The organism is Kitasatospora sp. NPDC001225, from assembly GCF_053597855.1.
On the sequence record NZ_JBSFJC010000006.1, the window covers coordinates 1 to 57,036 of the forward strand.

The 57,036-nt window shown below is 74.6% G+C and carries 48 protein-coding genes and 1 tRNA gene (1 of these 49 only partly in view); 23 read left to right on the forward strand and 26 right to left on the reverse strand.

Annotated elements, in window-relative coordinates; genetic code table 11:
• Nucleotides 1–96: 96 nt before the first annotated feature.
• The 3 genes from ACWDCZ_RS03095 to bldG all read right to left on the reverse strand — a co-directional run bounded on the left by ACWDCZ_RS03095 (nt 97) and on the right by bldG (nt 2,197).
• The gene (locus tag ACWDCZ_RS03095; RefSeq protein ID WP_117488505.1) at nt 97–873 is read right to left on the reverse strand and encodes a hypothetical protein; all 777 of its coding nucleotides are present in this window, start codon (nt 871–873) and stop codon (nt 97–99) included.
• Between the two features lie 402 nt (nt 874–1,275).
• Nucleotides 1,276–1,695, reverse strand: a complete 420-nt coding sequence (locus ACWDCZ_RS03100; RefSeq protein ID WP_049659131.1) for an ATP-binding protein — start codon at nt 1,693–1,695, stop codon at nt 1,276–1,278.
• A gap of 160 nt (nt 1,696–1,855) precedes the next feature.
• The gene (bldG, locus tag ACWDCZ_RS03105; RefSeq protein ID WP_049659132.1) at nt 1,856–2,197 is read right to left on the reverse strand and encodes an anti-sigma factor antagonist BldG; all 342 of its coding nucleotides are present in this window, start codon (nt 2,195–2,197) and stop codon (nt 1,856–1,858) included.
• Between the two features lie 221 nt (nt 2,198–2,418).
• Here bldG and ACWDCZ_RS03110 point away from each other — a divergent pair, with 221 nt between their 5' ends.
• Nucleotides 2,419–4,830: a DEAD/DEAH box helicase gene (locus ACWDCZ_RS03110; RefSeq protein WP_449815075.1), complete on the forward strand. Its 2,412-nt coding sequence runs from the start codon at nt 2,419–2,421 to the stop codon at nt 4,828–4,830.
• On the opposite strand, the gene ACWDCZ_RS03115 is transcribed toward ACWDCZ_RS03110, so the two are convergent.
• From ACWDCZ_RS03115 to ssd, 7 genes are all read right to left on the reverse strand, one after another.
• The gene (locus tag ACWDCZ_RS03115) at nt 4,825–5,352 is read right to left on the reverse strand and encodes an Rv3654c family TadE-like protein (RefSeq protein ID WP_449815076.1); all 528 of its coding nucleotides are present in this window, start codon (nt 5,350–5,352) and stop codon (nt 4,825–4,827) included. The genes ACWDCZ_RS03110 and ACWDCZ_RS03115 overlap by 6 nt on opposite strands.
• Complete coding sequence (locus tag ACWDCZ_RS03120) at nt 5,340–5,765, reverse strand: TadE family type IV pilus minor pilin (protein ID WP_449815118.1); 426 nt, start codon at nt 5,763–5,765, stop codon at nt 5,340–5,342. The genes ACWDCZ_RS03115 and ACWDCZ_RS03120 overlap by 13 nt, the downstream gene beginning before the upstream one ends.
• Nucleotides 5,766–5,955: 190 nt before the next feature.
• Nucleotides 5,956–6,249 (reverse strand): DUF4244 domain-containing protein, encoded by a 294-nt coding sequence (locus ACWDCZ_RS03125; protein ID WP_079271963.1) that lies wholly within the window; start codon nt 6,247–6,249, stop codon nt 5,956–5,958.
• Between the two features lie 53 nt (nt 6,250–6,302).
• Entirely contained in the window at nt 6,303–6,923 is a 621-nt protein-coding gene (locus ACWDCZ_RS03130) for a type II secretion system F family protein (protein WP_449815077.1), read from the reverse strand.
• A gap of 152 nt (nt 6,924–7,075) precedes the next feature.
• Nucleotides 7,076–8,113: a type II secretion system F family protein gene (locus ACWDCZ_RS03135; RefSeq protein WP_449815078.1), complete on the reverse strand. Its 1,038-nt coding sequence runs from the start codon at nt 8,111–8,113 to the stop codon at nt 7,076–7,078.
• Nucleotides 8,114–8,261: 148 nt separating this feature from the next.
• Nucleotides 8,262–9,599: a TadA family conjugal transfer-associated ATPase gene (locus ACWDCZ_RS03140; protein WP_449815079.1), complete on the reverse strand. Its 1,338-nt coding sequence runs from the start codon at nt 9,597–9,599 to the stop codon at nt 8,262–8,264.
• On the reverse strand, nt 9,599–10,723 hold the full coding sequence (gene ssd / locus ACWDCZ_RS03145; protein WP_074001780.1) for a septum site-determining protein Ssd: 1,125 nt from the start codon (nt 10,721–10,723) through the stop codon (nt 9,599–9,601). Before ssd ends, ACWDCZ_RS03140 begins: the two co-directional genes overlap by 1 nt.
• Before the next feature lie 839 nt (nt 10,724–11,562).
• On the opposite strand from ssd, the gene ACWDCZ_RS03150 reads away from it, so the two are divergent.
• A complete protein-coding gene (locus ACWDCZ_RS03150) occupies nt 11,563–12,360 on the forward strand; it encodes an HAD family hydrolase (protein ID WP_074002134.1) in 798 nt (265 codons plus the stop codon).
• 381 nt (nt 12,361–12,741) lie between these two features.
• On the opposite strand, the gene ACWDCZ_RS03155 is transcribed toward ACWDCZ_RS03150, so the two are convergent.
• On the reverse strand, nt 12,742–13,632 hold the full coding sequence (locus tag ACWDCZ_RS03155) for an oxidoreductase (RefSeq protein WP_449815080.1): 891 nt from the start codon (nt 13,630–13,632) through the stop codon (nt 12,742–12,744).
• 216 nt (nt 13,633–13,848) lie between these two features.
• On the opposite strand from ACWDCZ_RS03155, the gene ACWDCZ_RS03160 reads away from it, so the two are divergent.
• The 7 genes from ACWDCZ_RS03160 (at nt 13,849) to ACWDCZ_RS03190 (ending at nt 24,296) form a co-directional block, all read left to right on the forward strand.
• Complete coding sequence (locus tag ACWDCZ_RS03160; protein WP_380775709.1) at nt 13,849–14,856, forward strand: ATP-binding protein; 1,008 nt, start codon at nt 13,849–13,851, stop codon at nt 14,854–14,856.
• 453 nt (nt 14,857–15,309) lie between these two features.
• Nucleotides 15,310–17,742 (forward strand): SulP family inorganic anion transporter, encoded by a 2,433-nt coding sequence (locus ACWDCZ_RS03165; protein ID WP_449815081.1) that lies wholly within the window; start codon nt 15,310–15,312, stop codon nt 17,740–17,742.
• A 264-nt stretch (nt 17,743–18,006) separates the two neighbouring features.
• Nucleotides 18,007–19,977 carry an acetate--CoA ligase gene (gene acs / locus ACWDCZ_RS03170; RefSeq protein ID WP_449815082.1) on the forward strand — a complete coding sequence of 657 codons (1,971 nt, stop codon included), beginning with the start codon at nt 18,007–18,009 and terminating at the stop codon, nt 19,975–19,977.
• A gap of 442 nt (nt 19,978–20,419) precedes the next feature.
• Nucleotides 20,420–21,826 carry a Na+/H+ antiporter NhaA gene (nhaA, locus tag ACWDCZ_RS03175; RefSeq protein WP_449815083.1) on the forward strand — a complete coding sequence of 469 codons (1,407 nt, stop codon included), beginning with the start codon at nt 20,420–20,422 and terminating at the stop codon, nt 21,824–21,826.
• 249 nt (nt 21,827–22,075) lie between these two features.
• Nucleotides 22,076–22,552: a phage holin family protein gene (locus tag ACWDCZ_RS03180; protein ID WP_049652144.1), complete on the forward strand. Its 477-nt coding sequence runs from the start codon at nt 22,076–22,078 to the stop codon at nt 22,550–22,552.
• A 221-nt stretch (nt 22,553–22,773) separates the two neighbouring features.
• Nucleotides 22,774–23,865: an alpha/beta fold hydrolase gene (locus ACWDCZ_RS03185; RefSeq protein WP_049652145.1), complete on the forward strand. Its 1,092-nt coding sequence runs from the start codon at nt 22,774–22,776 to the stop codon at nt 23,863–23,865.
• A gap of 230 nt (nt 23,866–24,095) precedes the next feature.
• The gene (locus tag ACWDCZ_RS03190; protein WP_049652146.1) at nt 24,096–24,296 is read left to right on the forward strand and encodes a hypothetical protein; all 201 of its coding nucleotides are present in this window, start codon (nt 24,096–24,098) and stop codon (nt 24,294–24,296) included.
• 103 nt (nt 24,297–24,399) lie between these two features.
• Here ACWDCZ_RS03190 and ACWDCZ_RS03195 read toward each other — a convergent pair whose 3' ends face one another.
• The 4 genes from ACWDCZ_RS03195 to nth all read right to left on the reverse strand — a co-directional run bounded on the left by ACWDCZ_RS03195 (nt 24,400) and on the right by nth (nt 28,152).
• Nucleotides 24,400–25,101, reverse strand: coding sequence for a metal-dependent hydrolase (locus ACWDCZ_RS03195; protein WP_049652147.1), 702 nt, complete (start codon nt 25,099–25,101; stop codon nt 24,400–24,402).
• A 153-nt stretch (nt 25,102–25,254) separates the two neighbouring features.
• The gene (locus ACWDCZ_RS03200) at nt 25,255–26,442 is read right to left on the reverse strand and encodes a MarP family serine protease (RefSeq protein ID WP_049652148.1); all 1,188 of its coding nucleotides are present in this window, start codon (nt 26,440–26,442) and stop codon (nt 25,255–25,257) included.
• 46 nt (nt 26,443–26,488) lie between these two features.
• Nucleotides 26,489–27,262, reverse strand: coding sequence for an NUDIX hydrolase (locus tag ACWDCZ_RS03205; protein WP_049652149.1), 774 nt, complete (start codon nt 27,260–27,262; stop codon nt 26,489–26,491).
• On the reverse strand, nt 27,259–28,152 hold the full coding sequence (gene nth / locus ACWDCZ_RS03210; protein ID WP_375876585.1) for an endonuclease III: 894 nt from the start codon (nt 28,150–28,152) through the stop codon (nt 27,259–27,261). The genes ACWDCZ_RS03205 and nth overlap by 4 nt, the downstream gene beginning before the upstream one ends.
• Nucleotides 28,153–28,275: 123 nt before the next feature.
• Here nth and ACWDCZ_RS03215 point away from each other — a divergent pair, with 123 nt between their 5' ends.
• Complete coding sequence (locus ACWDCZ_RS03215) at nt 28,276–28,908, forward strand: response regulator transcription factor (RefSeq protein ID WP_380778627.1); 633 nt, start codon at nt 28,276–28,278, stop codon at nt 28,906–28,908.
• A 210-nt stretch (nt 28,909–29,118) separates the two neighbouring features.
• Entirely contained in the window at nt 29,119–31,659 is a 2,541-nt protein-coding gene (locus tag ACWDCZ_RS03220) for an FtsX-like permease family protein (RefSeq protein WP_449815084.1), read from the forward strand.
• Between the two features lie 46 nt (nt 31,660–31,705).
• Here the strand turns inward: ACWDCZ_RS03220 and ACWDCZ_RS03225 are convergent, their stop codons facing one another.
• The 3 genes from ACWDCZ_RS03225 to ACWDCZ_RS03235 form a co-directional block, all read right to left on the reverse strand.
• The gene (locus ACWDCZ_RS03225; protein WP_449815085.1) at nt 31,706–32,839 is read right to left on the reverse strand and encodes a sensor histidine kinase; all 1,134 of its coding nucleotides are present in this window, start codon (nt 32,837–32,839) and stop codon (nt 31,706–31,708) included.
• Nucleotides 32,840–33,106: 267 nt separating this feature from the next.
• A complete protein-coding gene (locus ACWDCZ_RS03230; protein ID WP_049659810.1) occupies nt 33,107–33,607 on the reverse strand; it encodes a MarR family winged helix-turn-helix transcriptional regulator in 501 nt (166 codons plus the stop codon).
• Nucleotides 33,608–33,658: 51 nt separating this feature from the next.
• Nucleotides 33,659–35,299 (reverse strand): FUSC family protein, encoded by a 1,641-nt coding sequence (locus ACWDCZ_RS03235; RefSeq protein WP_449815086.1) that lies wholly within the window; start codon nt 35,297–35,299, stop codon nt 33,659–33,661.
• 309 nt (nt 35,300–35,608) lie between these two features.
• Here ACWDCZ_RS03235 and ACWDCZ_RS03240 point away from each other — a divergent pair, with 309 nt between their 5' ends.
• Nucleotides 35,609–36,283 (forward strand): Crp/Fnr family transcriptional regulator, encoded by a 675-nt coding sequence (locus ACWDCZ_RS03240; protein ID WP_030288117.1) that lies wholly within the window; start codon nt 35,609–35,611, stop codon nt 36,281–36,283.
• An 84-nt stretch (nt 36,284–36,367) separates the two neighbouring features.
• Here ACWDCZ_RS03240 and ACWDCZ_RS03245 read toward each other — a convergent pair whose 3' ends face one another.
• From ACWDCZ_RS03245 to ACWDCZ_RS03265, 5 genes are all read right to left on the reverse strand, one after another.
• Nucleotides 36,368–37,201, reverse strand: coding sequence for an MBL fold metallo-hydrolase (locus ACWDCZ_RS03245; RefSeq protein WP_449815087.1), 834 nt, complete (start codon nt 37,199–37,201; stop codon nt 36,368–36,370).
• Nucleotides 37,198–37,371: a hypothetical protein gene (locus ACWDCZ_RS03250; RefSeq protein ID WP_158077682.1), complete on the reverse strand. Its 174-nt coding sequence runs from the start codon at nt 37,369–37,371 to the stop codon at nt 37,198–37,200. The genes ACWDCZ_RS03245 and ACWDCZ_RS03250 overlap by 4 nt, the downstream gene beginning before the upstream one ends.
• Nucleotides 37,372–37,533: 162 nt before the next feature.
• Nucleotides 37,534–38,400, reverse strand: a complete 867-nt coding sequence (locus ACWDCZ_RS03255; protein ID WP_449815088.1) for an NUDIX hydrolase — start codon at nt 38,398–38,400, stop codon at nt 37,534–37,536.
• Between the two features lie 115 nt (nt 38,401–38,515).
• Nucleotides 38,516–38,983, reverse strand: a complete 468-nt coding sequence (locus ACWDCZ_RS03260) for a RidA family protein (RefSeq protein WP_388044973.1) — start codon at nt 38,981–38,983, stop codon at nt 38,516–38,518.
• Nucleotides 38,980–39,138 carry a DUF4177 domain-containing protein gene (locus tag ACWDCZ_RS03265; protein ID WP_158835332.1) on the reverse strand — a complete coding sequence of 53 codons (159 nt, stop codon included), beginning with the start codon at nt 39,136–39,138 and terminating at the stop codon, nt 38,980–38,982. Before ACWDCZ_RS03265 ends, ACWDCZ_RS03260 begins: the two co-directional genes overlap by 4 nt.
• A 212-nt stretch (nt 39,139–39,350) precedes the next feature.
• Between ACWDCZ_RS03265 and ACWDCZ_RS03270 the strand changes: the two genes are divergently transcribed.
• Both ACWDCZ_RS03270 and ACWDCZ_RS03275 read left to right on the forward strand, forming a co-directional pair.
• Nucleotides 39,351–40,424 (forward strand): ArsA-related P-loop ATPase, encoded by a 1,074-nt coding sequence (locus ACWDCZ_RS03270; RefSeq protein ID WP_117488530.1) that lies wholly within the window; start codon nt 39,351–39,353, stop codon nt 40,422–40,424.
• A complete protein-coding gene (locus ACWDCZ_RS03275) occupies nt 40,421–41,590 on the forward strand; it encodes an ArsA family ATPase (RefSeq protein ID WP_049656832.1) in 1,170 nt (389 codons plus the stop codon). Before ACWDCZ_RS03270 ends, ACWDCZ_RS03275 begins: the two co-directional genes overlap by 4 nt.
• 111 nt (nt 41,591–41,701) lie before the next feature.
• Here ACWDCZ_RS03275 and ACWDCZ_RS03280 read toward each other — a convergent pair whose 3' ends face one another.
• Nucleotides 41,702–42,025, reverse strand: a complete 324-nt coding sequence (locus ACWDCZ_RS03280) for a WhiB family transcriptional regulator (protein WP_030240986.1) — start codon at nt 42,023–42,025, stop codon at nt 41,702–41,704.
• Between the two features lie 501 nt (nt 42,026–42,526).
• Between ACWDCZ_RS03280 and ACWDCZ_RS03285 the strand changes: the two genes are divergently transcribed.
• Nucleotides 42,527–44,818, forward strand: a complete 2,292-nt coding sequence (locus ACWDCZ_RS03285; protein ID WP_449815089.1) for a transglycosylase domain-containing protein — start codon at nt 42,527–42,529, stop codon at nt 44,816–44,818.
• Nucleotides 44,819–44,986: 168 nt separating this feature from the next.
• Here ACWDCZ_RS03285 and ACWDCZ_RS03290 read toward each other — a convergent pair whose 3' ends face one another.
• Nucleotides 44,987–45,439 (reverse strand): GatB/YqeY domain-containing protein, encoded by a 453-nt coding sequence (locus tag ACWDCZ_RS03290; RefSeq protein ID WP_049658244.1) that lies wholly within the window; start codon nt 45,437–45,439, stop codon nt 44,987–44,989.
• Between the two features lie 817 nt (nt 45,440–46,256).
• Here ACWDCZ_RS03290 and ACWDCZ_RS03295 point away from each other — a divergent pair.
• From ACWDCZ_RS03295 to ACWDCZ_RS03310, 4 genes are all read left to right on the forward strand, one after another.
• Nucleotides 46,257–47,522 (forward strand): helix-turn-helix domain-containing protein, encoded by a 1,266-nt coding sequence (locus tag ACWDCZ_RS03295; protein WP_449815119.1) that lies wholly within the window; start codon nt 46,257–46,259, stop codon nt 47,520–47,522.
• Between the two features lie 173 nt (nt 47,523–47,695).
• Nucleotides 47,696–48,406 (forward strand): CGNR zinc finger domain-containing protein, encoded by a 711-nt coding sequence (locus tag ACWDCZ_RS03300; RefSeq protein ID WP_449815090.1) that lies wholly within the window; start codon nt 47,696–47,698, stop codon nt 48,404–48,406.
• Nucleotides 48,406–49,350 carry a metallophosphoesterase gene (locus ACWDCZ_RS03305; RefSeq protein WP_049658238.1) on the forward strand — a complete coding sequence of 315 codons (945 nt, stop codon included), beginning with the start codon at nt 48,406–48,408 and terminating at the stop codon, nt 49,348–49,350. The genes ACWDCZ_RS03300 and ACWDCZ_RS03305 overlap by 1 nt, the downstream gene beginning before the upstream one ends.
• A 100-nt stretch (nt 49,351–49,450) precedes the next feature.
• Nucleotides 49,451–49,524: transfer RNA gene (locus ACWDCZ_RS03310), tRNA-Pro, on the forward strand.
• A 267-nt stretch (nt 49,525–49,791) separates the two neighbouring features.
• Here the strand turns inward: ACWDCZ_RS03310 and ACWDCZ_RS03315 are convergent.
• Nucleotides 49,792–52,587 (reverse strand): AAA family ATPase, encoded by a 2,796-nt coding sequence (locus ACWDCZ_RS03315; protein WP_449815091.1) that lies wholly within the window; start codon nt 52,585–52,587, stop codon nt 49,792–49,794.
• Nucleotides 52,588–52,766: 179 nt separating this feature from the next.
• On the opposite strand from ACWDCZ_RS03315, the gene ACWDCZ_RS03320 reads away from it, so the two are divergent.
• The 4 genes from ACWDCZ_RS03320 to ACWDCZ_RS03335 all read left to right on the forward strand — a co-directional run.
• Entirely contained in the window at nt 52,767–53,144 is a 378-nt protein-coding gene (locus ACWDCZ_RS03320; RefSeq protein ID WP_449815092.1) for a nuclear transport factor 2 family protein, read from the forward strand.
• A 111-nt stretch (nt 53,145–53,255) separates the two neighbouring features.
• Nucleotides 53,256–54,764 (forward strand): MFS transporter, encoded by a 1,509-nt coding sequence (locus tag ACWDCZ_RS03325; RefSeq protein ID WP_449815093.1) that lies wholly within the window; start codon nt 53,256–53,258, stop codon nt 54,762–54,764.
• 195 nt (nt 54,765–54,959) lie between these two features.
• Nucleotides 54,960–56,816, forward strand: coding sequence for a S9 family peptidase (locus ACWDCZ_RS03330; RefSeq protein ID WP_449811199.1), 1,857 nt, complete (start codon nt 54,960–54,962; stop codon nt 56,814–56,816).
• A protein-coding gene (locus tag ACWDCZ_RS03335) for a hypothetical protein (RefSeq protein WP_449815094.1) crosses the window boundary here: on the forward strand, nt 56,813–57,036 show its 5' end (the start). The gene runs 385 nt beyond the window's last position; the window shows 224 of its 609 coding nt (coding positions 1–224); the start codon lies at nt 56,813–56,815; the stop codon falls past the right edge of the window. Before ACWDCZ_RS03330 ends, ACWDCZ_RS03335 begins: the two co-directional genes overlap by 4 nt.

The following is a 57,036-nucleotide window of genomic DNA, read 5'->3' on the forward strand; positions in this document are numbered from 1 at the left end:
GACGGCGACTCCGGGGGCGGCGTCTCGCCGTCCCCGTCACCGGGCCCGTCCCCGGTACCGGGGACGGGCGCGTCGGACCCTCCGGTCCGCCCGGGCTCAGCTCGCGCTGGGGGCCGGGTTCGCCGGGGTGGTGGGCGGGGCGGCCGGAGCGGTGGTCGCACCAGCAGCGGCCGGGCTCGTGCCGTCGGTCGCGCCGGGCGCCGGGGTGGTGGCCGGGGCGCTCGGGGTGTCGGTGGCGCCCGGCGCCGGGGTCGTGCCGCCCGGGGCCGGGGTGCCGCTCGCGCCGGCCCCCGCACCGCCGGTGGCGCCGCCGCTCGGGGCGGTGGTCGGGGACGGCTTGCAGCCCTCCTGCTTGGCCATCGCCGCGCCGAGCTCACCGCGCTGGAGCTTGCTCTGCGCCTGGGTGGAGAGCGAGGCCAGCTGCTGCACCTGGTCGGCCACGCTGCGCAGCCCGTCGGCGAACTTGGCCTGGTCGTTGTTGGGCAGCGCGTCCACCTTCTTCTGGACCTCCACGTACCCGTCGGCCGCCTTCTTCAGCTCCTCGACGGTGTCCTTCTGGAGGGCCGCGCCGTCCTGCACCTTGGGCGCCCCGGCCGCGTCGATGGCGGCGGCTATGTCCTGGTTGGTCTTGGCCAGCCGCCCGATGTCCGTGGAGAGCCGCTTCTGGAGGTCGGCCGGGGCCTCGCCGGTCTTCACCTGGCCGGTGTCGGCCAGCGCGGTCTGCGCCTGGGCGATCGGGTCCTTGGCAGCGCCGCAGACGTTCGACGCCCAGGACTCCAGCTGCTTGCTGTTGTTGTCGTCGCCGCCGCAGCCGACGGCGCCGAACGCGAGCAGCACGCCGAGGGCGGGTACGGCCAGCAGTCGCTTGTTCACCGGGAGAAGCCTTTCGGTTCGGTCGTCATCGGTCGTCGAACCTACACGGCCGATGTCCGTCCCCCGATTCGTCCGTCCCCCGATTCCCGGCTCCCCCGCCCTCCAGGGGCCGCCCTCTCGACGCCCCGGCCCGGGTCAGGCCCGCTCGCACTCGTCCCGGCCCGGGTGTTTCGGCGGTGGGGTGCTTCGGCGGTGGGGTGCTTCGGCGGTGGGGTGGTCTGCGCGAGCGGCCAGGGCGGCCGCACGGCGCGGATCCGCGTGGACGTCCTCGTCCGCGACGCGGCGAACCGCCGGGATCAGCGGTGTGTCACCGCATGCCCGGGAACAGGACCCCGGCCGCTCTCGGGCGCGAGGAAGCGCCCGCGAGGCGGCGGGGACGCGAGAAGACGTCGAGGCAGCGCCTCAGACCGCGATGGAGGCGACCGAAACCGGCCAGCTCATCCGGATCAGGCCACCGGCCGCGCCGTTGGTGACCTCCAGGTCCTCGACCAGGCCGGTGATCACGGCGAGGCCCAGGGTGTCCTCGTCCGGCTCGCCGCCCTCGGCGTCGCCGGAGGCCGGGACGGCGGCGGGGCCGGCCTCGTCCTCGACCTCGATGAGGAAACGCTTCTCCTGATCGGTCAGCGCGACCCGGACCGCGCCGCCGATGCCGCCGCGCTGGTGCAGTCCGACCGCGCGGGAGCACGCCTCGCCGACCGCGAGCCGTACCTCGTCGAGCACCGACTCGTCGACCCCGGCCCGTCTGGCGACGGCCGCGGCGACCAGCCTGGCCGTCCGCACGTGCTCGGGAAGCGCGCTGAATCGCAGTTCGACGGTTGCCATCTCTCCCCCTCGGGGTGCTCCGACCGGGGCCGGAGACCCGGCCCCTGCGGGCCGGCGGAACCGGCCCAGGGGCGCCCGGGGGACGCACCGGGCCACACGGACCCGGGCACCCGGACGCGAAGAACGAGCGGGGCCGGCCGCACGGGCCGGCCCGGCCGCGTCAGTCGGTCGCGTTGACCGCGTCGTCCACCGAGGTGTGGATCGGGAAGACCTTGGTCAGGCCGGTGATGCGGAAGATCTTCAGGATGCGCTCCTGGTTGCAGACGAGGCGCAGCGAGCCCTCGTGGGCACGCACTCGCTTCAGACCGCCCACCAGCACACCGAGGCCGGTCGAGTCGAGGAAGTCAACGCCTTCCATGTCGACGACGAGGTGGTACTTGCCGTCGTTGACGAGCTCGACCAGCTGCTCCCGCAGCTTCGGGGCGGTGTACACATCGATCTCGCCGCCAACCTCGACGACCGTACGATCGCCGACTGAACGGGTCGACAGGGACAGGTCCACGGAACCTCCAGCACCTTGCCTTGCTACGTCATGTGCGATCCTCGGCCGGACGGCCGCCACCGCATGGTCGCGAGCCCGGGCGCGCCCAGCCACACGTGGCAAGCCTCGGCGCTGCGACCCACGGCCATACGGCCGTCACGGCCACATTCAACCACCTGCGACCATGCCCGCACGATGGCTTACGACGATTCTCCGTCACGCCGGTGACACACTGGGTCCTCATGCCGCCCCGACACAGCCCGCCCGAGGCACTGCTCACGACCCTGGCCGCCGGCCGGGGGCGGTCCGACCGACTCACCCATACGGAGCACCTTCCCGCCCGACCTGCGCGTTATTCACCATGGCCGGACTCGATCCGTCCGGAGGTCGTGGCCGCGGCTCGTGCCGTCGGGGTCGAACAGCCGTGGGCGCACCAGGCAGAAGCGATGAATCTGGCCAAAAGCGGCCAGACTGTGGTGATCGCCACAGGCACCGCCTCGGGCAAGTCGCTGGGCTACCTGGCCCCGGTGCTCAGCGACCTGCTGGACGGCACCGAGGCCCGCAACGGCCGCGGCGCCACCGCGCTCTACCTGGCCCCGACCAAGGCGCTCGCCGCCGACCAGCGGCGCCGGGCCGCCGAACTCGCCCCGCCGAGGGTGCGCGCCGCCCTCTACGACGGCGACACCCCGCCCGAGGAGCGCGAGTGGGTCCGCCAGTACGTCTCCTACGTGCTCACCAACCCGGACATGCTGCACCGGGGCATCCTGCCCGGCCATGCCCGCTGGTCCTCCTTCCTCAAGGCGCTGCGCTACGTGGTCGTGGACGAGTGCCACAGCTACCGGGGCGTGTTCGGCTCGCACGTCGCCCAGGTGCTGCGGCGGCTGCGCCGCATCTGCGCCCGTTACGGTTCGTCACCCGCCTTCCTGCTGGCCTCCGCCACCACCGCCGACCCGGCCGCGACCGCCCGGCGGCTGACCGGCCTGCCCGCCGTGGCCGTCACCGAGGACGCCTCGCCGCGCGGGCCGATGGTCTTCGGCCTCTGGGAGCCGCCGCTGACCGAGAACGTCGGCGAGCACGGCGCGCCCGTGCGCCGCACCGCGACCGCCGAGGCGGCCCACCTGCTGACCGAGCTGGTCGAACGGGAGACCCGCACCGTCGTCTTCGTCCGCTCCCGGCGCGCCGCCGAGCTCGTCGCGCTCCAGGCCCAGGACCAGCTCGGCCGCCCGCTCGCCGGACGGGTGGCCGCCTACCGCGGCGGTTACCTCGCCGACGAACGCCGGGCCTTGGAACGCGACTTGCACTCCGGCCGACTGCTCGGCCTCGCCTCCACCTCCGCTCTCGAACTCGGCGTCGACATCTCCGGCCTCGACGCCGTCCTGATGGCCGGCTACCCCGGCACCCGGGCCTCGCTCTGGCAGCAGGCGGGCCGCGCGGGGCGGGAGGCCCAGGGCGCGCTGGCCGTCCTGATCGCCCGGGACGACCCGCTGGACACCTACCTGGTGCACCACCCCGAGGCGCTGTTCGCGGCCCCCGTCGAGGCCACCGTGCTCGACCCCGACAACCCGCACGTGCTCGCCCCGCACCTGTGCGCGGCCGCCGCCGAACTCCCGCTCACCGACGCCGACCTGGAGCTGTTCGGGCCGTCCACCGCACCACTGCTGCCGGTCCTGGAGCGGCGCGGCCTGCTGCGCCGGCGCAGTGACGGCTCCTGGTACTGGACCCGTCGCGAGCGCGCGGCCGACGCGGTGGACCTGCGCGGCAGCGGCGGCAGCCCGGTGCAGATCGTCGAGGCCGACACCGGCCGGCTGCTCGGCACGGTGGACGCCGCGGCCGCGCACACCACCGTCCACACCGGCGCCGTCCACCTGCACCAAGGCCGCACCTACCTGGTCCGGGAGTTCGACCTGGAGAACTCCGTCGCCCTGGTCGAACCGGCCGACCCGCCGTACACCACGGCCGCCCGCGACATCACCTCCATCTCCGTCCTCGACACCGACACCACCGTGGACTGGGGCGAGGGCCGGCTCAGCTTCGGCTCGGTGGAGGTGGTCAACCAGGTGGTCGGCTACCTCCGCAAGCGGATCTCCACCGGGGAGATCATGGGCGAGACCAAGCTCGACCTGCCGCCCCGCACACTGCGCACCCGGGCGGTCTGGTGGACCGTCACCGAGGACCAGCTGCTCGACGCGGACATCCCGCCCGACCAGCTGCCCGGCGCCGCCCACGCCGCCGAGCACGCCTCGATCGGGCTGCTGCCGCTGTTCGCCACCTGCGACCGGTGGGACATCGGCGGCGTCTCCGTGCCGCTGCATCCGGACACCGGCCTGCCGACCGTGTTCGTCTACGACGGCCACCCCGGTGGGGCCGGCTTCGCCGAACGCGGCTTCCAGCGGGCGGTCCAGTGGCTGACGGCCACCCGGACGGCGATCGCCTCCTGCGAGTGCGAGCGCGGCTGCCCGTCCTGCGTCCAGTCGCCCAAGTGCGGCAACGGGAACGACCCGCTGGACAAGGCCGCCGCCGTCCGGCTTCTGGACGTCCTGCTGGCCGGGGCACCCGAAGCCACGGAGGCACCGGACGACGGGCCGGACGGGCCGGAGGCAGACGGACCGGAAGCGGTCCCGGGACCGGACGGTGGCGCACCGGCCGGTTCATGAGGCCGCCCCCGCAGCCGCGCTGGGGGCTCCGCCCGGAGCCCCGCCCGGCCCGCCCTCCGGCGCGTCCTCGGGGCCGGTGACCGGGGCCCGTACCGGCCCGGCCCGAGCCCTCGCCCGCGCCGGGCCGACCGGCAGTCGGGCCGGGAGCCCGCGGACCTCCACCTCGGCCACCACCTCGACGGCGTCCGCCGACCGGTCGACCGCACAGGACACCAGCCCGGCGCCCTGGACGGCGGCGATCCCGGCGGCCCGGGCGCAGCCGCCGTCCCGGTCCAGCAGCAGTCGGTCCGCCGCGGCGAGGGCCGCGAGGTCGGCCGCCGACTCGGCCCGGTGCCGAGCGGCCACCACCGAGCCGACCGCGATCGTCCCGGCGAACACCGCCGTGCCCAGCATCGCCAGGGCGAGCAGCCAGACCGTCGCCGAGCCGGCGTCCGGCCCCCGGCCGCCCACCGCGACCGCTCGGGCCGCACGGGCGCGTGCCAGCCGCTCCGCCGCCTCCCGCAGCCCGGTCAGGACGGCCACGGGCCACCACCTGCCTCCGCGCCCGCCACCAGGACGTCCTCCCGCGCCGCCACGGCCGCCGCAGTGAGCCGGACGGCGAGCAGCCCGCCGAGCCTGCCCGGCCCAGCGCACGGCGCCTCCACGTCGACCCGGACCGTGTCGGCCGCCACGGCGACCCGGACCTGTGCGCCCGGCGGGGCCGCCGCGCGGGCGAGCCCGGCGGCGTCCGCCTCCCCGCGAGCGGCCGCCCTGGCGCCGACCCGGGCGGCGTCCACACAGCGGATCTGCGCGGCCGCCGCGAGCACGCCCCAGATCAGCATCGCCGCGAGCAGGAGGAGCGCCGGCAGTGCCACCGCCGTCTCCGCCGTCACGAAGCCCGCATCGCCGCGTCGCCCCGGGCGCAGCGACCACGCCCGGCCCGGGCCCGTCCTCAGGCCCCTGCCGCCCGCCCGGAGCACGGGCGGAGCGACGCCGGGGCGCGTGCCTCGCGAGACGGGGACAGAACCTTCTCCCGACCGCCCGGCCGGGGGCCGCCGACGACCGGAGGCAGCCCCACGGGGCGCGCCCGCCCCCAGGGGTCCACCGGCCGAAGGCGGCCCACCGGCGGGAGTTCGGCAGCCGGCCTCAGGTCGCATGGAGCGCCCGTACCAGCATGTCGGTCAGCGCACCGGTGATGGCGTCGCTGGTCACCACCTTGTACAGCCCGGCCGCGAGGGCGCACGCGCCCAGCGTCCCGACGGCGTACTCGGCCGTGGTCATCCCGGCGTCCGAGCGGCCTCGGAGTCGCGCCACCCGGCGGACCCGGCGGGCTGCCCAGCGCACCCGACGGGCCGACCGGTGGCTCCTCCGCTGCCACTCCTCGGCCAACGGGCGGAGCGGACGCCCGGCACCGGGCCGAATCGCGATCACTGCGGTCATGGAACTCTCCTGTCACTCGACGTACGACGGCTGCTCGTGCGGCCGACGCTCCTTCACATCGCCTCGGCGAAGCGGCTGGTGAGGCCGACGACCACCGGCACCACGCCGGTCAGGACGAAGGCCGGGAGGAAGCAGAGCCCCAGCGGCGCGGTGGCGAGCACCGCGGCCCGGCGGACCCGGGCGTGGGCCGCGCGGGCAGCCGCCGTGCGCTGCCCCTGCGCCAACCCGACCAGCGGGCCGGCGGCGGGGACGCCACCGAGGCTGCTGCGCTCCAGACAGCGGGCCAGCGGCGCCAGCGACGGGTGCTGCTCGCCCAGGCGGTGCCAGCACAGCTCCGGCGGTGCACCCAGGGCCAGTTCGGCCCCGATCGCCGCCAGCCGGGGCCCCAGCGGCGCCCCCACACTTCGACCCACCGCCGACACGGCCTCCGAGGGGAGCGCCGCCGAGCCGAGGCAGGCCGCCAACAGCTCGGCGCCCAGCGGGAGTTGCCTGGTCAGCAGCTCCTCCTCGCGGGCCGCCCTGCGGTCGGCCGGCGAGCGCACCCGGACCGACCAGCGATGGACACCCACCGCGAGCAGCACCCCGACGGCCAGCTCGGGGCCGCCACCGAGCAGCACCGCCGCCGTGATCCCGGCGACGCCCGCCACCAACAGCCGTCGGCGACGCTCAACCACTAAGGCAGCAGCCCTGGTTCGCCTTCCGATCCCCTCTCCACCCCGGGCCCGGACGAGTACCCGTCGGCGTCTCACCCGGCCGCGCACCGACGCCCACCCCGCAGCAACCACGCCTGCCGTGAGGGCGAAAGCCGCCCACTCGATGCCCCGCATCACCTCGCCCCCGCTTCCACTCCGAGCGCCCGTGCGCGCACCCGCGACAGCCCGCGGTTCCGCTCGCCCGGCCGAAGAGCGGGCCCCGCACGACCTGAGGCCGCACACCGCCCACCCCGCCCAGCCGGCGCCTCCAGCGCGCCGTGGGCCGCCGCCCGGACGATGCGTGCCGTCCAGAGCACGCCCAGCCCCTCCAGGACCGCCCCCGCCACGAGGCAGCCCAGCCCAGCCGGGGTGTGCAGCAGAACCTCCAGCGGGTGCGCCCCGAGCGCCGCGCCGAGGAGCAGCCCGACGCCCGGCAGCGCGGCCAGGACGGCGATCGTCGCGCGCGGTCCTGCCAGTTCCCCGGCGATCTCCTCCGCGAGCGCCCGCTCGCCGCGCAGCGCCTCCGCGACCCGGTCCAGCGCATCGGCCGACCCCGATCCGCTGCCCTCGGCCACCTGCCAGCAGGCCGCGACGGCCGCGGCCCCACTGCCGCCCGGAAGTTCGGCCAGCAGGTGCAGCGCGGCGGGTACGTCCCCGCCGTAACGGCCCGCCACCAGTCGGGCCACCGGCTCCTCACCGAGTCTGCGCAGCCCCTCCGGGTCGGCGGCGAGCCGCGCGGTGACCAGGTGCAGCGCCTGCTCCGGCGTCGCACCACCGCGCAACTCCCCTGCCAGGCCCGCGCAGAGCTCCACCACGGCCGCGGCCCGGTGCCGGGCCTCCACCGCCAGGCGTCGCCGCAGCCGCCACCTGCGCAGCGGCAGGACGGCCAGCGCGGCCGCGAGCACCGGCACCGGTGAGGCGGCGGCCTGCCCAGCGGCCAACCCCAGTGGAAGGAGCAGCAGTTCGGGAACCAGGAAGCCCGGCAGCAGCCCCCTGGCCCAGGACCGCACCTCGATCTCCGGGCCGGGCCCCCGCACCGGAGGCCCGCTGCCCGCCAGCACCAGCCTGGAGCGCTGCCCGCCCGGCAACTGCTCCTGCACCGCACGCCACGCGGCGACGGCCACCAGGAACAACGCCAGCGCCCAGTAGAACGCGAGCTGACTCTGCGTCACTTAACCCACCTCCGTTGACCTCGGTCTTTCCGGCCCGCGCCGCCGAGCAGCACCAGAGCTCCCACGGCGCACCCGCCCACCAACAGGGCGAAGGCGACTTCCACCACCCGCACGTCCGCGCCCACCGGCCCGGTCACCGTCACCGCGATCACGGGCGCCCCCGCCCGAGCGACACCCCGCGCGCCGCCAGCAGCCCGACCAGCCGCTCCCACCCCGCACCGGGGCTCAGGCCACCGGACGCCGGGAAGGCCACCGCGGGTGTGGTCACGGCCGACCCGGCACCGGCCCCGGCCAGCGTGTGGATCTCCGCCACCCGGCGCCGTCCCGAGCCCGGATCGCGGACCAGGTGCACCACCACGTCGAGCGCGGCCCGCAGTTGGCCGTGCAGCGCCGTCCGGTCGAGGCCCGCGAGCGCGCCCAGGGCCTCCAGCCGGACCGGCACGTCCGCCGCCGTGTTGGCGTGGACCGTGCCGCAGCCGCCTTCGTGCCCCGTGTTCAGCGCGGCCAGCAGGTCCGACACCTCGGGCCCGCGGACCTCGCCGATCACCAACCGGTCCGGACGCATCCGCAGCGCCTGGCGGACGAGGTCCCGCAGGGTGAACTCGCCCAGCCCCTCCTGATTTGGCGGCCGGCTCTGCAACCGGACCACGTGCGGGTGGGCCGGTTGCAGCTCGGCGGAGTCCTCGGCGAGCACGATCCGCTCGTCCGGCCCGACCAGACCGAGCAGGGCCGACAGGAGCGTGGTCTTCCCCGAGCCCGTCCCGCCGGAGACGAGCAGCGACAGCCGGGCCCGCACGATGCCCGCGAGCAGCTCCGCACCCTCCGGTGGCAGCGACCCGCCCGCCACCAGCTCGTCGAGCGTGAAGGGCCGGGGGCGGCAGACCCGCAGCGAGATGTGCGTGCAGCCGGCCGCGATCGGCGGCAGTACGGCGTGCAGCCGGGTCCCGTCCGGCAGCCGGGCGTCCACCCACGGGCGGGCGTCGTCCAGCCGCCGGCCGGCCGCCGTGGCCAGCCGGTGGGCCAGCCGCCGCACCGCCTCGGCGTCGGCGAAACGGACTCCGGTGGTTCGCTGCAGGCCGCCGCCACGGTCGACCCACACCTCGTCCGGACCGTTCACCAGGACGTCCGTGACGTCGGGCGCCGCCAGCAGCCGGTCCAGCGGGCCCGCACCCACCAGTTCGGCGCGCAGCGAGCGCACGGTGTCCAGGACCTCGTCCCCGCCGAGCGGCGGGCGGGTGGCCCGCAGCGCGGCCGCGACCGAGCCTGCCGTCGGGGCGGCCCCCGACTCGGCCAGCCGCAGCCGGACCGCGTCCACCAGGGCCGCCGCCCGCTGCTCGCGGGCCGTACGACCGTACGGACAGGGCCCGTGCCCGGGCTCCGGCGGCCCGCCGGGCGGCGGCACGCTCCGCAGCGGCCGGTGCTCCCGCGCACCGCCGCCCGGACCGGGCGATCCGCTCCGAAGGACCGTTCTGCGCAGACGGACCATCAGTACACACCTCCTCCGGCCACCGGCACCGGCGGCAGCACCTCGGTCAGGAAGCTCGCGCAGAAGCGCGCGAGCGGGCCGCCCTCCCGGCTTCCGGGCGGGACGCCCTTCACGACGTCCTGGGCCAGGCCCGGCTCCGGCTCCAGCTCCCCCGCCAGCGGCAAGCGCAGCCCGCGGACGATCTGCCGGGCCGGGAGCCCGCCGGCCCGCACCGGCCGCACCACGGCCCGGACGTCCCCGAGCCGCATCCGGGCCGCCGCCGCGACCCGGTCGGCGGCGGCCACCGCGCGCAGCTCGGCCGACACCACCAGGAGCGCCAGGTCGGACTGCTCCAGCGCCTGCCCGGCGGCCGCGTCGAGGTGCCGGGGCACGTCGACCACCACCAGCCCGCCGCGCCGTCTGGAGGCGGCCAGCACGCTGCGCATGGCCTCCGGCGGCACCGTCAGGGTGTCGCCGCGGTCCCAGGACAGGCAGGACAGCGCGGAGAGCCGTTTGAGCGCGGGCAGCGCCCGGGCCAGCTCGGCCCCGCTGACCCGCCCGCGGGAGCCGGCCAGATCGGGCCAGCGCAGCCCGCTGACCCGCTCGCCGCCGAGCAGGATGTCGAGGCCCCCGCCCAGCGGATCGCCGTCCAGGAGCATCGTTCGCCGGCCCGCCCGCGCGGCCGTGACCGCCAGCGCGCAGGCCAGGGTCGAGGCCCCGGCCCCGCCGGACCCGCCGAGCACCGCGACGGTGACCGCCGGGCAGCCGACGCCCTCGGCCGCGTCGGCGATCCGGTCGAGCAGCCAGGCCTCGGCGTCGGGCAGGAACAGCACGTGCTCGGCCCCGAGTTGGACGGCTCTGACCCACACCCCGGGGTCGTCCAGGTCCAGCCCGAGCAGCAGCACTCCGCCGCGCCGCCCCAGCCCGGAGCAGCGGACGGCCTGGTCGTCCCCGACCAGGACCAGCGAGGCCCCTTCCCAGAGGTCCCGCGTCGGCGGCGCGCCCCGGACCAGCCTCGGCTCGGTGCCCGCCGCCGCGCAGATCCGCAGCAGGTGCTCGGCCAGGCCCTCGTCCTCGGTGACGACGAGCGGCCCGGCGACCGCGGGGCCCTCGGCGGTGATGTGGTCGGCGATCGGCGTCGACATGGTTGCTCCCCTCCGCGCCGCCGGCCACCGGGGTGGCCGACGGCGCACGTCGGACGGTTCCGGCGGACGGCCGCCCGACAGGCCTCTGAGGGAGGAAGGGGGTGAGGCCCTGCCCGGCGACCGCCGCCGGTCATCATGGTGGGGGGAGATCCGGATTTCGTCATCCGGGTTCCGATTGCCTGTGGATAACTCGTGTGCTGTGGAGGAAAACGTTCACCCGGGCGGGGGGCTATTCGGCGAAGAATTGACGAAAGGGGGTCACCGAGATGAACCGGCGACCCGCCCCGTCCCGTTCAGCCGTTCTCCCGACCTCCGCCCGCCGCCTTCCGGACACCGCTTCCGAACGGCTTCCGAACGGGCTCGCACCACCGATCGGAACCAGCCGTTCGATCCTCGACGGGCATGAGCAAATGGCGACACAGAGTGACGAAAGTCGATCGACGGGCCGGAGTGGCGACACCCCCTGTAAGCCGTCGACACGACGGCGGCGCACCCGCGGCGAGGGGCGTTCAAGCCCTGAAAATGGCCCCGGACGTGCGACGACCCCCGCCGGGGGGGAGAGCGGGGGTCGTCTATCCACAGCCCGGCTCGGGGGGGAGGAGCCGGACCGGGTTAGCACGGTCGCGAACGATCCGTGACTTCCATGGTGTACCCGAGCGGCCAGAAACACAAACCCGCACGCCCGCGAGTACGCCGAATGGCGGGGTCTTTTGCGGCTCCCTCTATCCTCGGTTCCCGTGGACACCACCGAGAACGCCGACGACTACGCCGACGAGTCCCAGGGCGACGCCACCGGACCCGAAGAGCTCCGCCCGCCCGTTCGCCCCCGACCCGGCGGGCTGCGCACCGCGGCCTTCTTCGACCTCGACAAGACCATCATCGCCAAGTCGAGCGCACTGGCCTTCAGCCGCCCCTTCTACCAGGGCGGACTGATCAACCGTCGGGCCGTACTGCGCAGCGCGTACGCCCAGTTCGTCTTCCTGGTCGGCGGCGCGGACCACGACCAGATGGAGAAGATGCGCCAGTACCTCTCCGCGCTCACCCGGGGCTGGAACGTCCAGCAGGTCCGCGAGATCGTCGCCGAGACCCTGCACAACCTGATCGACCCGATCATCTACGACGAGGCGGCCTCGCTGATCGAGCAGCACCACGCGGCCGGCCGGGACGTGGTGATCGTCAGCAGCTCCGGCTCCGAGGTGGTCGAGCCGATCGGCCGGCTGCTCGGCGCGGACCACGTGATCGCCACCCGGCTCCAGGTCGAGGACGGCTGCTACACCGGCGAGATCGAGTACTACGCCTACGCCGAGAACAAGGCCGCCGCCATTCGGGAGTTGGCCGCGACCGAGGGCTACGACCTGGCCGCCTCCTACGCCTACAGCGACTCCTCCACCGACCTGCCGCTGCTGGAGGCGGTCGGCCACCCGTCGGCGGTCAACCCGGACCGCGCGCTGCGGAAGGAGGCGCAGGCCCGGGAGTGGCCGGTGCTGGTCTTCGACAAGCCGGTGGAACTGCGGCGCCGACTGCCCGAGTTCTCGGCCCCGAGCGGCTCGGTGCTGACCGCGGTGGCGGTCGGGACGGCCGTGGTGACCGCCGGGGTGATCTGGTACCTGGCCCGCCGGAGGCGCCCCCTCGCCTGAGGCGGGCGGCCCGGCAGTCCTTGGACAAAACGGTCAATCGGGACAGACTTCTCTTTTCGGGTTCCCCTTTCCCCCGAAACGCGATACAAATGAAGCACGGCCCGCGAGACCCGGTCAGGACCTTAAGAGGTCAAACCGACAACGCAGTTCAGGCCCCACGGACCGCACGTACAGATATCCGGGCACCCACATGCAGCCGACCCGCTGTCGGGCCGCCGGACCAGACGAACGGGCAGGATCCCCGTCTGATCGGCACTTCCGGTGCATGCATGGTCACCCGGTATCTGCACCAGCGGCGGCACCCGGCAGGAGCAGGTGCCGCCGCATCCTCGTCTCCGCGCGCCCCCTCTCGGGGCGCGCGCGCCGTCCCGAGCGGGGCGCTCAGACCATCCCGCGCTGCATCGCCTCGCAGACCGCCGTGCTCTCCCGCACCCCGAGCCGCAGCGCCCGACCGCTGTACGCGATCCAGGCCGCCATCCCCTCGGGGGTTCCCGCCAGGTAGCCGGCCAGGGCTCGGCGGTGGGCGGCGGTGCCCAGCTCGGCCAGGCCGACCTCGGCCGGGCAGATCGACTTCGGGTCGAGCCCCTCGGCGATCAGCACGATCCGCTGGGCGGCCCGCGCGATCACGCCGTTGTGGGCGCCGAACGGCCGCAGCGCGAGCAGTTCGCCGTGCACCACCGAGGCCACGACGAGGGCCGGCGTGCCCACGCCCTGGCCCTCCGCGCGCGCCACCAGCAGCCGGGAGAGCTGGTCGAGCCGGGCCGCGACCTCCTCCGCACCCGGAGCGGGCGGCAGCACGGGCGGCGGCCCGTCGACGGCCTCGACCTCGACGCTCTCCACCGGCTCCAGCTCCTGCGGGAACAGCAGCTCCGCGCCCTCCCCGGCCCGCCGCGGGCGACCGGCGGCCGGATCGCCGTCGCCGACCGCGAGCAGGTGCAGCCGGGCCAGCACCTGGAGCGGCGAGTGCCGCCAGATGCTGAGCAGCTGGCCGGCCTCGGCGGCGATCCGCAGGGCCGCGCCGACCGTCCGGGCCTCGGGGTCCGCGCCGAAGTCGCTGCGGCGGCGGACCTCCTCCAGCGGCCAGTCGGCCCCGGCCAGGGCCGCCGACGCGCGGGCGCCGCGCAGCGCGGACTCGGAGGTGACCTCGGCCGCGCGGCGGCGCATCACCCGGTGGCCGTAGAGCCGGTCGACGGCCTTGCGCACCTCGGCGACCGCGTCGGGCACCCCGGGGAGCTGGGCCAGCGGGGCGAGGGGATCAGTTCCAGTGCTCACCTACCCGAGAGTAATGAACGGGCCGCCCCTCCCGGAACAGCAACCCCGCATCACCCGTTAGAGGCAATCCTCACTTCCCGCCCCCGGCGACACCCAAACCCCGGCTAGCATGGCCACTATCGGAGACGATAACGATTTCCAACTAGGGAGCGCGTCGCGCGGCCCCTGGGCGGACGGCCCGCAGCGAGGGCCCTGAGCGAGAGCCGGAGTCCCCAGATGAAGATCGCCTTCGTCGGCAAGGGCGGCAGCGGGAAGACCACGCTGTCCGCGCTGTTCATCCGCCACCTGGCAGCCCTGGGCCGGCCGGTCGTCGCCGTGGACGCCGACATCAACCAGCACCTGGGCCCCGCGCTGGGCCTGACGGACGATCAGGCCGCAGCCCTGCCCTCACTGGGCGGGCACCTGCCGGAGATCAAGGAGTACCTGCGCGGCAGCAACCCGCTCATCCACTCCTCCGACGAGATGATCAAAACCACGCCGCCCGGCCGCGGTTCGCGACTGCTGCGGATCGTCGAGGAGAACCCGGTCTACGCCGCCTGCGCCCGCCCGATCGCGCTGGACGAGGGCTCGGTCCGGCTGCTGGCGACCGGCGCGTTCACCGAGGAGGACCTCGGGGTGGCCTGCTACCACTCCAAGGTCGGCGCGGTGGAGCTGCTGCTCAACCACCTGCTGGACGGCCCGGGCGAGTACCTGGTGACCGACATGACCGCGGGCTCGGACTCCTTCGCCTCCGGCCTGTTCACCCGCTTCGACCTGACCTTCCTGGTCGCCGAACCGACCCGCAAGGGCGTCTCCGTCTACCGCCAGTACAAGGACTACGCCCGCGACTTCGGCGTGCGGCTGCGGGTGGTCGGCAACAAGGTGCAGGGGCCGGACGACCTGGCCTTCCTGCGCCGCGAGGTCGGCGACGACCTGCTCACCACCTTCCGGCAGTCGGACTGGGTGCGCCGCCTGGAGCAGGGCGCCGAACCGCCGCTGAAGTCCCTGGAGACGGCCGACCGGGCCGTGCTGGAGGAGCTGCGGATCGAGGCCGACGCGGCGTACGGGCGGCGGGACGCGCGCCGCTACACCGAGCAGGCGGTGCTCTTCCACCGCCGCAACGCGGAGAGTTGGGCCAACTCCAAGGTCGGCATCGACCTCGCGACCCAGGTGGACGAGGACTTCGTCCTGGGCGGGTTCGCGGACGGCGACACGCGCACCGCCCCGGCGGGCGCCCGCGCCTGACCCCCACCACCGCCGCCGAACGGGCCGCGACCTCCCCCGCTCCGGGAGGTCGCGGCCCGTTCGCCGCGCCCGGCTCCGGAGCCGACCCCGGCGGACGGGAGCCACGACCGCTGCGACCAGCAGATTCCCGACCGTTAGGCCACCACCCATTGGGGTGAATCAGGGGGTTTTCCGCTTCCCTCCCGGAACCACGCTGTGCAAAGCTTTCATTACCCTCGGTTTACCGAGTCTTGATGGTTCGCCCGGTGGCCCCCGGTGAGACGTCCCGCACCTCGCCCGAAGCCCTGGCGGGCCTGATGGTCAACGCCGGCCGGTGACACCCGCACTCCCCCGCCGCGCCCACGCCATCCCGCCACACCGTCGCGCCCACGACAGCCGATCCGCCCCGGAGCCCCACCCCGGATTCACCGCCGGACCTGACTGCGTTCGCTCCCCCGGACAGACGGGAAGACAATGACCCTCGACATCTCCAGTGCCCCCATCGCCTCCGACACCACCGACCACGCGCCGCCGGGCGCGGGCCCCCGCATCCGGTGGGCCCAGGACCTCTCCGCGTCCCTCGTGGTCTTTCTGATCGCCGTGCCGTTCTCCCTCGGCATCGCGCTCGCCACCGGCGCCCCGCTCACCGCCGGCCTGGCCGCCGCGGCCGTGGGCGGCATCGTGGTCGGGCTGTTCGGCGGCACACCGCTCCAGGTCAGTGGCCCCTCGGCGGCGCTGACGGTGATCACCGCCGGACTGATCGCCCAGTACGGCTGGCGGGCCACCTGCGCCATCACCGTCGCGGCCGGACTGCTCCAACTTCTGCTCGGCGCACGCCGGGTGGCCCGGACCGCGCTCGCCGTCTCGCCCGCGATCGTGCACGGCATGCTGGCGGGGGTCGGGATCACCATCGCCATCGCGCAGTTGCACGTCGTCCTCGGCGGCTCGCCGCAGAGCTCCGCGATCGCCGACATCCTGGCCCTTCCCGGCCAGTTGGCCGGCCCGCACCCACCCGCGCTGCTGGCCGGCGCGGTGACCGTGGCCGTCCTGGTCGGCTGGCCCCGGCTCGGCCGACTGCCCGGCCGAGCGGGCGAGTTCGGCGCCCGGCTGGCCAGGGTCCCCGGCCCACTGGCCGGGGTCGCACTGGCCACCGCCCTCGTGTTCGCCCTGGACCTGCGGCTCGCCCACATCGAGCTGCCCGCCTGGCGGCCGCAGGCACTCCTGCCCGCGCTGCCGCACGGCCCGGTCCTCGGGCTGCTCGCCGCCGTCCTCACCGTCACCGCCGTGGCCAGCGTGGAGTCGCTGCTGTCCGCCGTCGCGACCGACCGGATGTCCCGCCGCACCGGCGACCTCGACCGCGAACTGCGCGGGCAGGGCCTCGCCAACCTGGTGAGCGGACTGGCCGGCGGGCTGCCGGTCGCCGGGGGCGCGGTGCGCAGCACCGCCAACGTGCGGGCCGGCGGCCAGACCAGGTGGGCCTCGGTGCTGCACGGCGTCTGGGTGCTGGCCGCCGCGCTGGCGCTGACCGGCGGACTGCGCCGGATCCCCCTGGCCGCGCTCGCCGCGCTGGTGCTGGTGGTCGGGCTGCAGATGGTGAGCTTCGCGCACATCCGCAAGGTGCACCGGCACCGCGAGTTCCCGGTCTACCTGATCACCGTGCTCGGTGTGGTGGCCGCCGGCGTGCTGTGGGGCGTCGCGATCGGCGCCGGCACCGCCGTCCTGCTCGCCCTCTACCGGCTGACCCGCGCCTACGTGGACGTGGAGACCGGCCCCGGGGGCGCGGTCACCGTCCGGACGCACGGCCCGCTCACCTTCACCACCGTGCCCCGGCTCGGTCGGGCACTGGCCGGCATCCCGGCCGGGGCCGAGGTCACCGTGGTCCACGACGGCTCCTTCCTGGACCACGCCGCGTACGAGACGCTGCACACCTGGCGGGCCGGGCACCAGGAGGCGGGCGGCCTGGTCTCGATGGTGACGCGCCGCCAGGACGACGAGGTGCTCGACCCGGACGGCACCGTGCGTGCGGGCAGTTCACCGGGCCCGCACCGCTGCCGGGCCTGGACGCCCTGGGTCGGCCACCACTGCATCGAGCAGCAGGAGGACCCGCACGGCCGACTGCTGGACGGCGTCCGGGTGTTCCAGCTGCACACCGCCCCGCTGGTCCGGCCGGAACTCGCCCGGCTGGCGCGCGAGGGGCAGACGCCCTCCCAGCTCTTCCTGACCTGCGCGGACTCCCGGATGGTCACCAGCATGATCACCAACAGCGGTCCGGGGGACCTGTTCACCGTGCGGAACGTGGGCAACCTGGTGCCGGCCCCGCACGAACCCGGCGCGGCGGACGACTCGGTGGCCGCCGCGGTGCAGTACGCGGTCGAGGTGCTGGAGGTGCGCTCGATCACGGTCTGCGGCCACTCCGGCTGCGGAGCGATGCAGGCCCTGCTGGACGGCGTGCACGAGCGCCCCGGGCCGCCCACCCCGCTGACCCGCTGGCTGCGCAACGGCCGCGGCTCGCTGGACCGGCTCCGACGGGTCCCGGCGGAGTTCGCCGCCCGGCCCGCGGTGGACGTCGTGGAGCAGCTCTGCATCACCAACGTGGTCCAGCAGCTGGACCAGTTGCTGGCCAACCCGGCGGTGGAGCGCCGGGTCGAGGAGGGCACCCTGCGGCTGGTCGGGATGTACTTCGACTTCGCGACGGCCCAGGCCTACGTCCTCGACCGGGCAGCCGGGACGTTCAGCCCGGTCGAGGCCCGCACCGGGAAGGACGCGAACGGAATCGAACACCACACCGAGGCCCCCATCGGAACCGGCCCCGATGTCCGGCCGAACACAGCATCGGCCGAACGGGTGAGGGAGGATGATCGGGTTCCGGTCGAGGGCGGCGAGGAGGGCCCCCGGCTGGCCGCCTGAGAGCCGGGTCCGTGTCCCCGCCGGGCGGGCCGGGGCACGGGCCCACCCACCCCCGAACGGCCGTCCGGTCCTCCGCGGCGGACCGGACGCGAGGCCGGCCGGTCGCCGGTCGGCCGCCGCCCGGCCGTCGGTCAAAGGTCTACACCAATTCACAGGAGCCTCTTGTCAACTGCCCCGTTCGCCTGGTGAGCTGTGCGCTGGGACACACGGGACAATCCCCACGCACGGGATCGCCCCCGATCATGACTCGATGAGGAGTGCGCGTTGAGCAACGAGAGCCTGGCCAACCTGCTCAAGGAGGAGCGGCGCTTCGCCCCTCCGGCAGAGCTCGCCGCCGCCGCCAACGTCACCGTGGCCGCGTACGCGCAGGCCTCCGAGGACCGTCTGGGCTTCTGGGCCGAGCAGGCCCGTCGCCTCACCTGGGCCGTCGAGCCGACCGAGACCCTCGACTGGTCCAACCCTCCCTTCGCCAAGTGGTTCGCCGACGGCAAGCTCAATGTCGCGTACAACTGCGTCGACCGCCACGTGGAGAACGGCCTGGGCGACCGGGTCGCCATCCACTTCGAGGGCGAGCCCGGCGACGGCCGTTCGATCACGTACGCCCAGCTCAAGGACGAGGTCTCGCAGGCCGCGAACGCGCTGCTGGAGCTCGGCGTCCGCAAGGGCGACCGGGTCGCCGTCTACCTGCCGATGATCGCCGAGGCGGTCGTCGCGATGCTCGCCTGTGCCCGGATCGGCGCCACCCACTCGGTGGTCTTCGGCGGCTTCTCCTCCGACGCCGTCGCCTCCCGCATCCAGGACGCCGAGGCCAAGCTCGTCATCACCGCCGACGGCGGCTACCGGCGCGGCAAGCCCTCCGCCCTCAAGCCGGCCATCGACGAGGCGCTCACCAAGGTCGACGGCGTCGAGCACGTCCTGGTGGTCCGCCGCACCGGGCAGGACATCCCGTGGACCGAGGGCCGCGACGTCTGGTGGCACGAGATCACCGCGCGCCAGTCCACCGAGCACACCCCCGAGGCGCACGACGCCGAGCACCCGCTGTTCATCCTCTACACCTCGGGCACCACCGGTAAGCCCAAGGGCATCCTGCACACCTCGGGCGGCTACCTCACCCAGGCCAGCTACACCCACCACGCGGTCTTCGACCTCAAGCCGGAGACCGACGTCTACTGGTGCACCGCCGACATCGGCTGGGTCACCGGCCACTCGTACATCGTCTACGGGCCGCTCTCCAACGGCGCCACCCAGGTCATCTACGAGGGCACCCCGGACACCCCGCACCAGGGCCGGTTCTGGGAGATCGTCCAGAAGTACGGCGTGACCATCCTCTACACCGCGCCGACCGCGATCCGCACCTTCATGAAGTGGGGCGACGACATCCCGGCGAAGTTCGACCTGTCCTCGCTGCGGGTGCTGGGCAGCGTCGGCGAGCCGATCAACCCCGAGGCCTGGATCTGGTACCGGGAGCACATCGGCGGCGGCACGTGTCCGATCGTGGACACCTGGTGGCAGACCGAGACGGGCGCCATCATGATCAGCCCGCTGCCGGGCGTCACCGAGACCAAGCCGGGCTCGGCCCAGCGCGCCCTGCCGGGCATCGCGGCCACCGTGGTGGACGACAACGCCGCCGAGGTGCCGAACGGCTCCGGTGGCTACCTGGTGCTCACCGAGCCGTGGCCGTCCATGCTGCGCACCATCTGGGGCGACGACCAGCGCTACATCGACACCTACTGGTCGCGCTTCGAGGGCCGCTACTTCGCCGGTGACGGCGCCAAGAAGGACGAGGACGGGGACATCTGGCTGCTCGGCCGGGTGGACGACGTCATGCTCGTCTCGGGCCACAACATCTCGACCACCGAGGTCGAGTCGGCCCTGGTCGGCCACCCGTCCGTGGCCGAGTCCGCCGTGGTCGGCGCGACCGACGCCACCACCGGCCAGGCCATCGTCGCCTTCGTGATCCTGCGCGGCGGTGCCACCGAGAGCCCCGAGCTGGTCGAGGAGCTGCGGGCCCACGTCGGCCGCACGCTCGGCCCGATCGCCAAGCCGAAGCAGATCAAGGTGGTCGGCGAGCTGCCGAAGACCCGCTCCGGCAAGATCATGCGCCGCCTGCTGCGCGACATCGCCGAGGGCCGCGAGGTCGGTGACACCACCACCCTGGCCGACAGCACGGTGATGAGCCAGATCCAGGCCCAGCTGCCGTCCTCGGACAACGGCAACGGCAACGGCAACGGCTGAGCCCACCGGGCCGGCGGCCGCTGACCCTCCGGGTCCGCGACGGCTGGCCCACTGAGACAACGGCTGTGCCCCGGACGGTGATCACCGTCCGGGGCACAGCCGTTTCGCCATCCGTTTCGTCAGCCGTACGACAGCCGTCTCGTCGGTCGTCTCGTCGGTCGTCTCGTCGGTCGTTCCGTCAACCGCCGCTTCCGCACCCGTTCGGATACAGAGCGGCCGTTCGGGTGCCGGGTCGCTGCTCCTCCGGAGTGCAGAACCGGCCCGTAGGGCTTAAGTCCTTGGATAGGACAATCCGGATGTCACCCAAACGTCCCGCTAGACTATTAAGGACGCATCAAGATCCCTGACGGGAGTCGCGGGCGTCACAGGGCGCGCCGGGAAGTCTGGTCGGCAACTGCACCACCCGTGCATCCGTTGCCGCTCCCAGCCCCAGGAGGTCCCCGTGACCGACCAGCCGCCCGTCCACGAGCCGACGAACCGCCGCCGGCAGTTCCTCGGCCGGCTGTCACTGCCCGAGCGCACCTTCATCACCGACGCCCTGCGCACCGAGACCGTCGGCGGCATGCTGCTGCTGGGCGCCGCCGTCATCGCGCTGATCTGGGCCAACGTCTGGCCGCAGGCCTACCAGAGCGTGCTCGACTACACCGTCGGCCCCTCCGCCCCGCTCCACCTCGACCTCTCCCTGGCCACCTGGGCCAAGGACGGCCTGCTGACGATCTTCTTCTTCGTCGCCGGGATCGAGCTCAAGCGCGAGTTCGTCGCGGGGGAGCTGCGCACGCCCAGTGCCGCGCTGCTGCCCGTGGTCGCCGCCGTCTGCGGGGTGGCGCTGCCCGCGATCCTCTTCGCCCTGGTGAACTCCGGCCCCGGCGGGCACCCCGGCGGCTGGGCGATCCCGACCGCCACCGACATCGCCTTCGCGCTCGGCGTGCTGGCCGTGGTCGGCAGCCACCTGCCGTCCGCGCTGCGCGCCTTCCTGCTCACCCTGGCGGTCGTCGACGACCTGATCGCGATCCTGATCATCGCGATCTTCTACAGCCACGGCATCAAGTTCTGGGCGCTCGGCCTCGCCTTCGCCGGGCTGGTGCTGTTCTGGTTCCTGCACCGGCACGGCGTCCACGGCTGGTACCTCTTCGTGCCGCTGGCCGTCGTGAACTGGGCGCTGATGCACGAGAGCGGCATCCACGCCACGGTGGCGGGCGTCGCGATGGGCCTGATGCTGCGCTGTCACCGGGAGGGCGACGAGCAGCACTCCCCCGGCGAGCACATCGAGCACCTGGTCCGCCCGTTCTCGGCCGGCCTGGCCGTCCCGGTGTTCGCACTGTTCTCGGCCGGCGTGGCCGTCTCCGGCCCGAAGCTGCGCGAGGTGTTCACCCAGGCCGCACCGCTCGGCATCGTGATCGGTCTGCTGGTCGGCAAGTCGGTGGGCGTGCTGGGCGGCGCCTGGCTGACCGCCCGGTTCACCAGGGCCGAGCTGAACCCGCGGCTCAAGTGGGCCGACATGGTCGCGGTCTCGGTGCTCGCGGGCATAGGTTTCACCGTCTCGCTGCTGATCAGCGAGCTGGCCTTCCCGGACGACCCGGCGCTCGCCGCCCGGGCCAAGACGGCCGTGCTGGTCGGCTCGGTGCTCGCCGCGGCGGTCGCCACGGTCCTGCTGAAGCTGCGCAACCGGCACTACCGCGAGCTGTGCGAGGAGGAGGACCGGGACCTGGACGGGGACGGTGTCCCGGACGTCTACCAGGAGGACGACCCGGCCTGGCGGGCACGGGTCGGCGAGGCGGCCCGCCCGACGACCGACGAGGGGCAGGACCCCGCCCCCGGCCCCCGCGACCGGCCCGGCCAGCCCGGCTGAGGCACCTGGGAGCCCCCTGGAGAACCCCTCCGGAAAAGCGCCCCGCAAACCCCTCCGGGAGGCCTCCGGAGCGCCCCGGCCGCCGGGACACGTCCCTCCGGCGGGGCCCCGGAGTGGTGTCCGACTGACCGGTAGGGGCATGATTCTGAGCTGTCGACAACCCACAGACGCCTCCGGACCCCCCACCGGCCCCCGGAACCGCACACCCGCGGCGGCGTCACGCCGTACAGCCGCAGAGGAGAACCGCTGATGCCCGCAGGAGCCGCAGACCCGTCCAGCAACGGCCGGGCGCCCTACGAGGGCGAGCGTTCGGTGGGGCAGCTGTTCGCGGCGGCCACCGCCGACCTGTCCGCGCTGGTCCACGACGAGATCGCGCTCGCCAAGTCCGAGATCCGGGCGGACGTCAAGCGCGGCGTCTCGGGCGGCGTCTCGCTGATCGTCGCCGGCGTGGTGGCGCTGTTCTCCATCCCGATGCTGAGCGCCGCGGCGGCCTTCGGCATCCACGCGCTGGGCCTGTCGCTGGGCTGGTCCTTCCTGATCGTGGCGGGCGCCTACCTGCTGCTCGCGGTGCTGCTCGGGATGCTGGCCTGGCGCTCGTTCAAGAAGATCGAGAAGCCGGTGCGCACCATCGAGGGCGCCCAGAAGACCGCCGACGTGCTGAAGAACGCCCGGCCGCGCCCGGCCACCCAGGAGGAGATCGACCGGGCCTTCGGCCGCATCCCGTAAACCGGCGCCCGTAAACCGGCGCCCGGGAACCGGCGCCCGGCAACCGGCGCCCCATAACCGGCGTCCCGTCACCGACCAGGCGCCGCCGGGGCTGCGGCAGGAGGACGCCAGGGCAGCAGGGCAACAGCAAGGGGCGGACGGCGCCGCGTCGACGGGCGCCGGACCGGCCGACAACGAGTGCCGGGCACGTGTCCGACGCGCGGATGTGACACGCTCTCGGTATGCCGCTTGACCAGACGCCCGTGCCCGCGCAGCCGTCCGCCGACTCCGGCCCCGACTCCGGTCCTGACTCCGGCGCCGGGCTCACTCCCGAAGGCCCCGAAGGCCCCGGCGGCCCCGGCGCCGCCTCCGAGGACACCGGCCCCGAGGACAACAGTCCGCTCTCCGCCGGGACCTCGGCGGAGAGCGGCGAGGCCTGGAACGTCCGGCAGCCCGGCCCGTGGACGCACCGCGACCTCGCGGCCAACGGCGCCCGCTTCCACATCGCCGAGCTGGGCTCCGGCCCGCTGGTGCTGCTGGTGCACGGCTGGCCCGAGTACTGGTGGGCCTGGCGCCACCAGCTGACCGCGCTCGCCGAGGCCGGCTACCGGGCGGTGGCGCTCGACCTGCGCGGCATAGGCGGCAGCGACCGCACCCCGCGGGGGTACGACCCTGGCAACCTCGCCCTGGACATCACCGGGGTGATCCGCTCGCTCGGCGAGCGCCGGGCGCACCTGGTCGGGCACGCCTCCGGCGGCACCCTGGCCTGGGTGGCGGCGGTGATGCGGCCGTCCGTCATCCAGAGCCTCACCGTGGTCTCCGCCGCGCACCCGCGGGACCTGCGCCGCGCGCTGCTGACCGACCGCCGGCAGTTCGCCGCCTTCGACCACGTGCTGGGCTTCCAGCGGCCGTGGATACCGGAACGCCGCCTGGTGGCCGACGACGCCGAGCTGGTCGGCCGCTACCTGACCTCCTGGACCGGTCCGAACGGCCTGGACGAGGCCGCGCTGCACGCGTACCGGCAGGCGATCCAGATCCCCAGCACCGCCCACTGCTCGATCGAGCCGTACCGCTGGCTGCTGCGCTCGATGGCCCGGCCGGACGGCATCCAGTTCGCCCGGCGGATGAAGAAGCCGATCACCGCGCCGACCCTGCACGTCCAGGGCGCCGCGGACCCGGTGCTGCTGTCGCACACCGCGCTCGGCGGCGGCGAGTACGTCGCGGCGCCGTACCGCTGGCGGCTGCTGCCGGGGGTCGGGCACTTCCCGCACGAGGAGGCGCCGGAGGAGTTCACCGCCGAGCTGCTGGACTGGATCGGCCGCCACAAGGAGTGACCCGGTACGGTCCCGCCCGGTGCGGCCGTACGAACCGGGGCACGGCCGTACGGAACCGGGGGCACGGTTGCACCAGCCGGGGGCACGGCCGCACGTGCGGTCCACGGGGCGGGCCATCGGCCCCAACTCCCCCATCTTTACGCTCATATGACAACCGCATAGGCCAATTTCGGCGAGGCCCGGGCGGTTACCTCCACCGGCCCAGGGGCATCCCTTCCGGTATGAGTTGGATGCCCGAAAGCGGCGGCGCCCCGCGCGGCCGACGTCACAACAGCCCCCAGCGCTCCGCCCACCGGCCCGACCGGGCGGACGACCTCGGTTTCGACGGCCCCGACGGCCGTCAGCGCACGGAGCGGCGGCAGCTCGGCATCCCCCGCATCCTCGGCCGGCGCGCCCGCTGGGTGGGCGCACGACTGCGGCGCGAGACCTGAGGCCTCGCGCCGCGTCCACCATCGGCCGGTGCGCCGGGCGCCGGAAGCGCCCGGCGGGCCCGACAGGCCCGTTCAGTTCACCGTCGTCACAGACACCGTCGCCTCAGTTCACGATCGTCGGCGACAGCGCGGTGAACCAGAGCAGGACGAAGGTCGCCACCGACATGATCGGCACCAGCACCTTGGTCTCGACGCTGTTGCCGCTGCGCTTGATCAGCACGACCTCGTAGCGCTCCTTGTGCGGCCAGAGCAGCGGCGCGCCCTTCTTGGTCAGGCAGTCGCCGAGCAGGTGCGCCAGCGTGCCCAGGGCCACCGCGTACGGCAGCCAGCCGGGCGAGTTGGGCATCCAGGTGTTCATCCCGAAGGTGCCGAGCGCGGCCAGGCCGATGACGGTGATCCACGCCTCCGGGCCGTCGCCCGGCGGGCAGAGCCGCAGCGCCCGGATCGCGAGCGCCAGCAGGAAGAAGGTCAGCCCGAGGGTGAAGTAGCGCCCCAGGTAGGTGACCCCGGCCCAGGTGCCGGCGCCCATCAGCGCGACGAACAGCAGCGAATGGGTGGCGTGCCGGTGGCCGCCGGAGATCCAGGCCACGAACCGGCAGAGCATCTTGGAGACCGGACCGAGGAAGTTGGCGATCGAGCCGTCGTGGTGGTCGAGGTCCGGCAGCAGGGCCGCGCCCGCGCACAGCACCGTGCCCATCAGTATGTCCGCGGGCTGCAGGGTGGTGTGCAGCAGCAGCGGGGGCAGGAAGGGGGCCGAGGCCGCGTACAGCATCGCCCCGCTCACCGCGTGCGAGTGACCCATCATCGGACTGCCACGACCTCCTGTCGGGCCCACCCCGGGACGGCGCCCGGTTGAGCCGAACGGGTGAGCGCGGCCGAGGCTACCAGGGCCGTCTGACGGAGCGACGGATATCGGCCGCTCCGGCCCGGCGCGACTCCCCGGGCTCCGGCCCCCCGGTCAGAGCGCGCAGCCCTGGGTGTCCACCCGGGCGGTCGCGGCGCCGCCCTGCACGGCGTCCTCGCGCACCTCGGCCGCGGTCAGCACGTAGCCGGTGTCCGCGCTGTCCAGGGACTTGGCGAAGACCACGCCGTACACCTCGCCGTCCGGGGTGAGCAGCGGTCCGCCGCTGTTGCCCTGCCGGACCAGCGAACGCACCGAGTAGACGTCGCGGACCACCTGGCCGCGGTGGTAGATGTCCGGGCCGTTGGCCTGGATCCGGCCGCGGATGCGGGCCGGCTGGACGTTGAAGGCGCCGTTCTCCGGGAAGCCGGCCACGATCGCGCTGTCGTTGGTCCTGGCCTCGCCCGCGAAGGCCAGCGGGGGCGCGTTCAGCTTGGGCACGTCCAGGACGGCGATGTCGCGCTGCCAGTCGTAGCGGACCACCGTCGCGTCGTACAGCTGGCCGACGCCGCCGATCTGCACGGTCGGCTCGTTGACCCCGCCGACCACGTGGGCGTTGGTCATCACCCGGTGCGGGGCGAAGACGAAGCCGCTGCCCTCCAGGGTCTTGCCGCAGGAGGTCGCCGTGCCGACCACCTTGACCAGGCTCTGCCGGGCCCGCGCCACCGCCGGGCTGCCGGCCAGTGCGGGGTCGGGGCTGTCGACCTGGGTGATCGGCTCGTGCTCGAAGGGGTTGAAGACCTGCGGGAAGCCGTTGCGGGCGAGCACCTTGGAGAAGTCCGAGAACCAGTTCGGCGCGTCGTCGGGCAGCGCGTTCTGCACCCCGCCGAGGACCGCCGAGGACCGGACCTGCTTGGAGACCGTCGGGAGCGACGCCCCGGCCAGCGCCGAACCGATCAGCCAGGCCACCAGCAGCATCGAGACGACGTTCACCACCGCGCCGCCGCTCGCGTCCAGCACCCGGGCCGGACGGCGCCCGATGTGCCCGCGCAGCTTCCAGCCGAAGTGCGCGGTGACCGCCTGGCCGATCGCGGCGAGGACGATCACCACCACCACGGCCACCACCGAGGCCGTCGTGCCGGGGCCGATGTGGTCGAGCAGCAGCAGCGGCAGCAGCTCGACGGCGAGCAGGCCGCCGCCGAGGAAGCCGACCAGTGAGAGCACGCCGACCACGAAGCCCTGCCGGTAGCCCGACACGGCGAATGCCACGGCCGCGGCGATCAGCAGCACATCCAGGACGTTCACTCGGACACCCTCCCACGGCCCGCGCGCCGGACGCGCCGGCGGCCCGTCACGAAGCGTCGGCGTCGCCGCCCGGCAGCACCCGGGAGTGTTCGAGGTCGCCCTGGACCAGGGCCAGCGCCTCGTCCGACAGGTCGACGACCTTGGACGGGTCCCAGGGCAGCTCCAGGCCGCTGTGGTGCAGCACCCGGTCGATCACCCCGGCGGTGAAGCCCCAGACCAGCCGCCCGGCGACCGCGAAGGCGGGCCCGACGTGCCCGGACGGATGGCGCAGCCGCACCCGGTTCTCCGGGTCCGCCAGCTCCGCGACGGTGACCCGGAACACCGCGCCGGTCTCCGCCGCGTCCACCGGGCGCACCGGCGACTCCTCGCGCCACCAGCCGAGCACCGGGGTCACCACGAAGCTGCTCACCGGGATGTACAGCCGGGGCAGCTCGGCGAACACCTGCACCCCGGCCGGGTCCAGGCCGGTCTCCTCCCAGGCCTCGCGCAGCGCCGCCGCGATCGGGCCCGGGCCGTTCGGGTCGCCGTCCTCCGGATCCAGCGCGCCGCCCGGGAAGGACGGCTGCCCGGCGTGCGAGCGCAGCGAGCGGGCCCGCTCGATCAGCAGCAGGTCCGGGCCCTGCGGCCCCTCGCCGAACAGCATCAGCACGGCCGCCGGACGGCCGCCCTCGGCCGGCGGCAGGAACCGGCTCAGCTGCTCCGGCATCACCCGCTCGGCCGCCTCCCGGACCGGCTCCAGCCAGGCCGGCAGCCCGTCCAGCTCGATGCCCCGCGCGACTCCCCCGGCCTCCGGCCCGGGGTGCCCGCACCGCCCGCTCACGCGTCCACCGCCAGGTCCGCGACCTGTCCGTGGTGGACGGCGGCGTCCGCACGGGCGGCCGCCTCCCCGGGGAAGTCGGCCGGCGGCCGCAGCCGCTGCCCGGGCTGGCCGCCCATCTCGTACTTCAACAGCTTGCGTGCCTTCTCCGGGTCGGTCTCCCCCTCGCCGTACGAGGGGCAGAGCGGCGCGATCGGGCAGGCGCCGCAGGCGGGCTTCTGGGAGTGGCAGATCCGGCGGCCGTGGAAGACCACCCGGTGCGAGAGCATCGTCCACTCCGACTTCGGGAAGATCTCGGCGACGGCCGCCTCGACCTTCACCGGGTCGTCCTCGGTGGTCCAGGCGAACCGGCGGGCCAGCCGCCCGAAGTGGGTGTCCACGGTGATGCCGGGGACCCCGAAGGCGTTGCCGAGGACGACGTTGGCGGTCTTGCGGCCGACGCCGGGCAGGGTCACCAGGTCGGCCAGCCGACCGGGGACCTCGCCGCCGAACTCGTCGCGCAGCGCTATCGACAGGCCGATGAGCGACTTCGCCTTGTTCCGGAAGAATCCGGTCGGGCGGATGACCTCCTCCAGCTCCTCCGGGTTCGCCGCCGCCATGTCCTCCGGCGTCGGGTACTTCGCGAACAGCGCCGGGGTGGTCTGGTTCACCCGGAGGTCGGTGGTCTGCGCCGACAGCACGGTGGCCACCAGCAGTTGGAAGGGGTTCTCGAAGTCCAGCTCCGGGTGCGCGTACGGGTACAGCTCCGCCAGCTCGCGGTTGATCCGCCGGGCCCGCCGCACCATCGCCAGGTGCGATTCCGGCTTCCTCGGCTTCACCGCCGCCGTCTTCACCGCCGCCGTCCTCGCCACCGGCTTCTTCGCCGCGGCCTTCCGGACCTTGCTCTCTGCCATGCACGAAGGCTACGCCGACCGGAGGACCGCTCGGGGCCGATCAAGCACGGAAACCCGCCCTGGCAAGGCCTGTTGTCTAATGAACTCCGCCCGTGGCCGTCACCTGACAGGGGGAGTGTGCGGATGATCAGGGTCCTGCTGGCAGAGGACATGAGCATGGTGCGCGGCGCGCTGATGGCCCTCCTCGCGTACGAGGAGGACCTGGAGGTCGTCGCCGACGTGGAGCGCGGGGACCAGGTGGTGCCGACCGCCCTGGAGGTGCGCCCGGACGTCGCGGTGCTCGACATCGACCTGCCCGGACTGGACGGGCTGCGGGCGGCCGCCGAACTGTACGAGAAGCTCCCCGGCTGCCGGACGCTGGTCCTCACCGGACTGGTGCGACCCGCCCACCTGCGCGCCGCGCTCTCCGCCCGTGCGCTCGGGTTCCTCGGGAAGGACGCCCCGGCCCGGGAGCTGGCCGCGGCGATCCGCAAGGTGGCCGCCGGTGAGCGCGTCGTCGACCCGGAGCTGGCGCTGGCCGCCCTGGACACCCGGGAGAACCCGCTGACGCCCCGGGAGTCGGAGGTCCTGCGGCTCGCGGCGCGGGGGGACTCCGTCAGCGAGATCGCCGCCCGGCTGTTCGTCTCGACGGGCACCGCGCGCAACCACCTGGCCGCCGCGGTGGCCAAGACCGGGGGCCGCGGCCGGGTCGACGCGATCCGGATCGCCGAGGAGATGGGCTGGCTGCCGACGGTGGGTCCGGATCGTTCCCGGTGATCCGCCGACCCGGAGGCGTCGGGTCACTGGATCCACGGGGCGACGGGGCGACGGGGCGACGGGGCGTGCGTTTCCCATGGATCCGGCCGTGGACGGCCCACGGCGCGGCTCACCGAGGCCTTCCTTCGTCAACGAAGGGAATTCCGTCCGAAGCGCCCGGAGCTAGGCTCGCAATGTCATCGAGGGCGTACCGGCGGGGGGCTGAGCCACGTGTTGAAGCTGGCCTGGCGGACGGTACGGGCCCGGAAGGCGGGCTTCGCCGGCGCCTTCACCGCGCTCCTCTGCGCCCTGGTCCTGACCACCGCCTGCGGGGTCCTGCTGGAGTCCGGCCTGCGCGCGGGCACCCCGACCGAACGGTACGCCGCGGCCCCCCTCGTGATCGGCCACGGCCATCGCCTCCCGGACGCCGGACCGCTGACCGGCGCACTCGCCGAACTGCCCGGCGTCTCGGCCGCCCTCCCCGAGCTCTCCTTCCCGGCGGCCGTGGCCACCGCCGACGGGCGGGTCCTGTCCGGACCGCAGGGCGGCCCCTCGCTCGGGCACTCCTGGACGAGCGCCGCCCTCGCCCCGTTCCGGCTGGCCTCCGGCCGCGCCCCGGCCGGACCGGACGAGGTGGTCCTCGACACCGCGACGGCCGCCCGCGCCGGGGTCGCGCCCGGCGGCACCGTACGGCTGGCCACCACCGGGGTGCCGCGCGACTACACCGTGTCCGGACTGGCCGCGCCGCCAAGGGAGTTGTCCCGCCAGAGTGCGCTCTTCTTCAGCCCCGGGCAGGCCGCCCGGCTCGCCGGGACGACGACCGGCGCGGACGCGATCGGCATCACCGTCACGGAGGGGACCGACCTGCGGGCGCTGGCCGGGCAGGCCCGGCGGGCGCTCGCCGAGGCACGGGCCCGCGACGGCGAGGCGGACTGGTCCGGGCCCCGGGTGCACACCGGCGACGAACGCGGCGAGCTGGAGCTCACCGGCACGTCCGGGCCCGGGGACGCCCTCTCCTCGCTCGCCGGGACGATGGGCGTCCTGTCGCTGCTCGTCTCGACCTTCGTGGTGGCCGGGGCGCTCGCGCTCTCCGTCCAGCAGCGGCTGCGCGAGATGGCCCTGCTGCGGGCGGTCGGCGCCACCACCGGGCAGGTGCGGCGGATGATCGCGCTGGAGACGCTGCTGCTGACCCTCGCGGCCGCGGTCGTCGGCCTCCCGGCCGGGACCGGCCTCGCCGCACTGCTGCGGGGCGTACTGGTCGACCGCGGGGTGGTCGGCCCGGACGTGCCGCTGCACATCGGGCCGACCGCCCCACTGGTCGTCCTCGGCGGCACCGTCGTCACCGCCCAGCTGGCCGTCCGGGCCGCCGCGCGCCGGGCCTCCCGGGTCGAACCCACCCGGGCGCTGCGCGACGCCTCCGCGCCGCCGCCGCGGATCGGCCGGCTCCGTGCCGGCCTCGGGCTGGCGACGCTCGCCGTCTGCGGCGTGGTGCTGGCCCACTCGACGGGCGGCCGCGACGGGGCCGGTACGGCCGAGGGCATGGTGGTGCCGCTGCTGCTCGGGGTGGCCCTGCTCGGGCCGCTGATCGGCCGGGTCGCCGGTGTGGTGATCGGCGGGCCGGTGGGCCTGCTCTTCCCGGTCGCGGGGTTCCTCGCCTCCGCCTCCCTGCGGGCCCAGCCCCGCCGCTTCGCGGCCGCCGTCACTCCGCTGGTGCTGGCGGTGGCCTTCAACGGCAGCATGCTGCTCGTCCCGGTCGTCAAGGCGCAGGCCGGCGCCGCCGAGGAGGGCCGGCGGCTGCTGGCCGACCACGTGGCCCAGGCGAGGGGCATCGGACTGCCGACGGAGTTCACGGAAGCCGTCCGCGGGTTGCCCGGCGTCGCGGCGGCCGGCGGCCTGGTCCCCGGCTTCGTCATGGTGTCCTCGGGCTCCGCGGCGGACGGCGGCGGCGTCGCCGGGGCGGACGCCCGGATCGTGGACCCGCAGGGGCTGGAACAGCTGCTCGACCCCGGGGTGACGGCCGGCTCGCTGGACCGGCTGCGCGGCGAGAGCATCGCCCTGGGGCGGCGGACGGCCTCCCGCCTCAAGGTCGGCGTCGGCACCCCGGTCCGGATCCGCTGGGATGACGGCAGCGACAGCACCGCCACGGTGGCGGCCGTCTACGAGCGCGAGGACCGCTTCGCCGACGCGTTGCTGCCCACCGGATTCGCCGCCGCCCACCTGCCGGACCTGCTCGCGGCGACCGTACTGGTCCGCACCGCCCCCGGCACCGACCCCGGGCAGGTGACCCGGGAACTCCAGGGGCTCACCCCGGCCTACCCGATGGCCCGGATCAGCGACCGGGCCGACTACGACGCGGCACGCCGGCACCAGCAGGAGGCGGCCACCGCGGTGGCCCGGCTGCTGCTCGGCGTCATCAGCCTGTTCACCGCCATCTCCGTCGTCAACACCATGGTGATGGCCACGTCCGAACGGCTGCGCGAGTTCGCGCTGCTGCGGATGGTGGGGACCACGCGCCGCCAGGTGCTGCGGATGATGGCCTGGGAGGGCGGGATCACGGTCGCCGTGGCGCTCCTCCTCGGCGCGGCGGTCACCGCCGCCGTCCTGGTCCCGGTCGGCCTGGCGCTCGGCGGCCCGGCCTGGCCCGCGCCGCCCGGGAGTTGGGTGGCCGCGGTGCTGGGCGGGGCGGCGCTGCTGGGGGCGGGCACCGTCCTGCTGACCACCTGGCTGGCCCTGCGGCGGGAGCCGACCGAGGCGATGGGGATGCGCGAATAACCGGGCCGCGTGGACCTGTCGGCCGTACCGGGCAGGCGGACCGCGGTCAGGCGGCGCGGGCGGCCGACCGGGCGGGCGTGGCCTCGACGACGGCCGCGAGGTGGAACCAGCCCGCTCCGTCCCGCTCGGCGGTCAGCCGGCCGCCGACCGACCGCAGCCGCTCGGTGAGGTTCCCGATGCCGCGCCCGCCGCCCGGTTCGCGCGCTACGCCGCCGGGCTCGTCCGGACCATCGCCCAACTCGCCTTGCACGTCGCCGGTTTCGTCCGGAACGCCGTCGTTGGAGACCACCAGGCGCACCGTACCGAGGTCGTCCCGGCCGGCCCGGATCCCGCAGCGCCGGGCCGTGCTGTGCCGGAGCAGGTTGGTGACCGCCTCGCGCAGCACGGTGGCCAGCACCGCGTCGAGTTCGGGCCGCAGCCCCTCGCAGTCCAGGTCGGCCTCGACCTCGATCCCGGCCGCCCGCAGCGCCGCGACCGCCGAACGCGCCTCCCGCGCCAGAGACATCCGGACGTCGCCGCTGGAGAGCCGGCGGGTGTCCGCCATCGCCTGCCGCACCAGCGCCAGCACCTCGGCGAGCTCCGCGCGGGCCCGCTCCGGGTGCTCCGCGGCCAGCCGCTCGACGAGCTGGCACTTCAGCGCCGCCACCGAGAGGCTGGAGCCGAGCAGGTCGTGCAGGTCGCGCGCGAAGCGCAGCCGCTCCCGGTCCACCGCGAGCTCGGCCAGCTCGGTCCGGGCCGCCCGCAACTCGGTTATCAGGTCGGCGAGTCGGGCCATCCCGTACACCACGATGCCACCCACGACGATGGACACCGACGCGTTGACGCACTGGCCGGTGTTCCCGCCCAGCGCCGCGCAGAGCGGGTACTGGGCGACCACCAGCGCGGCGGCCAGCGCCCAGGAGCGCGGCGCCGCGACGGTCAGCAGCACCGATCCGGCGAACGAACCGGGGATGCCGACCCACGTCCCGTCGAGGAGCAGGAAGGGCAGGTAGGTGAGCACCCCGTGGGCGACCAGGCTCCACGGCCACCAGCGCCGCGCCAGGCGCCACGGGCCGGCGTGCCCGATCTGGAAGCCGAGCAGGACCAACAGGAGGGCGACGGCGGGCAGTTGGTAGGCCAGACCGTCGTGGTTGCGGACCGTGGCCACCGCCGAGGCGGCACAGAAGCCGACGGCGGTCATGACCACGATGCCCCGGGTGAGCCGCGTGAGGGGGTCGGCCGAGCCGCCCGGGCGCTTCGGCCGGAGACGATCGCCGCCGGTTCGGTCCGCGCTGTGGCCCAAGGGGAGCTCCCGGTAGACGACTCGACACGCCGCACGCGACGTACGGAGCCCGCTTCGTACCCGACGCGCCCCCGTACACCGCACCGCGAGCATACGTTCCCACCGGAGCAGCGCCGTTGACGCTTCGTCGGAGTCCGTCGAGCCGGCAGCCGGGGCCCCGTCGGCTCAGCCCGGGGTGCGGCCGATCGTCCCCTCCAGGCTGTTCAGCAGGCCGCTGAGGGCCTCGGCGAGCCGGTCCTGCTCGGCGGGGGTGAGGCCGGCCAGCAGGGCGCGGTCGTGGGCGACCAGCTCCTGGATCAGCCCGTCCACCAGGGTGCGGCCCTGCTCGGTGAGCGCGAGGTGGGCGACCCGGCGGTCCCGGTCGTCGGTGCGGCGGCTGACCAGGCCTCGCTCCTCCAGCAGCCGCAGCCGCTTGGTGACGGCCGCGCCGGAGGCGAAGCTCTCCCGGGCGAGCTGGGTGGGGGTCAGCTCGCGGTCGAGGCGGAGCAGGGCGCCGAGGATGTCGAACTCGGCGCGGGTGAGGCCGGCCCGGGTGAGCGGGTCGGGGGTCTGCTGGAGCAGGGCGGCGCAGCGGTTGATCCGGCCGAGGACGGCGATCGGACCGGTGTCCAGCCCCGGGTAGGCCCGCTCCCACTGGCGCAGCACACCTGCGACGACGTCCTCCACGCGTGCTGCTCCCGTTCTGCGGCCTGCCGGTCGGCTTCGACCCTGTCGATCCTAGGGCGTGTCCGGCTGGTCCCCTCGGCCCCGGCGTTGCAGCAGGGCGGCCAGCAGGTGGTGGGACCGCTGCTCGGTGGCGGCGGCGCGCTGGTGCGGGAGGGCGGGGCGGCGCCACTCGCCGGCGGCGGTGTCGGTGGCCTCGCGCAGTTCCAGCAGCGCGGCGGCGAGGCCGGTGCGGGCGGCGCGCGCTTCCGGGACGCTCGCGGCGGAGACGGCGGAGACGGCGGCCAGGGCCCGGTGGCCGGCGGCCTCGGCTCCGGCCAGGGCGTGGGTCAGCCGGGTGGCGGTGCGGCGATTGGTGACCAGCAGGCAGGCCGCGAGGCCGGTGAGCGCGCCGACGCAGGTGTCCAGCCAGCGGTCGGCGACCAGCGTCCCGGCCGGCTGCGGGCCCGCGAACTCCGTCATCAGCAGCGCCATCGGGGTCACGAAGACCGTCGCCAGCCAGTAGCTGCGGGCGATCGTCGCCTCGGCCCCGAACTGGCAGAGCAGCCCGAGCCCGATCAGCGCCACCGGGCCCGAGTGGGCGACGGGCAGCGCGGCGGTGAACAGCAGCAGGCCGAGCAGGTTGCCCAGCACCCGCTGCAGCGCGCGCTGCCAGGACAGCGTGCTGTTGGCCTGGAACACCGAGGCGGCGGTGACCACCGCCCAGTACGGCCGGCCGACGCCGAGCGCCAGCGAGAGCCACCCGGCGGCGGCGCAGCCGACCGCGACCCGCAGCGCGATCGGCAGCAGCGCCGAACCCGGTCGCAGCGCCCGCCGCAGCGGCGGCCGGGGGCCGGGCCGGCGGGCGGCCGCGGCCTCCGTCTCCGCCGCCTCCGCCTCGGTGAGGTCGGGCGACGGCAGCGGGCGGCCGCGTCGGAGCTCGCGGGCCCGGTCGAGGTACCACCCGGCGTCCTCGGGCCGGGCCGGGCCGGCGAGTGCGGCCTCCGCACGCACCAGCAGCCGCTCGGGCGCGTCGCCGAGGGCGCGCCGCCGGGCCGGGGCGGAGAGCGCGAGGCTCTGCCGGGCCGCCTCGACCGCGCCGACCAGGGCGGTACGGGCGGCGGCGTCCGGCCGGCCTGGATCGGTCCGCAGCAGCCGGGCCGCGGCCTCCAGGGCGCGGGCGGTGGCGATCCGCTCGGGCCCGTACGGGCGCACCAGGGCCGGGGCCATGCAGACCAGCCAGGCCAGTGCGGCACCGAGCGCGGTGAGCGCCAGGTGCGGCGGGACCTCGCCGAGCCGCTGCGGGACGAAGGCGCAGCTGGAGGAGGTGAAGGTGATGATCAGACTGCCGGGCGCGCCGACCCGGGCGGCGTCGCAGAGCAGCTTGTGCAGGGCGGCGAGCACCGCCGCGACCGCGACCAGGACGGCGGCGTCGCGGGTCAGCGCGGCGGCGGTGAGGGCGGCACCGGTGCTGAGCACGGTCCCGAGCAACACGCCGACCAGCATCCGGGCCCGGGCCCGGTACGGCAGGCCGTGCCCGTACAGCGCGCCCAGGCCGCCGGCCGAGGTGTAGAGGGCGAGGTCGAGCCGGCCGAGGCCGAGCAGGGTGAGGTTGAGCGCGCCGAGGGTGACCACGGCGCTGAGCGCGGGCTTGTGCCAGCCGTCCCCGGCCGGACCGACCCGAAGTGCCTGGCGGAACTGGGCGGTGGTGACCATGCAAAAAGATTAACAGGTAATTTATCCGTGAAACATATGTCCGCGGTGCCGCGCACCGGACACCCGCACGGCGAGGGCGATTCCCTGTTCGAGTCGGACGGACAAGAGTTCGACCGACAACCGCCGGAGGCCTCCCGTTCCCGGGCCCGACCCGTGGTCCGCCGGTACGAATGGCCCCGCACGGCACACCCCGACACACCCCCTCCTCATATGATCGGAGCGACATGCGCCATGCTTGGTGATGCAGAACACTGAACGGAACTTGCGCCGGACGGCCCACCCGCCGTACGGCCGAGAAGGAGGAAGCACGTGGACGACGTTCTGCGGCGCGCCGCACTCTTCGCGGCACTCGACGACGAACAGGCCGGCGAGCTGCGCGCTTCCATGACCGAGGTCACCCTCGCCCGTGGGGAGTCGCTGTTCCACGAGGGCGACCCGGGCGACCGGCTGTACGTCGTGGCGGAGGGCAAGGTCAAGCTGCACCGCGCCTCCCCGGACGGCCGCGAGAACATGCTCGCCGTGCTCGGCCCCAGCGAGATGATCGGCGAGCTGTCGCTGTTCGACCCGGGCCCGCGCACCGCGACCGCCAGCGCGCTGACCGAGGTCAAGCTGCTGGGCCTCGGCCACGGGGACCTCCAGCCCTGGCTGCACGCCCGCCCCGAGGTCTCCATCGCGCTGCTGCGGGCCATCGCCCGCCGCCTGCGCCGCACCAACGACGTGATGTCCGACCTGGTCTTCTCCGACGTGCCCGGCCGCGTCGCCAAGGCCCTGCTGGACCTCTCCCGCCGGTTCGGCGTGCAGTCCGAGGAGGGCATCCACGTCGCCCACGACCTCACCCAGGAGGAGCTGGCCCAGCTGGTCGGCGCCTCCCGTGAGACGGTCAACAAGGCGCTCGCCGACTTCGCCGGCCGCGGCTGGCTGAAGCTGGAGGCCCGCGCGGTGGTCCTGCTGGACGTCGAGCGGCTGTCGCGCCGCTCGCGCTGACACCAGCGAACCCGCGAACGCGGAAGGGCCCGTCCGGATCGGACGGGCCCTTCCGCGTTCACCGGGCCCTACGCGTCCACCGGGTCAGTCGGCGCCCTGGATCAGCCCGTGCTCCTCCAGGTAGTCCAGCTGGGCCCGCACCGACAGCTCGGCGGCCGGCCAGAGCGCCCGGTCCACGTCGGCGTAGACCCGGGCGACCACCTCGGAGGCGCTCCGGCAGCCCGCCTCGACCGCGGTCTCCACCTGGGCGAGCCGCGACGCCCGGTGGGCCAGGTAGTAGTCGACGGCGCCGAGCGCGTCCGCGAGCACCGGGCCGTGGCCCGGCAGCACGGTCCGCACGCCGTGCCGGGAGGCCATGGTGTGCAGGTGGCGCAGCGAGTCCAGGTAGTCGCCGAGCCGGCCGTCGGGGTGCGCGACCATCGTGGTGCCGCGGCCGAGCACGGTGTCGCCGGTGAGCACCGCGCCGTCGTCCGGCAGGTGGAAGGTCAGCGAGTCCGAGGTGTGCCCCGGGGTGGCCACCACCCGCAGGTCCAGGCCGCCGACGTCCAGGCGCTGACCGCCGACCAGGCCCTCCGAGCCCAGCCGGTGCGCCGGGTCCAGGGCCCGTACCTCGCTCCCGGTCAGCTCGGCGAAGCGGGCCGCGCCCTCGGAATGGTCGGCGTGGCCGTGGGTGAGCAGGGTCAGCGCGATCCGCTTGCCCCGTTCCTCCGCGAGGTCGACCACCCGGCGCAGGTGCCCCTCGTGCAGCGGGCCCGGGTCGATCACCACCGCGAGGTCCGAGCCCGGCTCGGAGAGCAGCCAGGTGTTGGTGCCGTCCAGCGTCATCGGCGACGGGTTCGGCGCCAGCACGCACAGCGCCCGAGGGGTGGCCTCGCCGCCGACGGCGGCGGCGGGGTCGCCCGGCAGGAGTCCGCTCACCGACCGCCTCCGACGTGCCGGTGCAGGGCCCGCAACGGCAGCGCCCGGACGAGGGCGCGCTGCGCCACCTCGACGAACGGGACCTGGCTGTCGCAGGCGAGGTCACGGGGGTTCAGGCGGCGGGCGGGCAGCTCGGGTGCCGTCCGGCGAGCCACGTCGTCGTGGGTCATCGGGCGTCGGTCCTTTCTCTGCGTCGGTACGGCAAGGTCGGGTCGTGCGGGTCGTGCGGGTGGTGCGGGTCGTGCAGGTCGTGCAGGTCGTGCAGGTCGTGCAGGTCGTGCGGAGCGCGCCGGCCGTACGGCTCGTACGACCGGTCCCCGTCGGTGGAACGCTCAGGACCCCTCGGGGAACTCCCCGTCGATGGTCAGTTCCTCGTAGCCGGGCCAGCGGACCGTCAGCCGGTCGCCGCGGACCTCGGCCCGGCCCAGGACCGGCGCCAGCGGGCGGTCGGCGGCCGCGGCCAGGGCCTCGGCGGCGGTCCGTACCGACGACAGCTCGCGCAGCACCGTCACGGTCGGCGGCAGCATGCCGTAGCGGCCCTCCCGGTGGCCCCGCACCGCCTCGGCCGGGGTCAGCCAGGCGACCCGGTCGGCCTCGCCGACCTCCAGGGCCGCGCGCTGGCCGGCCGGCAGCGCGGCGACGAAGAACCAGGTGTCGTAGCGCCGTTCCTCGAACTCCGGGGTGATCCAGCGGGCCCAGCCGCCCAGCAGGTCGCTGCGCAGCACCAGCCCGTGGTCGCGGAGGAACTCGGCGAAGGACAGCTCGTGGGCCTCCAGCGCGGCCCGCTCGGCGGACCAGTCGCGCGGCGCGGCGACGCTGTCGGCGTCCGGGCCGGCCAGCAGCACGCCGGCCTCCTCGAAGGTCTCGCGGACGGCCGCGCAGACCACCGCCCGCGCCGTCCGGGCGTCCACCCCGAGCTGCCGGGCCCACTCCTCGGGCGACGGACCGGCCCAGCCCGGCTCGACCTCGGCGTCCCGCGGGTCCACCCCGCCGCCCGGGTAGGCGTACATCCCGGCCGCGAAGGCCATCGAGGTGCGCCTGCGCAGCAGGTAGGCCTCCGGCCCCTCGGTGGCGTCGCGCAGCAGCACGACGGTCGCGGCGGCCCTGGGCACCGGCGGGGTCACCGCGCCGGATTCGACCGCCCGGATCCGGGCGGGCCAGCCGGGCGGCATCGGCAGCGTCGTCGCTCGATGGTCCATGCCCGGATGCTAGGGCGTGCCCGACGATTCCCGCCAGGCTCACGAGTGGATCGGGCCCACCCGGGCACCACGGAGGCGGGGCCGGACGAGCCCGGCCCCGCCTCCGTGATCACGCTCAGGCGCTCTTGACCCGCACCAGGATCTCGACCTCGACCGGGGAGTCCAGCGGCAGCACCGCGACGCCGACGGCGCTGCGGGCGTGCACGCCCGCCTCACCGAGCACCGCGCCGAGCAGCTCGCTGGCGCCGTTGACGACGGCCGGGACGCCGATGAAGTCGGGGGCGGCGGCGACGAAGCCGACGACCTTGACGACCTGCTCGACCTGGTCGAGGTCGCCGATCACCGACTTCACGGCGGCCAGGGCGTTCAGCGCGCAGATCCGCGCGAGGTCCTTGGCCTCCTCCGGGGACACCTCGGCACCGACCTTGCCGGTGCTCGGCAGCTTGCCGCCGACGACCGGGAGCTGGCCGGAGGTGAACACGAGGTCGCCGGTCCGCAGGGCCGGGACGTAGGCGGCGACCGGGGCGGCCACCTCCGGCAGGGTCAGGCCCAGCTCGGCGAGCTTCGACTCGACCCGGCTCATGCGCTCTTCTCCCGCTTGAAGTAGGCCACCAGCTGCTCCGGGTTCGGGCCGGGCACGACCTGGACGAGCTCCCAGCCGTCCTCGCCGAAGTTGTCCAGGATCTGCTTGGTCGCGTGCACCAGCAGGGGCGCCGTCATGTATTCCCACTTGGTCATGGCCAGACTCTAGACGAGCCGTCGCGGCGATCCGCGCCGCCCGCCGCGAGGCGTGTGAGGTGGGGCACAAACAGGGCATGATCCGGCCTGACGGCCCAGGTGCTCCGGGCATCCGGTGCGCTCCCTGGTTACCCTCGCGGGAGGGCACCCTGGCGAGGGGCACCCTCGTCAGGAGGGGACGCCCGTAGGACGGAGACGGACGGAGACGGAGCGTGGCACGCACCCCCGGCCAGGCGGCCCGGCGCGACCCCGACTGGGAGGGCGTCCGGCTGCACGTGGTCAGCGGCAAGGGCGGCACCGGGAAGACCACGCTGGCCGCGGCACTGGCCCTGGCCCTCGCCGCCGACGGCGGACGGGTGCTGCTGATCGAGGTCGAGGGCCGGCAGGGCGTCGCCGAGCTCTTCGGGATCGCCGCGCTCCCGTACGAGGAGCGCCGGATCGCCTCGGTCTCCCGCGCCCAGCTCGGGCTGCCGGCCGCGGAGGGCGGGCCCGGCGAGGTCTTCGCGCTGGCGATCGACACCGAGCTGGCGCTGCTGGAGTACCTGGAGATGTTCTACAAGCTCGGCCGGGCCGGGAAGGCCCTCCAGAAGGTCGGCTTCGTCGACTTCGCCACCACCATCGCACCCGGCGTACGGGACGTCCTGCTCACCGGCAAGGCCTGCGAGGCGACCAGGCGCAAGGACCCGGACGGCCGGCGGCGCTACGACGCGGTGGTGATGGACGCCCCGCCGACCGGGCGGCTGACCCGCTTCCTGAACGTCAACGCCGAGGTCGCCGGGCTGGCCCGGATCGGCCCGATACACACCCAGGCGCAGGCCGTGATGCGGGTGCTGAAGTCGCCGGAGACCGCGGTGCACCTGGTCACCCTGCTGGAGGAGATGCCGGTGCAGGAGACGGTCGACGGCATCGAGGAGCTGCGCGAGGCGAGGCTCCCGGTGGGCGGGGTGATGGTCAACATGGTCCGGCCGCCGGTGCTGGACGCGGCGGCGGTGGCCGCGGTGGACGGGGACCACCGCGAGGAGGTCGCCCTGGCGCTCGGCGAGGCCGGACTCGGCGGCCGCACCCGCACCGGGGAGAAGGTCCGGGCGGCGGTGGAGCCGCTGCTCGACCCGCTGCTGGAACAGGCCAGGGAGCACTCCGAGCGGGTCGAGCTGGAGCGCGCGCAGCGCGCCGACATCCAGCAGCTGCGGCTCCCGACGTACGAACTGCCGCTGCTGGGCGAGGGCGTGGACCTCGGCGGGCTGTACCGGCTGGCGGGCGAACTGAAGCGGCAGGGGGCGGCATGACCTCGAACGGGGTGCGGAGCACCGGACGGCGGCTCGCGGTGGACGAGCTGATCGACGACCCGAAGACCAGGATCATCGTCTGCTGCGGCTCCGGCGGCGTCGGCAAGACCACCACCGCCGCGGCCCTCGGCCTGCGGGCGGCCGAGCGCGGCCGCAAGGTCGTGGTGCTGACCATCGACCCGGCCCGCCGGCTCGCCCAGTCGATGGGCCTGACCGAGCTCGACAACACCCCCCGGGTGGTCAAGGGGGTGAACGGCACCGGCGAGCTCCAGGCCATGATGCTGGACATGAAGCGGACCTTCGACGAGGTCGTGCTGGCCCACGCCGAGCCCGAACGGGCCCGGGCGATCATGGAGAACCCCTTCTACCAGTCCCTGTCGGCCGGCTTCGCCGGCACCCAGGAGTACATGGCGATGGAGAAGCTCGGGCAGCTGCGCGCCGCCGAGGAGTGGGACCTGATCGTCGTGGACACCCCGCCGTCCCGCTCGGCGCTGGACTTCCTGGACGCGCCCAACCGGCTCGGGTCCTTCCTGGACGGCCGGGTGATCCGGATCCTCACCGCCCCGGCCAAGGTCGGCGGCCGCAGCGCGATGCGCTTCCTGAACGCCGGGATGGGCCTGCTCACCGGCACCCTGGGCAAGATCTTCGGCGCCCAGCTGCTCACCGACGTGCAGACCTTCGTCAGCGCGATGGACTCGATGTTCGGCGGCTTCCGGGAGCGCGCCGACCGCACGTACCAGCTGCTCAAGGCGCCGGGCACGGCGTTCCTGGTGGTGGCGGCGCCGGAGCGGGACGCGCTGCGCGAGGCGGCGTACTTCGTGGACCGGCTGGCCGCGGACCGGATGCCGCTGGCCGGGCTGGTGCTCAACCGGGTGCACGGCACGGGCGCACCGCAGCTCACCGCGGAACGGGCGCTGGCGGCCGCCGAGGCCCTGGAGGAGAACGGCTCGGAGCACGCCTCGCCCGAGGCCGAGCTGCTCGCGGCCGGGCTGCTGCGGCTGCACGCCGAGCGGATGCAGATCATGGGGCGCGAACGCCGTACCCGCGACCGCTTCGTCTCGGTGTACCCGGACGTGCCGATCGTGGAGGTGCCAGCGCTGCCGGGCGACGTGCACGACCTGGACGGGCTGCGGGCCATCGGGGACCGGCTCAACGGCGCGGTCTAGCCCGCGCGGTCACCGACCCCGGCGGTACAACCCGGCGCGGTCACCGGCCCTGCGCGGCTCGGCCCCCCGTCCGCGGGGCCGACCGGCCCGGGCCGCGTGGTGCGGCCGGGCTCAGCCCGCCTGGGCGTAGTCCGTCAGTATCACCCCGGTCGCGAGGGACTCCTCGTACTCGGTGCGCGCCGTCTCCAGCAGCCTCCGCCACGAGATGACGGTCGGGCGGCGGCGCAGCAGCGCCCGGCGCTCGCGCTCCGTCATCCCGCCCCACACCCCGAACTCCACCCGGTTGTCCAGGGCGTCCGCGAGGCACTCGGTCCGGACGGGGCAGCCGCTGCACACCGCCTTCGCGCGGTTCTGTGCCGCCCCCTGGACGAACAGTTCGTCCGGATCACTCGTGCGGCAGGCGGCCTGCGCACTCCAGTCGTCAACCCAGCCCATGCCGGCGCCGTCCTCTCCCGTATCGAGGCTCCCCCACGGCGGCAACGGCATATTCACCGTTGCCAGTTGAGGACGTTACGGAAGAACGACAGCTTGCAACAGCCCCTTCGGGCTCAATCTCGAATGACCCAATTGGACTATGGGTGGCGATCAGCTCACTCGTTGGAGTGATCGCAGGTCGCACACCTTGCCAAGAGCGGAACCCCCACTCTCGCCACAGGAGTCGTCACTGAGTGCGACCGACCACACCGGCACAGCAGGCCACAGCTGCCTCAAAACCCGGACATCAGCGGGTAATTCGGGCAAGTCTTCTCGCCCACAAGAGTGAACGATGTTGACGCACCGAAGCTGTCGCAAGCTTGTGACAAGCCTAGGCGAACACCTGCCCCGGTGTGCGGGAATCCGCGACGTAGGGTTCTCCCCATGGCACCGAAGCGCCCCCAGGCATCCCAGCCCCCAGGCAACACCGGAGCTCCGCGCGGCCGGACCGGCGGATCCCCGATGGAGCACGCCGGCAACGGCGTGAAGTTCCTGGGCGTCAGCGTGCTCTCCGGAGTCCTGCTGGCAGGCCTCGCCCTGCCCGCCGTCGGCGCCATCGGGCTGACCGCCAAGGACACGGCGGAGAGCTTCGCCAACATCCCCGACGACTTCAAGACCCCGCCGCTCACCCAGGCGACGCAGATCTTCGACGCCAAGGGCGGCCTGATCGCCAAGGTCTACGAGCGCGACCGCACCGTCATCACCGCGGACCAGATGTCGCCGTTCATGCGGCACGCCCAGGTCGACATCGAGGACGCCCGCTTCTACGAGCACGGCGCCGTCGACCTCAAGGGCGTCCTCCGGGCGATCAGCAAGAACGCGGAGAGCGGCACCGCCTCCCAGGGCGCCTCCACGCTGACCCAGCAGTACGTGAAGAACGTCAACGTGGAGAAGGCCGGCGACGACCAGGCGGCCGTCCTGGAGGCCCAGCGCAAGACCCTGGGCCGCAAGATCCAGGAGCTCAAGGTCGCCATCAAGCTGGAGGAGGACCTGAGCAAGGATCAGATCCTCACCAACTACCTCAACATCACCTTCTACGGCCACCAGGCCTACGGGGTCGAGGCCGCCTCCCAGCGCTACTTCAGCAAGAGCAACAAGGACCTCACCGTCGCCGAGGCCGCCACCCTGGCCGGCGTGGTCCAGAACCCGTCGCAGTACGACCCGGTGCGCTACCCCGAGAACACGCTCAAGCGCCGCAACGTCGTGATCGACAAGATGCTGGAGAACAAGCACATCACCGCCGACCAGGCGAAGGAGGCGAAGGCCGCCCCGCTGGGTCTGAAGTACAAGGACCCGCAGAACGGCTGCATCACCGCCCAGGCCGGCATGGGCTTCTTCTGCGACTACGTGCGCCACGTGGTCAAGCAGGACCCGGCCTTCGGCAAGAGCGCCGACGAGCGCAAGAAGCTGTGGAACACCGGCGGCCTGAACATCTACACCACGCTGGACCCGGACAAGCAGGCCGCCGCCCAGAACGCCGTCACCAAGAAGGTCAACGTGACCGACCCGGTGTCGGCCGCCGCGACCATGATGGAGCCGGGCAGCGGCAAGATCCTGGCGATGGCCCAGACCCGCCCGTACGGCCTGGACCCGAACAAGAACCAGACCGTCGTCAACCTCAACGTGGACGCGGCCATGGGCGGCGGCAACGGCTTCCAGACCGGCTCGACCTTCAAGCCGATCCTGGCCGCGGCGGCGCTGGAGTCGGGCATGTCGAACACCCAGGCGTTCCCGTCCGAGAACAAGATCGAGTACCCCCAGATGTCCACCTGCTCGGGCACCTGGAAGAACACCGTCAAGCCCAAGGAGACGGTGAAGAACGAGCAGGACAGCGAGGTCGGGCCGTACCAGCTGAAGGAGGCGATGGCCCGCTCGGTCAACACCTACTTCGTGCAGATGGAGCAGCAGGTCGGCCTCTGCGCGATGAAGCAGATGGCGAACAAGCTGGGCATCACCCAGTCCGCCAAGGGCGACGCCTTCCAGGAGGTGCCCTCGATGGTCCTCGGCACCCTGGAGCTCTCCCCGCTGACCATGGCGAACGTCTACGCGACCTTCGCCGCGCGCGGCAAGTACTGCACCCCGATCGCGATCAACAAGATCACCACGGTCGACGGCAAGGACGTCCCCGTCCCGCAGTCCCAGTGCAGCCAGGCCTTCTCCGAGCAGACCGCCGACTCGCTCAACGCCGTCCTGCTCAACGTCACCGAGAAGGGCACCGCGGCCTCCCTCGGCCTCGACGACGGCCGCAAGATCGCGGGCAAGACCGGGACCACCGACGAGAAGAAGGCCGCCTGGTTCAGCGGCTACACCCCGTCGCTGGCCACCTCGGTCTGGCTCGGCGGCCCGGCCGGCGGCGTCAAGATGAAGAACATCACCATCGGCGGCAAGTACTTCCCCGAGGTCTTCGGCGCCGACGGCCCCGGCCCGATCTGGCAGCTGGCGATGAACCAGGCGCTCAAGGGCACGCCCGTGGAGCCGATCCAGACCGCCAACATCCCGGACCCGCAGCCGGTCACTCCCCCGCCGGGCACCACCCCGCCGGCCACCGACCCGAACGCCCAGCAGCCGCCGGCCGGCAACCCCCCGCCGCCGCAGCAGGGCGGCAACCCGGGCCAGCCCGGCGGGCTGCCCGGCAACCAGGCCGGCGGTCTGCCCGGCGGGCTGCCCGGCGGCTTCCCCGGCGGGTTCACCTTCCCGCCCGGCCCCGGGAACGGGAACGGCGGCCGCCACGGCGGCGGCAACGGGAACGGCTGACCCGCCCTCCCGGCGGGGTGACCCGCGCCGCGGAACATGACGAAGGGGCGCCCTCCAGTGCGGAGGGCGCCCCTTCGGCGTGCTGCCGGGGCACCAGGGGGCGGGGCCGGGGCCGCCCGGGGTTCGACCCTGGACGGCCCCGGGGCGGGCCCTGGTCTGAGCCGCGGCTCAGACCAGGGCGGCCTTCACGGCGGCGGCGACCCGGCTGCCCTCGGCCAGACCGTCGACCTTGGGCTTCACCAGCTTCATGACGGCGCCCATCGCCTGGGGGCCGGTCGCGCCGCTCTCGGCCACGGCGGCCGCCACGATCGCGGCCAGTTCCTCGTCGGAGAGCTGCTTGGGCAGGTAGCCCGCCAGCACCTCGCCCTCGGCCAGCTCCCGGGCCGCCTGCTCCGTCCGGCCGGCGTTCCCGAAGGCCTCGGCCGCCTCCCGGCGCTTCTTCGCCTCGCGGCCGATCACCTTCAGCACGTCGGCGTCGGACAGCTCGCGCTTCTGCTTGCCCGCCACCTCCTCGCTGGTGACGGCGGACAGCGTGAGCCGGATGGTGGACGAGCGCAGTTCGTCCCGTTCCCTGATGGCAGCCGTGAGGTCCTCGTGCAGCTGCTCCTTGAGCGTTGTCATTTCCTCTTCTTATCCTTCGGCTGTGGGTGGGCTCAACCGGTTTCCCGTGGGCATCCACCGGGGTTTCCGCAGTTGAACGAGTATCCCCGACAAGTACGGCCCGACCGTCGCCCGTCGGCGCGCCGCTGCCGCCCCGCTGACGGCTGTGGGCGCGGCGGGGCGGGCGGTAGCCGGCCGACCCGGGAAGCAGCCGGGGAAGCAGCCCGGGAAACGGTCAGGGAAACGGTCCGGCCCGGGAACGGGCGGCGGTCGAGTCCGTGAACAATCGATGCCCCCGGCCGGGAACGGACGACGGGATTCGGCCAAGGTGGCCGATAATGCCCGCACATTCTCGGCCGAAATGCCGAGAACTGCCTGTTCCGGAGCGAAGTTGCCGGTTCCGCAGGGGTACATCGAACACTGCGACCGCTTCGCCGAAAATAGTCCGCGTAGTACACTCGTTCGCGCGTCGCCCGAGCAGCCCGAAGGCGGCGGTCACCTCACCGTCGAATCATCCCCGAATCATCGCCGAAGGCCGCCACGATCAGCCGCGACAAACCGTCACCACGTCCCCGATTCATTATTCCACGGCACTGACACACTGCCGGCCAGGCGCCCTGCAACCCTGACACCTTGCGGCCCGGGCGCCCTGCGGTCCCGGTCCGCGCGGGTGCTCACGCCTGCGCTCCGCCGGACGGCCGACGGCGATCGTTTTTCGGAGTGATTGGCGCCGCACCACGGCGCACTGATTTCTGACTTTTATTCTGCTCACGACAGCAGGAAGCGCGGGGGAATGGACAACAATCAGCTTCGCTCGATGTTGGTAACCCAACGGAAGATGGTCGGATGGAGCCAGGAGCAATTAGCCGAACACTCCACCGTCAGCGTCCGCACCATTCGTAATCTGGAAACCGGCGCCATCAGGAATCCGCGGCGCAGTTCCGTGGAACTCCTGGTGGGCGCGCTGTTCTCCGCGGCGACCAACCGGGACGACCCCCTGCTCTCCCACGCCGTCCAGGCGGGCGCCCCGGCCGGGCTGCTGCCCGCCCGGCCGGAGCCCGGACCGCCGGTCCGCGTCGCCGAACTCCCGGACAACGCGCGGTGGCAGGGGCTGCGGCCCAAGACGGACGTCACCGTCGGCCGCCAGGCCGACCTGCTGCACGTCGTGACCGCCCTGCGGCCGGGCCGCCCGCTGGTGCTCACCGGACCGGCCGGGGTCGGCAAGACCCGGCTGGCGCTGGACTCCGCCGCCCACCTGCTGGACCGCTTCCGGGACGGCGTCGCGGTCCTGGAGCTCGGCTCGGTCACCCCCGAGGCCGTCGACCCCGCCGCCGCCTCGGCCCAGGCCCAGCGCGCGCTCGACACCCTCCTGCGGGGCGTCGGCCGCGACCCGCGGACCGACCCCGAGCCGCAGCTGCTGCTGGTCGTCGACAACGCCGAGCACCTCATCGACACGGTGGCCCGGCAGGTCAGGGCACTGCTGGCGCGGCACCCGGCGCTCCACATCATGATCACCTCGCTGCGGGCGCCCGCCGGGGTCCCGGCCGACCTGTGGGAGGTGGCGCCGCTGTCGGTCGACCACCCGGACGGCCCCTACGGCTGCCCGCCCGCCGCCGAACTGTTCTGCCGCCGGGTGCACTCGGTCGTCCCGACGCTCGACCTCGGCGACCAGATGCCGCAGGTGGTCGAGCTCTGCCGACGCCTCGGCGGCCTGGCGCTCGCGATCGAGAACGCCGCCGTCCGGATGCGCTCGGTGCCCCTGCACGTCCTGGTGGACGAGTGCCGGGTGCTCCCGATCCTCGGCCAGGAGGAGGTCGGCGGGCTCTCCCACCACCGCTCGCTGCACCGCAGCCTCGCCTGGGCGTACGGGCTCCTCGACGAACGGCAGCGCCGGGCGCTCAGACGGTTCTCCCGGTTCCCCGAGGAGTTCTCCATCGACGACGTCCGGCAGCAGCCGGTCGACGGCGGCCGGGAGCCCTCCCGCAACCTCGACGTGCTGGCCGAGCTGGTCGACTTCTCCGTCGTCCAGGTGAAGCGCGGCCACCAGTACGCGTACCGGGTGCCCCGGATGATGCGCGAGTACGTCAACGCCATCCCGGCCTGAGGGCCGGCCCCGTGCCGCCCGTGCCTGGAGCAGTGCTCCAGGCACGGGCGGCACGGGCTTTTGAGCAAGGGTCAGCTCGCCGCGGTCGGGCCGGACCGGACCGCCGCCCCCGCCTGATAGCCCGCCCTCCCGGCCCGTAACCCTTCATCCCGGTTACACCTATCCTGGGCCGCATGACCGACGCAGCCAGCCGCAGCGCCGCCGACAGGCCTCCCGCCACCCCGCCCGGGCTGCTCCTCACCACCCCCGGGGGCGGCCGCTTCCACTTCGACCCCGGCGCCCTCTGCCTGGAACTGCTCACCACCGGCGGCCCCGGCCCGTACGCCCGGTACGAGGTGCTGCACCGGCCCGCCGACCTCGCCGCCTGGCTCCCGCCGTCCCGGCTGCGACTGCCCGCCGACGCCGTACGGATCTCCCCCGCCCAGCTCGCCGCCGCCCGCACCCTGCGCGACGCCCTGTGGCGCCTGGCCGCCGCCCGCGCCCACGGCGGCCGGGGCACGCCCGCGGACCACGCCGTCCTCAACCGGGCCGCCGAGCACCCGCCGCTGGTCCCCCGGATCGCCCCCGACGGCACCGCGGCCGCCCCGCTGCCCGCCGACGGGGCCCAGCTGGTCTCCACCCTCGCCCGGGACGCCATCGCCCTGCTCACCGGCCCGTACGCGGACCGGGTCCGGGAATGCGGCGCCGACAACTGCCAACTGATCTTCGTCGACACCTCGCGGCCGGGCCGGCGCCGCTGGTGCTCCATGGAGCGCTGCGGCAACCGCCACAAGGTCCGCGCGCTACGCGCCCGCCGGGACTCCGAGGAGGCCCCGCCGACCACCGCCCCCACCCCCGACTCCGGGCGTACACAGGCTGATCGACCATCTGAGAGCATGGGCTGATGCGACCGCTGTACTCCGTTCCCCTCGGCATCGCCGCCACCGGCGCCGCCTGTCTCGCCTACTCCGTCGGGTACGAGGTCCGGGCCTTCCGCCTCCGCCGGATCGAGGTCCCCGTCCTCCCGCGCGGCGCCCGCCCGATCCGGGTCCTCCAGGTGTCCGACATCCACATGGTGAGCGGGCAGGGCAAGAAGCAGCGCTGGCTGAAGAGCCTGGCCGGCCTGCGCCCCGACCTGGTGGTCAACACCGGCGACAACCTCTCCGACCCGCTCGGCGTCCCGGCCACCCTCGACGCGCTCGGACCGCTCATGGAGTTCCCCGGCGTCTACGTCTTCGGCTCCAACGACTACTACGGCCCGGCCCGCAAGAACCCGGCCCGCTACCTCCAGGCCATGCGCAGCGGCGCCCACGGCATGAACAACCCCGACGGCACCGCCCGCCGCGGCATCACCGGCGCCGTCCACAACCCCTGGGAGAAGCTCCGCGACGGCTTCGACGCGGCCGGCTGGCTCGACCTCACCAACACCCGCGGCCGGCTCACCGTGAACGGGCTCGACCTGGAGTTCACCGGCCTCGACGACCCGCACATCCGGCGCGACCGCTACAGCGAGGTCGCCGGCGGCCCGTCCCCCGACGCCGACCTCTCCCTCGCCGTCGTCCACGCGCCCTACCTGCGCGTCCTCGACGCCTTCACCGCCGACCGCTACCCGCTGATCCTGGCCGGCCACACCCACGGCGGCCAGCTCTGCATCCCCTTCTACGGCGCCCTGGTCACCAACTGCGACATCGACACCCGCCGGGTCAAGGGCCTCTCCACCCACACCGCCGGCGGCCACCGCTCCCACCTCCACGTCTCGGCCGGCTGCGGCACCAACCGCTACACCCCCGTCCGCTTCGCCTGCCCCCCCGAGGCCACCCTCCTCACCCTCGTCCCGGCAGCCCGCTGACCCCCACCGGACGCCCGCTCGAAACCGGATTTCGTGTCTCGGCGAGCGTCCGGTAGAGTTCTACTCGTCGCGAAGGAGACGGAGCGACAAACCGCAAGACCGGGGTGTGGCGCAGCTTGGTAGCGCGCTTCGTTCGGGACGAAGAGGCCGTGGGTTCAAATCCCGCCACCCCGACCCAGTGCAGAGGGCCTGCCGGAGAAATCCGGCAGGCCCTCTGTCGTTGTGCGCGACCGGCCGGGTGACCACTCCTCAGCCGGGTCCGACGCCCGGGTGCCGTCCGCGGCCTCCACCGGCCGACCACAGGCAGGCCCCACCGCGCGCACGACGCCCCGCCCCGGCCGCCGGGCTAGCCGCGCTGCGGGCAAGGCCAACTCCCCGTACGGACAGCGCCGGTGCGTCCGGGGCTCCGCGGCCGCGCCGCCGTCGCCGGGCCCGAGCGGGTCAGAGGGTGGTGGGGAGTTCGGTGCGGGAGGTGATGTTGAGCTTGGGGTAGGCCTTGTAGAGGTGGTGGGCGACGGTGCGGGGGCTGAGGAAGAGCTGGGCGGCGATGTCGCGGTTGGTGAGGCCCTGGGCGGCGAGGCGGGCGATCTGGAGTTCCTGGGGGGTGAGGGGGGACTGGGGGGTGCCGGTGGGGGTGGACGGGGTGGGGGCCGGGGTGCCGGTGGCGGAGAGTTCGGTGCGGGCGCGGGCGGCCCAGGGGTGGGCGGCGAGGCGGTCGAAGGTCTCCAGGGCGGCGCGCAGGTGGGGGCGGGCGTCGGTGCGGCGGCGGGTGCGGCGGAGCCATTCGCCGTAGAGGAGGGCGGTGCGGGCCTGTTCGAAGGGGCGGTGGGCCGTTTCGTGCCGGGAGAGGGCGGCGCGGTAGGTGGTCTCGGCGAGTTCGTCGGGGCCGAGCAGGGCCTGGCAGCGCAGCCGGAGGGCGTCGGCCCAGGGGCGGTCGGCGGCGGCCGTCCAGCGGGCGAAGCGTTCGTAGGCTTCGGCGGCGCGGTCGGGGGTGCCGAGGCGGACGGCGGCCTCGACGAGGTCGGGGACGGCCCGGGTGGCGCTGACGTGGTGGCGGTGCGGGCCGGTGGTGAGGGTCTGCAGCCGGTCGGCGGCGTCGCCGGCGCGGCCCTGGCCGAGGTCGCGCAGGGCGAGTGCCCACTGGGCCCAGGCCTGGCCGGCGGCGGGGGCGGCGGTCTGCGGGCCGGTGGTGGCGAGGGCGGTGGCGGCGAGTTCGGCGCAGTGGTCGGTGCGGCCGTCGAGCGCGGCAAGGTGGGCGAGCAGCGCGGTGAGTTGGCTGACCCACTGGTGCTGGCCGGTGTCCCGGGCGAGGCCGAGGCCTTCGGTGGCGGTGAGTTCGGCGTCGCGGTGGCGGCCGTGGAAGAGTTCGGCCTCGGCGAGGAAGAACTGCAGGGTGGGCATCACGCCGACGGTGCCCTTGGCGCGGGCCTCCGCGACCAGTTCGGCGGCTAGTTCGGCGGTCTCCTCGTCGCGTCCGAGGACCAGGGTGGCGCCGCACAGCTGGACGAGGTCGACCAGGCTCTCGGCCCCGGCCCGACGGGCGGCCTCGGCGGCCTCCCGGACGGGCGGCAGCGGGCCGGCGGGCCGGCCGAGCGCGGGCAGGACCGCCGCGGGCAGGTGGCGGGCGAGCGGGGCGAGGGGGTCGTCGGCGGCGAGCGGCAGGACCGCCAGGCGGTCCAGGACGGCGGCCACCGGCTCCTCCCCCGCGTACCAGGCGGCGTGGAAGGCCTGGAGCAGCATCCGGGCGGCGTACGGCGGGTCGATGTCGGTGCCGGCGGCGTCGAGCAGCAGCCGGTGGGCGGTCGGGTAGGAGCCGCGCCAGAAGTGGGCGGTGGCCCGGACCTGGTCGAGCAGGGCGTGCGCCAGGACGTTGTCGGTACGGCCGGAGGCCTCGTCGGCGAGCGCCTCGGCCCGTACCAACTCGCCTTCCTCGGTGGCGGCTTCGGCGGCCAGGACGAGCCGGCGGGTGGCGCCGTCACGGTCCGGGGTGAGGCGGGCGGCGCGCTCGTACGCGGCGGCGCCGCCGTGGCCGCCGCGGCGGCCGGCGCGGACGGCGGTGCGCTCCAGCGCGTCGGCGAGGCCGGCGTCGGGGGCGGTGGCGGCGAGGGCGAGGTGCCAGGTGCGGCGGTCGCCGTCCGGCAGCGCGCCGGCGACGGCCCGGTGGACCGCCGTCTTCTGGTGGTGCGGCGCCCGTTGGAGGATCGCGGAGCGCAGCAGCGGGTGCCGGAAGGCGATCCGGCGGTCGGCCGTGACCGTCACCAGGCCGGACGCCTCGGCGGGCGCGAGGTGTTCGGCGGTGACGCCGAGGGCGGCCGCGGCGGGCAGGACGACGTCCAGTGCCCCGCCCTCCTCGGTGGCGGCGACCAGCAGCAGCGTCTGGGTGGCCGCGGGCAGGCCGGTGACCTGGCCGTGGAAGGCGATCAGCAGCCGGCTGGTGAGCGGCAGGCCGCCCGGTGCCGGTAGCTGCGGCCCGGCGGCGACCGGGAGTTCGGTGAGCGCGAGCGGGTTGCCGGCCGCCTCGGCGAGCAGCCGGTCGCGGACGGTGGACGGCAGGTCGGGGCCGACCCGCCGGGCCAGCAGCCGGGTGGCGTCGGCCTCGGACAGGCCGGTCACCTGCCGTTCGGGCAGGCCCAGCGGGCGTTCCGCCGGGCTGCCGCCGGCCCCGGACGGGCCGCCGGTGCGGGCGGCGAGCAGCAGGGCGACCCCCTCGGCCTGGAGCCTCCGGGCGGCCAGCAGCAGGGCGTCCAGGGAGGCCCGGTCCAGCCACTGAACGTCGTCGATGACGCACAACAGCGGCCGGTCGGCGGCGAGTTCGGCGAGCAGGCCGAGCGTGGCGAGCCCGACCAGCAGCCGGTCGGCGCCCGCCCCACCGCCGCCCGCACCGCCGCCGTCGCCTGCCCGGTCGCCCGCCCGGTCGTCGCCCGTCCGCTCGTCGTCGGCGAGCCCGAACGCCGCCTCCAGCGCCCGCCGTTGCGGGCCGGGCAGGACGTCCAGCCGGTCCAGGCCGGGCGCGAGCAGCAGGCTCAGCCCGGCGTACGGCAGCTCGGCCTCGTACTCGACGCCGGCCGCCCGGACGACCCGGAACGCCTCCCCCGCCCGCGCGACGGCGTCGTCCAGCAGCGCGGTCTTGCCGATGCCGGCCTCGCCCCGGAGCAGCAGCACTCCGCTGCGTCCGGCCCGCGCCCCGTCCAACAGCCCGTCCACGGCGGCCTGTTCGCCTTCCCTCCCGTACAGCATGCCCCGACCCTACCCAGCGGGGCCGCGCACCACTGCCGACCACGGCACCGGTACACCTCCGCGGAGGCTACGTACCCCCATACCCATACGTGACGGATTCGCCGTCGGCCGCCCGTCCCTACCGTGGTGAGCACCGGGAACGACCCGGCCAACCACCCACCGGAACACGGGAGATGACGATGACCGAGATCACCACCGCCGCCCTCCAGCAGCTCGCCGAGCGCTACCTCGCGGTGTGGAACGAGACCGACCCGGCGGCCCGCCGCAAGCTGGTCGACGAGGTGTGGGCCGAGGACGGCCGCTACACCGACCCGCTGGCCGCCGTCACCGGCCGGGACGCGATCGACGCGCTGATCGGCGCCGCCCAGGCCCAGTTCCCGGGGCTGGAGTTCACCCTCGACCCGGTCGACGCGCACCACGACGTCGCCCGCTTCACCTGGAACCTGGGCCCGGCCGGCGCGGAGCCGGTGGTGATCGGCTTCGACGTGCTGGCGGCCACCCCGGACGGCCGGATCGGCGCGGTGTACGGCTTCCTCGACCGCGTGCCGGGCGCCTGACCCCGCGGACCGCCGCCCCGGCCGAGGGGCGGGACGCACCCCACCGCGCCCGCCCCTCGGCACCGGCCGCCGACCCGCTTGGGTCGCCAACACCCTTGAGGAGAGCCCGAGATGAGCACCTCACTGAACACCCGGCAGCCCACCGAGGCCGAGACAGGGGCAACGGCGCCGACGGCCCCCAAGGGGCTGCTGCCGGTCATCCTGACCGCCACCTTCATGACCGCCCTCGACATCTTCGTCGTCAACGTCGCCCTCCCCTCCCTCCAGGGCGACCTCGGCGCCGGCCCGGCCGCCGTCCAGTGGGTGATGGCCGGCTTCAGCCTGGCCCTCGCGGCCGGCCTGGTCACCGCCGGCCGCCTCGGCGACCGGTACGGCCGCCGCCGGGTGTTCGGGCTCGGCCTGGCCCTTTTCACCCTCGCCTCCGCCGCCTGCGGCCTCGCCCCGACGGCGGCCGCGCTGGTCGGCGCCCGGGTGGCGCAGGGCCTGTCGGCGGCGCTGATGGGTCCGCAGGTGCTGGCGATCCTGCGGACCGCGTTCAGCGGAGCCGCCCAGGCTCGGGCCTTCGCCCGGTACGGGCTGACCATGGGCGTCGGCGCGGTGTTCGGCCAGCTGATCGGGGGGCTGCTGATCCGCGCGGACCTCTTCGGCCTCGGCTGGCGCAGCTGCTTCCTGATCAACCTGCCGATCGGACTGGCCGCCCTCCCGCTGGTCCGCCGCAGCCTGCCGGAGTCCCGCGCCCCGCAGCGGCCCGGCCTGGACCCGGTGGGCGTGCTGCTGGTCACCACCGCGCTGACCGGCCTGGTGCTGCCGCTGATCCAGGGCCCGCAGCTGCACTGGCCGCTGTGGACCGGGCTCTGCCTGGGCGGCTCGCTCGCCCTGCTGGCCGTCTTCGCCGTGCACCAGCACCGCGCCACCACCGCCACCACCGCCGCCACGGCCACCACCGCGACCACCCCGCTGGTCGACACCCGGCTCTTCCGCGACCGCGCCTTCAGCGCCGGCCTGCTCGCCCAACTCGCCTTCTGGCTCGGCCAGGGCTCCTTCTTCCTGGTGCTCGCCCTGCACCTCCAGTTCGGCCGCGGCCTGGACGCGCTGGGCGCCGGACTGGTCTTCACCGCGATCGGCCTGGGCTACCTGATCACCTCCAACACCACCCACCGCGTCACCGCCCGCCTCGGCGAGCGCCGCACCATCGCCCTCGGCGGGCTGCTGATGGCCCTCGGGCTCGGCCTGCTGGCCCTCACCGCGAACAGCCCGGGCGTCCGGTGGCTGGCGCCCGGGCTGTTCGTGGACGGCCTCGGCATGGGCCTGGTGATCGCCCCGGTGACCTCGGTGGTCCTGGCCGGCGTCGAGCCGCGGCTGGCCGGCTCCGCGGCCGGGGTGGTGTCCACCGTGCAGCAGGTCGGCGGAGCGCTCGGGATCGCGCTGATCGGCCTGGTCTACTACGGCGCCGGCGACCCGGCCGCCGCCTTCGGCCGCAGCGTCCTGGCCCTGGCGGTGCTGGAGCTGGTGCTCATGGGCCTGGTCCGGTTCCTGCCGCGCGGAGCACACGGGGCCCACGGAGCGGCCGAAGCGCACCGAGCGTACGAAGCGCCGCACGAAGCGCCGCACGAGGGCTGACCCCGGCATGGCCCCGGGCACCCGCCCCGGCCCCACGGAACCCGGGCCCCGGGCCGGGCGTTCGTGGACACCCCGGTCGCCGCGCACGGCAACACCTGCGCCGGCACCCCGCCGCCACCCCGGCGGCACGGGGCGGGTGGGCCGAAGCCCACCCGCCCGTTCCCTTCCCTCCCCCCGATCGGGTTGGATGGTCGGATGAGCGAGGAGAAGAGCGCCGTACCGGCGTGGGAGCAGCGGTTCAGGGCGGCCCGGGTGTCGCTGCCCGACTGGGCCGAGGACGCCCCCGACCGGTCGCTGTACGTGTCCAACGCGACCGGCACCTACGAGGTCTACGCCTGGGACCGCACCACCGGCGCCCACCGTCGGGTCACCGACCGTCCGAACGGCACCACCGACGCCGAGCTGTCCCCCGACGGCGACTGGGTCTGGTGGTTCGACGACCACGACGGCGACGAGTTCGGCGTCTGGCGCCGCCAGCCGTTCGCGGGCGGCCCCGACGAGGAGGCCGTGCCCGGCCTCGCCGCCTCCTACTCGGCCGGCCTGGCCCTGGGCCGCGACGGCACCGTGGTGGTCGGCCGCTCGACCGACGAGGACGGCACCACCCTGCACCTGCGCCGCCCCGGCGCCACCGTGCCGGTCGAGGTCTACCGGCACGAGGAGTACGGCGGCATCGGCGACCTCAGCCACGACAGCACCCTGCTCGCCATCGACCACACCGAGCACGGCGACGCGATGCACTCCGCGATCCGGGTCGTGCGCATCACCGCCGACGGCGGCGTCGAGACCGTCGCCGAGCTGGACGAGGTCACCGGCCGGGACGAGCCGCGCGGCGTCGCCTGCCTGGGCTTCGCCCCGGTCGAGGGCGACACCCGCCTGCTGGTCGCCCACCAGCGCACCGGCCGCTGGGAGCCGATGATCTGGGACGTCGCCACCGGCGCCGAGACCGCCCTCCCGCTGCGCGACGAGCAGGGCCGCGAGCTGCCCGGCGACGTCTCCGCGCAGTGGCGCCCCGGCGCCGAGGCGCTGCTGGTGGAGCACGAGTACGAGGCGCGCAGCGAGCTGTTCTCGTACGCGCTCGCCGACGGCCGGCTGACCCGCCTGGAGACCCCGCGCGGCACCGTCAGCGGCGCCACCGCCCGTCCGGACGGCACCGTCGAGTACCTGTGGTCCTCCGCCGCCGAGCCCTCCGCCGTCCGCTCCACCGCCGGGACGGTCGTGCTGCGGGCGCCCGGCGCGGTGCCGCCCGGTTCGGTGCCGGTCGAGGACGTCTGGGTGGACGGGCCGGGCGGGCGGGTGCACGCCCTGGTGCAGCGGCCGGCGACGCCCGCGCAGGGCCCGTACCCGACCGTGTTCGAGATCCACGGCGGCCCGACGCACCACGACAGCGACTCCTTCGCCGCCGGTCCGGCCGCCTGGCTGGACCACGGCTTCGCGGTGGTCCGGGTCAACTACCGCGGCTCGACCGGCTACGGCCAGGCCTGGACGGACGCGCTGCACGAGCGGGTCGGCCTGATCGAGCTGGAGGACATCGCGGCGGTCCGCGCCTGGGCCGTCGACAGCGGCCTCGCCGACCCGGCCCGGCTGGTCCTCACCGGCGGCAGCTGGGGCGGCTACCTGACCCTGCTCGGCCTCGGCGTCCAGCCCGACGACTGGGCCCTCGGCCTCGCCGCCGTCCCGGTCGCGGACTACCACACCGCGTACGCCGACGAGATGGAGGCGCTCAAGTCGCTGGACCGCACGCTCTTCGGCGGCACCCCGGAGGAGGTCCCGGAGCGCTTCACCGCCTCCTCGCCGCTGACCTACGTCGAGCGGGTGCGGGTGCCGGTCTACATCAGCGCCGGGGTCAACGACCCGCGCTGCCCGATCCGGCAGATCGACAACTACGTCGAGCGGCTGGAGCGGCTCGGCAAGCCGCACGAGGTGTACCGCTTCGACGCCGGGCACGGCTCGCTGGTGGTGGAGGAGCGGATCAAGCAGCTGCGACTGGAGATCGACTTCGTGCGGCGGCACCTGGGCACGGCCGGGCGTGACGGAGACGGAGGGGCTGCGTGAGACGCCTGCTGATGCTCGCGGGGGTAGCGGTCGCCGGGGCCCTGGTGCTCACCGGCTGCTCGGGCTCACAGCGGAACACCGCGTCCTGCCCGCCCCCGACCGGCCCGCCGGTACCGAGCTCCTCGGCCGTCGCGCCCGCGCCGGCCGTGCCCGCGTCACCGACCGCCGGCGCGACGCCGCCCGCCGGCGCCACACCGCCCGCCGCGCCGCCCGTCACTCC

Excerpts from the sequence above, each read along its gene's own strand:
- ssd (WP_074001780.1), bottom strand. The coding sequence starts at position 10,723 with ATGTCGACGCCGATCGCCGACCACATCACCGCCGAGGGCCCCGCGGTC.
- ACWDCZ_RS03260 (WP_388044973.1), bottom strand. The coding sequence starts at position 38,983 with ATGAGCCGGGTCGAGTCGAAGCTCGCCGAGCTGGGCCTGACCCTGCCG.
- ACWDCZ_RS03265 (WP_158835332.1), bottom strand. The coding sequence starts at position 39,138 with ATGACCAAGTGGGAATACATGACGGCGCCCCTGCTGGTGCACGCGACC.
- ACWDCZ_RS03315 (WP_449815091.1), bottom strand. The coding sequence starts at position 52,587 with ATGCTGTACGGGAGGGAAGGCGAACAGGCCGCCGTGGACGGGCTGTTG.
- ACWDCZ_RS03225 (WP_449815085.1), bottom strand. The coding sequence starts at position 32,839 with ATGACCGCCGTCGGCTTCTGTGCCGCCTCGGCGGTGGCCACGGTCCGC.
- ACWDCZ_RS03250 (WP_158077682.1), bottom strand. The coding sequence starts at position 37,371 with ATGACCCACGACGACGTGGCTCGCCGGACGGCACCCGAGCTGCCCGCC.
- ACWDCZ_RS03235 (WP_449815086.1), bottom strand. The coding sequence starts at position 35,299 with ATGGTCACCACCGCCCAGTTCCGCCAGGCACTTCGGGTCGGTCCGGCC.
- ACWDCZ_RS03305 (WP_049658238.1), top strand. The coding sequence starts at position 48,406 with ATGCGACCGCTGTACTCCGTTCCCCTCGGCATCGCCGCCACCGGCGCC.
- ACWDCZ_RS03330 (WP_449811199.1), top strand. The coding sequence starts at position 54,960 with ATGAGCGAGGAGAAGAGCGCCGTACCGGCGTGGGAGCAGCGGTTCAGG.
- ACWDCZ_RS03255 (WP_449815088.1), bottom strand. The coding sequence starts at position 38,400 with ATGGACCATCGAGCGACGACGCTGCCGATGCCGCCCGGCTGGCCCGCC.
- ACWDCZ_RS03165 (WP_449815081.1), top strand. The coding sequence starts at position 15,310 with ATGACCCTCGACATCTCCAGTGCCCCCATCGCCTCCGACACCACCGAC.
- ACWDCZ_RS03295 (WP_449815119.1), top strand. The coding sequence starts at position 46,257 with ATGGTCGGATGGAGCCAGGAGCAATTAGCCGAACACTCCACCGTCAGC.
- ACWDCZ_RS03140 (WP_449815079.1), bottom strand. The coding sequence starts at position 9,599 with ATGGTCCGTCTGCGCAGAACGGTCCTTCGGAGCGGATCGCCCGGTCCG.
- ACWDCZ_RS03320 (WP_449815092.1), top strand. The coding sequence starts at position 52,767 with ATGACCGAGATCACCACCGCCGCCCTCCAGCAGCTCGCCGAGCGCTAC.
- ACWDCZ_RS03300 (WP_449815090.1), top strand. The coding sequence starts at position 47,696 with ATGACCGACGCAGCCAGCCGCAGCGCCGCCGACAGGCCTCCCGCCACC.
- ACWDCZ_RS03185 (WP_049652145.1), top strand. The coding sequence starts at position 22,774 with ATGCCGCTTGACCAGACGCCCGTGCCCGCGCAGCCGTCCGCCGACTCC.
- nth (WP_375876585.1), bottom strand. The coding sequence starts at position 28,152 with ATGGCAGAGAGCAAGGTCCGGAAGGCCGCGGCGAAGAAGCCGGTGGCG.
- ACWDCZ_RS03125 (WP_079271963.1), bottom strand. The coding sequence starts at position 6,249 with ATGACCGCAGTGATCGCGATTCGGCCCGGTGCCGGGCGTCCGCTCCGC.
- ACWDCZ_RS03215 (WP_380778627.1), top strand. The coding sequence starts at position 28,276 with ATGATCAGGGTCCTGCTGGCAGAGGACATGAGCATGGTGCGCGGCGCG.
- ACWDCZ_RS03280 (WP_030240986.1), bottom strand. The coding sequence starts at position 42,025 with ATGGGCTGGGTTGACGACTGGAGTGCGCAGGCCGCCTGCCGCACGAGT.
- ACWDCZ_RS03285 (WP_449815089.1), top strand. The coding sequence starts at position 42,527 with ATGGAGCACGCCGGCAACGGCGTGAAGTTCCTGGGCGTCAGCGTGCTC.
- ACWDCZ_RS03290 (WP_049658244.1), bottom strand. The coding sequence starts at position 45,439 with ATGACAACGCTCAAGGAGCAGCTGCACGAGGACCTCACGGCTGCCATC.
- ACWDCZ_RS03325 (WP_449815093.1), top strand. The coding sequence starts at position 53,256 with ATGAGCACCTCACTGAACACCCGGCAGCCCACCGAGGCCGAGACAGGG.
- ACWDCZ_RS03100 (WP_049659131.1), bottom strand. The coding sequence starts at position 1,695 with ATGGCAACCGTCGAACTGCGATTCAGCGCGCTTCCCGAGCACGTGCGG.
- ACWDCZ_RS03160 (WP_380775709.1), top strand. The coding sequence starts at position 13,849 with ATGAAGATCGCCTTCGTCGGCAAGGGCGGCAGCGGGAAGACCACGCTG.
- ACWDCZ_RS03275 (WP_049656832.1), top strand. The coding sequence starts at position 40,421 with ATGACCTCGAACGGGGTGCGGAGCACCGGACGGCGGCTCGCGGTGGAC.
- ACWDCZ_RS03195 (WP_049652147.1), bottom strand. The coding sequence starts at position 25,101 with ATGATGGGTCACTCGCACGCGGTGAGCGGGGCGATGCTGTACGCGGCC.
- ACWDCZ_RS03180 (WP_049652144.1), top strand. The coding sequence starts at position 22,076 with ATGCCCGCAGGAGCCGCAGACCCGTCCAGCAACGGCCGGGCGCCCTAC.
- ACWDCZ_RS03190 (WP_049652146.1), top strand. The coding sequence starts at position 24,096 with ATGCCCGAAAGCGGCGGCGCCCCGCGCGGCCGACGTCACAACAGCCCC.
- ACWDCZ_RS03110 (WP_449815075.1), top strand. The coding sequence starts at position 2,419 with ATGCCGCCCCGACACAGCCCGCCCGAGGCACTGCTCACGACCCTGGCC.